Genomic DNA, 55,641 nt, shown 5'->3' on the forward strand with positions numbered 1-55,641 from the left:
CGGGCGGCCCGCCGCTTCCGGTGGTTCTGGCGGGAGCTGTCGGGTGAGTCTGCGTACGAGCGCTACCTCGCCCATGCCCGCTCCCACGATCCCCGGGCGAAGGTCCTGACCCGGCGCGAGTTCGAACGCCGGCGCACCGACGAGCGCGAGGCGGACCCGCGCGAGGGCTTCCGCTGCTGCTGACGCGAGAACCGCCGCCGACGCGAGAACCGCCGCCGACGCGTGGCCGCTGAGGTGGCGACACCCGAAAGGGCGGTGCGAGCACCGCCGCTCCCCGGGACCGGTCCGGTCCGGCACCGGGGGGCGGCGGCCCTTCGCCTCCGCGGCCCGCGGGGCCCTTGCCTCGGAAGCCCGCGGTGGTGGCCGGGCGGCCGCTACGCGATGCGCTCGCGGCCCGGACCGCGGAATGTCCTGCGGTACGCGTTGGGCGTCGTGCCCAGCGAGCGCAGGAAGTGGTGGCGCAGCGCGGCCGCGTTGCCGAAACCCACCTCGGCCGCGACGGCGTCCACCGTCTCGTCGGTGCCCTCCAGCAGGCGCTGGGCGAGCAGCACCCGCTGCCCCAGCAGCCAGCGGTACGGGGTGGTGCCGGTCTCCTGGAGGAAGCGGCGGGCGAAGGTCCGCGGGGACATCAGCGCGCGGGCGGCCAGGTCCTCGACGGTGATCTCCTCGTCGAGGTGGCGCTCCATCCACTCCAGCACCGAGCCGACGGTGTCGCACGGGCCGTGCGGCAGCGGCCGGTCGATGTACTGCGCCTGCCCTCCGTCGCGGTGCGGGGGGACCACCATGCGGCGGGCGATCGCGTTGGCGACCTCCGAGCCCTGCTCCTTGCGCACGAGGTGCAGGCACGCGTCGATCCCGGCGGCCGTCCCCGCCGAGGTGATCACCGGGTCCTCGTCGACGTAGAGCACGTCCGGCTGCACCCAGGCCTGCGGGAAGCGGCGGGCGAGCTCGTCGCTGTGCCGCCAGTGGGTGGTGCAGCGCCGCCCGTCCAGCAGCCCCGCCGCGCCGAGGACGAACGAGCCCGAGCAGACGCTGAGCACCCGGGCGCCGCGGTCGACGGCGCGGCAGAGCTCGTCCAGGAGCGCGGCGGGAAACTCCCGACGCTCGTACACCTGGCCCGCCGGAACGGCGATCAGGTCGGCCTCCGCCAGACGCTCCAGTCCGTGCCGGGTCGTCATGGCCATCCCGCCCTGCCCGCGCAGCGGCGACGGCTCGGCGGCGCAGACCGCGAAGTCGTAGACGGGCAGCCCCTGGTCACTGCGGTCGACGCCGAACACCTCGCACAGGACGCCGAGCTCGAAGGTGTGCACGCCGTCCACGAGAGCCACGGCCACGTTCTCCAGCATGGTCCCAGTGTGGCAGTAATTCGTGGTTGTACGACAGTCCTGCCACTGCTCTTTTTTCGGCCGGGAGAGCACCGTTGAGCCATGGAGACATTCATCGGACTCATCGCCGTGATCGCCGTGTTCGCCCTGCTCAGCGCAGTCGCCTGGCTTTGGTACGCGCACGACCGCCGGATCGACCACGAGATCGCCAGGAGCCGTCTGCCCGACCCCTCGGACACCTCGCCTGTCGTACACGTGCGCGAGACTGTCCCACATGGATATAACCGTTCGCCTCGCGCGTGCTGACGAGCTGGACGCCGTCAGCGAGCTGACCGCCCAGGCCTACCTCGCCGACGGCCTCGTGCCACCGGGGTCCGACTACCAGGAAAACCTGCGCGCCGCGCGCCACCGCGCCGAGCACACCGAGCTGCTGGTCGCCACCGACGGGGCCGACAGCGAGGTCCTGGGCACGGTGGCGTTCGTGCGGGCCGGGACCGCCTACGCGGAGCTGGCCCGCGAGGGGGAGGCGGAGTTCCGGATGCTCGCCGTGGCCGCCCAGGCCCGGGGCCGGGGCGTGGGCGAGGCCCTGGTGCTGGCCTGCCTGGAGCGGGCCCGCGCCCTGGGGGCGGAACGGGTGGTCATCTGCTCGAGCGAGCACATGCACGCCGCGCACCGCCTCTACGAGCGCCTGGACTTCGTCCGGTCGCCCGATCGCGACTGGTGCCCCCTGCCGGGAGTCAACCTCATGGGCTACATCCACACGCTGCGCTCGCCGAGGACGGGCGCATGAGCGTCATCCGACCCGCCCGCCCGGGCGACCGCGACGCGCTGTACGACATCTGCCTGCGCACCGGGGACGCGGGAGGCGACGCCACCGGGCTCGTCAGGGACCCCGAGCTGCTGGGCCACATCTGGGCGGGCCCCTATCCGGAGCTGTACCCGGATCTCGCGTTCGTCCTGGAGGACGACGAGGGCGTGGCCGGGTACTGCGTCGGCGCCGCCGACACCGAGGAGTTCATCAGCGCGTTCCACCGCGACTGGCTCCCGCGCCTGGCCGGCTCCCACCCGGCGCCGAGCGGCCCGCCCGCGAACCGGGACGAGGAACTGCTCCGAGCGCTGCACCACCCCGAGGAGGTCTTCCGGGTGTTCTTCGACGGCTATCCCGCCCATCTGCACATCAATCTGCTGCCCCGGGCGCAGGGCCGGGGCGGGGGCAGGGCGCTGATCGAAACCCAGTGCGAGGCGCTGCGCGAGCGCGGCTGCGAGGGAGTCCATCTGGGTGTGCGCCGCAGCAACACACGGGCGCGCGCCTTCTACGCCCACGTCGGCTTCAAGGAGCTCCACGAGCACGCGGACGGCTTCTACTTCGGACGCACCCTCAACCCCTGACGCTCAACACACAGGGGCGAGGCGCGGATTCACAGCCGCGCGAGGAAGCGCCGCCGGTCCACGGCGACGCGGGTGATCTCCCCCGTGGCCACGAGGCGGCGCGTCTCGTGGTCCTGCGCCACCACCGCGAAACGCATCAGACGACCGTCCACGGAGGTCAGTTCGGCCGTCACGGCCACCGTACGCCCGACCGCGGTCGCCTGAAGGTGCTCGACCTGGACGCGGGTGCCGACCGTGGTCCGTGAGGCGTCCAGCGCGCCCCTGACCGCCTCCACCGTGGCGGCCTCCATCACGGCGAGCAGGCGCGGAGTCGCGAGCACCGCGACATCACCACTGCCCAGGGCCACCGCCGTGTCGTCCTCGGTGACGGTGATGTCCACGGTCGCCCTCAGGCCGGTGCGCACGCTCATGCGATCAGGGTAGCGAGAACCATCCGACACAAGATGTGGGGGTACTACTCGACCCCGGCACAACATGTATGCTCATCGAGCTGTCGCCGCAGGGGAATCCGGTGCGAGTCCGGAACTGCCCCGCAACGGTGAGAGGCGCCTTCGCGCCCCGAGTCCGAGCACCTGCCGGCAGTACGCCCCGGCGTGTTCCCCAGGGAACGGGGCGTCGATTCGTCCGGGCCTCGCGGGTGGGCCGGGGGACTCCAGCACGGGTGCCGCGACGCGGTGCGCCGCGCTGACGTGCCCTCAACTCCCCCGTGCGGCCCCCCGCTCGCGAGGAGAGAGCCGTGACCACCGCGCCACCTGCCCCGGTCGCCGAAGGCGAGACGCTGGGAGCCGCGCTGCTGCGTACGCTGACCGTGTCCGCCGCCGACCTGCCGGACACCGACCCCGGCCGGGTCGCCGCCGCCGCGCTGCGCGGTCGCCACGGGGGTGCGACCGCGTCCGACCTGCGGGCCCTGGCCATCGAGGCCGCCGCCGGACTGATCTCCGAGGACCCGCAGTACTCCGCACTGGCCGCCCGGCTGCTGTCCGAGGCCATCGCGGAGGAGGCCGCAACCGAGGGCGCGACCAGCTTCTCCGGCTCCGTCGCGGCCGGGCACCGCGCCGGGCTGATCGCCGACACCACCGCCGAGTTGGTACGCGAGCACGCCGCCGGCCTCGACGCCCTGGTCGACCGCGCGGTGGCCGAGGGCGCCGACGACCGGTTCGGCTACTTCGGGCTGCGGACCGTCCAGGACCGGTACCTGCTGCGCCACCCCACCACCCGCCGGGTCATCGAGACCCAGCAGCACTTCCTCCTGCGGGTGGCGTGCGGGCTGGCCAAGGACCGCTCCGAGGAGGCCGTCGCCCAGGTCGCCGAGCTGTACCGGCTGATGAGCGAGCTGTCCTACCTGCCCAGCTCCCCCACGCTGTTCAACTCCGGCACCCGGCACCCGCAGATGTCCTCCTGCTACCTGCTGGACTCCCCACTGGACGAGCTCGACTCCATCTACGAGCGCTACGCCCAGGTCGCCCGGCTGTCCAAGCACGCGGGCGGCATCGGCCTGCCCTACAGCCGGATCCGCTCCCGCGGTTCGCTCATCCGCGGCACCAATGGCCACTCCAACGGCATCGTGCCGTTCCTGCGCACCCTCGACGCGTCGGTCGCCGCCGTCAACCAGGGCGGCCGGCGCAAGGGAGCGGCCTGCGTCTACCTGGAGACCTGGCACGCCGACATCGAGGAGTTCCTCGAACTGCGCGACAGCACCGGCGAGGAGGCCAGGCGCACCCACAACCTCAACCTCGCGCACTGGGTCCCCGACGAGTTCATGCGCCGGGTCGAGAACGACGGCCAGTGGTCGCTGTTCTCCCCCGCCGACGTCCCCGAACTCGTCGACCTGTGGGGCGAGGAGTTCGACAGCGCCTACCGCACGGCCGAGGCCGAGGGCCGCGCGCTCAAGCGGATCCCGGCGCGAGGGCTCTACGCCCGGATGATGCGCACCCTGGCCCAGACCGGCAACGGCTGGATGACCTTCAAGGACGCCGCCAACCGCACCGCCAACCAGACCGCGCTGCCCGGCAGTGTCGTGCACTCCTCCAACCTGTGCACCGAGATCCTCGAGGTCACCGACGACGGTGAGACGGCCGTGTGCAACCTGGGCTCGGTGAACCTGGCGGCGCACCTGACGGCGGACGCGGCCGACGGCGGGGAGGTGATGGACTGGGACCGCCTCGACGCCACCGTCCGCACCGCCGTGACCTTCCTCGACCGCGTCGTCGACATCAACTTCTACCCGACCCCGCAGGCTGCCGCGTCCAACCGGCGCTGGCGCCCGGTCGGTCTGGGTGTGATGGGCCTTCAGGACGTCTTCTTCCGGCTGCGCCTGCCGTTCGACTCCCCGGAGGCGACGGCGCTGTCCACCCGCATCGCCGAGCGGATCATGCTCGCCGCCTACGACGCCTCCTGCGACCTCGCCGAGCACCACGGCGCGCACCCGGCCTGGGAGCAGACGCGCGCCTTCCGCGGAGTGCTCCACCCCGACCACTACGGCGTGCGGACCACATGGACCGAGCGGTGGACGGCGCTGCGCGCCCGCGTCGCCGCAACCGGCCTGCGCAACTCGCTCCTGCTCGCCATAGCGCCCACGGCCACCATCGCCTCCATCGCGGGCGTCTACGAGTGCATCGAGCCGCAGGTGTCCAATCTGTTCAAGCGCGAGACGCTCTCAGGTGAGTTCCTCCAGGTCAACTCCTACCTGGTCCAGGAGCTCAAGGCGCTGGGCGTGTGGGACGCGACGACCCGGGAGGCGCTGCGCGAGTCCAATGGCTCGGTCCAGGAACTGCGCTGGATCCCCGAGCAGGTGCGGGCGCTGTACCGCACCGCGTGGGAGCTTCCGCAGCGCGCGCTCATCGACATGGCCGCCGCCCGCACCCCGTTCCTCGACCAGAGCCAGTCCCTCAACCTCTTCATGTCCACCCCCACCATCGGCAAGCTCAGTTCGATGTACGCCTACGCGTGGCGCAGGGGCCTGAAGACCACCTACTACCTGCGCTCGCGGCCCGCGACCCGGATCGCCCGGTCCGCGGGTGCCGGCACCGCCGCCCGCGCCGCCACCGTCCCCGTCCCCGCCCGGGCGGCCTCCGCGACCGAGGAAGCCGTCGCCTGCTCCCTGGAAAACCCCGAGTCCTGCGAGGCCTGCCAGTAATGACCGCCACGACCGAGACCCGCGGCGACGACGACCGCGACGCGACGAAGAACCTGCTCGACCCGGGCTTCGAGCTCACCCTGCGCCCCATGCGCTACCCGGACTTCTACGAGCGCTACCGGGACGCGATCAAGAACACCTGGACCGTGGAGGAGGTGGACCTGCACTCCGACGTCGCCGACCTCGCCAAGCTCTCCCCGGGCGAGCAGCACATGATCGGGCGGCTGGTCGCCTTCTTCGCGACCGGTGACTCCATCGTCGCCAACAACCTCGTGCTCACGCTCTACAAGCACATCAACTCCCCCGAGGCGCGGCTGTACCTGTCCCGCCAGCTCTTCGAGGAGGCCGTGCACGTCCAGTTCTATCTGACGCTGCTCGACACCTATCTGCCCGACCCGGACGAGCGGGCGGCGGCGTTCGACGCGGTGGAGAGCATCCCGTCGATCAGGGAGAAGGCGCGGTTCTGCTTCCGCTGGATGGCCGTCCTCGAAGGGGAGGAGGGGGTGGAACGGATCGACCGGCTGGAGAGCAGGGCCGACCGGCGCCGCTTCCTGCTGAACCTCATCTGCTTCGCCGCGTGCATCGAGGGGCTGTTCTTCTACGGGGCGTTCGCCTACGTCTACTGGTTCCGCTCGCGTGGGCTCCTGCACGGGCTGGCCACCGGCACCAACTGGGTGTTCCGCGACGAGTCGATGCACATGGAATTCGCGTTCTCCGTCGTGGACACCGTCCGGCAGGAGGAGCCGGACCTGTTCGACGAGGAGATGGGCCGGCAGGTGACGGCCATGCTGGAGGAGGCCGTGGAGGCGGAGCTGCAGTTCGCGCGCGACCTGTGCGGCGAGGGCCTGCCGGGTATGAACACCGAGTCGATGCGCGAGTACCTGCGGGCCGTCGCCGATCAGCGGCTGGCCCGGCTGGGGCTGCCGGTGCGGTACGGATCGGCCAACCCGTTCTCGTTCATGGAGCTCCAGAACGTCCAGGAGCTCACGAACTTCTTCGAGCGCCGGGTGTCGGCGTACCAGGTCGCCGTCGAGGGCACGGTGGCATTCGACGACGACTTCTAGCGGACAGCCGCGGTACGGCCGCTCCCGTCGCCCCTGCCGGGCTCAGGCGTTGGGCACCGTCTCGTACTTCGGGGTTCCCTCTTCCATCTGGCGGAGCGCGTCCTTGCGGTCGCGCTTCGACAGGCGGTCGATGTACAGGTAGCCGTACAGGTGGTCCGTCTCGTGCTGGAGGCAGCGGGCGAAGTAGCCGCTGCCCCGGACCACGATCGCGTTGCCCTCGGCGTCCTGGCCGCGCACCACCGCGTAGTCGGGACGCGCGAGGGAGGCGTAGGCCGTCGGCACGGACAGGCAGCCCTCGTTGGAGTCGTCCAGGACGCGCTGGTCCGGGGCGAGGTCCTCCAGTACGGGGTTGACCACGACGCCCGAGTGCCGCACCCCGTCGTCGTCCGGGCAGTCGTAGACGAACACCTTGGCGTCCACGCCGATCTGATTGGCCGCCAGGCCCACGCCCTCGGCCGCCTCCATGCTCGAGAACATGTCGTCGACCAGCTTGGCCAGGCCGTCGTCGAACGACGTGACGTCCTGGCACTCGTGGTGCAGCACGGGGTTGCCGACAACCGTGATGGGCCGAGCGGTGCCGCGGGCGCGATGGGCCTCCACCCGATCCCGCGCACCCGTCGTGTCGTCGATGAACCGCGATTCGGCGGTCTCGTCATGCTCGTGCTGCGCCATGGTCTCCCGTACGCCTTCCTGCGTCCTCACAAACGTTCAACGGCACAAGGGTACGGCCCGGTCACCGTGCGTCGCCCGGCGCGGTGGGAAGCCGCCGTGGGCAACCGCGCACCGGGAGGGGCGCGCGGTGGTTCAGCAGACCTCTTCCAGATCCCGGTACGCCCGGGTGTCCGGGCTGTCCGCGACCCAGCCGTCGAGCAGCCCCCGCACCAGGCCCGCGGGCGCGGCGATACCGCACTCGCGCTCCGGCACCCACAGCCCGCCGCCCGCGCTGCGGTGGCTCAGCCGTCCCGGGTGGCCGGGCTCCCCCTGGTCGTGCGGGTCGTGGTGGACCGAGTGCCCGTCGTCGGTGGGCATCCGGCTCTCCGAGCAGGTCCGGCACAGCAGCCGCACCGAGGAGGACCAGTCCTCCGCCGCGTAGCCCGCGTCCGCCGCCAGCCGCTCCATGGCGTCCCGGTCCTCCTCGGTCGCCGCCTCCAGCAGCACCAGCCAGGTCGGGACCGGGGAGGGCGCCCACAGCTCGATCTCGTCGAAGACCGGGTACGCGGCGCCGCGGCCGGCCACCCTCTCGCCGTGCGGAACCCCGTCGTGCAGGACGACCTCGCCCCAGCGGCGCCCGGACGAGGGCAGGGGAATGCTCAGCACTTCGACGCGCGCCGGATCCAGGCGCCGGCCCCACACCACCTCGGACTCGCCCTCGGGCGAGAGCCGCACCGCCGCGCTGCCGAGCGGCACCTGGAGCGGCTCGTCCGTGGACCTGGCCTCTCCCGTCTCGAGCTCCGGCAGCCGCAGGCCGTACGCCTGCCAGGCACGGCGGGCCAGCGGCCAGTCCTGGAGGGCGGTGGCGGCGATGCCGACGTTCCACCAGTCGGGGGCGCCGGTGGCGCGGTCCAGCAGCGCCACCGCGCGCAGTCCGGCCGCCCTGGCCTGCTCCCAGTCGTGCCGGAACTTGTGCAGCAGGGCCAGGTTGTACCAGGACTCGGCCAGCCACGGCTCCAGGTCGGCGGCACGCGTCAGCAGCGCGCCGGCGTCCTCGTAACGCCCGTCGCCGATCAGCGTGAAAGCACGGTCGGTGGTCTGCCGCCAGGTGGCGGACGGACGGTGCCGTGCTCTGCCGAAGATCCTCACGATTCCGCCTGGTGTGGATGCGGTTGCCGGTTCACTGGTGCCTGTACAGGGATGCTGCCCTAGCCGATGACGGCCAGAACATCCCCTTCCTGGACGACGTCTCCCTCACTCACCTTGAGCTCGGTCACGGTTCCCGGCACCTCGGAGAGGACCGGGATCTCCATCTTCATCGACTCGAGGATCACCACCGTGTCGCCGACCTGTACGGGGTCGCCCCGCCTGACGACAACCTTCCACACATTGGCAACCATCTCTGCCTGGATTTCCGCGCCCACTCCAGCTCCTCGCCCGAGTCTCCCCAGCCACGCTCACGCGTTGGCCGCCTTGCCTGCGCATCAAACCACGCCCAGCGTGGCAGCCGCTCCTTACCTGCGGGTCAACCCGGGCTCGGGACCCGGCCCCCCGCGCAGGCACACATCGGCCAGTGCCTCCACCACCCTCGGCTCGTACTCGCGGGCCGTGGACAGACGCAGCCGCTCCACCGCCTCCAGCCTGCCCGCCAGCCCCCCGTCCGCGCCCGCGAAGTCGTCGAACGCGTTGGCCGCGCGAACGATACTGCTGGCGAGCGGATGGCTCGGGTCCAGGGCGCCCTCCCGGTCGCGGAAGGGCTCTGCCTGGCGCTCGACGATGACCGCCACCTCCACCGGGACGCCTGTCTGCCGGACGACCTCGCCGCCGAGCCCGGCGATCCGGCGCTGCTCCTCCTGGTCCAGGACCGCGGTGGCCCCGCCGGGCACCGGGTCGACAAGGGCCAACTGCCCGATGTCGTGCATCAGCGCCGCGTACTCGAGCAGGAGCAGGTCGCGCTCGGCCATCCCCAGGGCCCGCCCGACCTCGCAGGAGAGCCGGCTCACCCGGCGGGCATGGCCCTCCGGGGTGTATCCGGCGACCTCGGTGGCCCGCGAGAGGGAGACGATGGTCTGCCGGTACGTCGCCCGAACGGCCGCATGGCGGCGGAACGAGACCTGCGTCAGCAGCAGGGGCACGCTGAAGACCGGCAGCGCCCACAGTCCCATCACCCCGGCGGCCACCGCCATGATCACCCCGGTCGCGCACACCGCCGAGCCGATCCCCATCAGGGCCCTGACCTCGTCGCGCAGCAGCGCGGGAAAGTGCCGCCCGCTGCGGGCGTGGGTGAGGGCCGCGGCCAGGACCGTGTCGAAGAGCGCCGCCAGGGCGAGCAGAAGGGCCATGAACGCGATGTAGAGCGGCCCTTGGCCGGCCGTGCGGCCGAGGGCGCCGCTGTTGTCCAGCGGCTGGTAGAGCGTGGCGGTGAACGCCACCGTGAGCACCTTGCGGGACTGGTCGGGGTCCAGGTCGCCGAGCGGGCGGCGGTAGGTGCGCCGTAGACGGGGCAGGGAGCCCAGGAGCATCGCCGTCCCGCAGACGGCGACGACCTGAGGCACCCCATGGCTGGTGGACGTTCCTCCCGCCTGGCCGAGCACGGCGTAGGCGAGCGCTCCGGCGGTGCCCAGCGGCGTCGCCGTGCGCTCGCCCGGAAGAGTGATGCGCAGCCCCTCGCCCGCGGCGACGAAGACGGCGAAGGCGAGCGCCACGGACGGCTGTGCGAGTCCGTGCCACAGCGTCCAGCCCACGGACACGGCGAACAGCACGGCCGCGACGAGGCACAGCGCGGGCGCCGCACACCGCCGCATCCGGCTCCTGGGCGCGGACTGGGCGCTCGCGGACGCGGGGCTCGTGCGCGCGGGCCGGGGGCTCGCGGACGGTTCGGGCGGTCCGGTGGGGCTCACGGCCGTCTGCGGGGGGCCGCGGGAAGGGGCTCGGCCCGGCAGCACTTGTCCCGGCAGACCGGGTCCGGGCAGCACTTGTCCCGGCAGACCGGATCAAGGCAGCCCTTGTCCCGGAAGACCGCATCAGGCGCGGGCACAGGCGGCGTGCCGTCGCCGTCGGCCGGGGACGGCACCGCCCAGCCCTGCCGGGTAACGGCGCGTATCAGGGCGTTGACCATGTCCGGGTCGAACTGGCTGCCCGCGCAGGCCCGCAGTTCCTCCATGGCGACGGAGACGGGCCGGGCGGCACGGTAGACGCGGTTGGACGTCATGGCGTCGAAGGCGTCCGCCACGGCCACCACGCGGGCGAACTGCGGGATCCCCGCTCCGGACAGGCCGTACGGGTAGCCGCTGCCGTCGAGTCGCTCGTGGTGGTGCAGGATCGCCGAGAGCGCCTCCTCGAGGAACTCGATGCCGCGCACCATCTCGTGGCCGTACTCCGGATGGCGCTGGACGATGCCGCGCTCCTCGGGGGTGAGCCGTCCGGACTTGCGCAGCAGCCGCGTCGGCACCCCGAGCTTGCCCACGTCGTGCAGGGTCCCGGCGAAGCGCAGCGCCTCGATGCGCTCCTCGGGGATCCCGATCTCGCGCCCGATCATCACCGATGCCCTGCCGACCCGTTCGCTGTGGCCGCGCGTGTACTCGTCCTTCAGGTCCACCGCCTGGACGAGCGCCCGGACGGTGGCGTGGTGGGCGGCCTGCTCGCGGTGGTACTGCGCGAAGACCCAGCAGGAGACATACATGGGCAGCAGGGCGAGCACGGCCGCCAGCGGCCCGTAGGGGCCCGTCCAGAGCACCGCCATGGTGAGGCCGACGACGCCGTGGGCCACGGACGGGGCCAGGGAGGGCACGAGCACCCGGCGCAGCGCGTCCATCGGCGCCCGGCGGGACGCGGTGACGAGCACTCCCGACATCAGCGCCCCGGCGACCAGCCAGAACGTCAGGGTGGCCAGCCCCGCGGTGCCGAGCGCCCGGGGGAACTCGGCGTCGCGCAGGATCCGGGGGCCGCCCGCCCACTGGTGGACCGCGGAGGCGGCAGCGGCGGCCACGGCGAGCTGCGCCGCGTTCCACACCCGCCTCGGCGCTCCGGCGTGCCCGGCGGCCGGCAGGAGTGCGGGCCGCCGCGCCGGCCGCCCGATCAGCGCACCCGGCACGGCGACGAGCGCGGCCGCCGGGGGCGGCAGCATGAGCACCCCGGTGAGGAGAACGGGGAAGAACGCGCCCGTGCCGGTGGGCACGTGTCGCCCCATCAGGCGGCAGAGGGTGGCCTGCTCGCACACGACGCAGAGGGCGGCGAGCACGAGCACGGCCGTCCAGTCGGTGCGGGCTCCGGCCGTGCCCAGCAGGGGGACCACACAGCCGAGCGCGGCCGCCGCACCGAGCAGGACATACAGGCGCGCCGCCGGTGGCAGGGCTCGCATCACTCCTCCTCGGTCAGGCGTGGAAACAGGCCCTGGGATCGAGTTCGGAGAATAGGCCGCCGGGGTCGGCGCGGCAGGAATATGGGCGGATTGGTCTACTTGACCGGTCCCGATTCGCACATTCGGGTGAACTGTATGGAACATGTGCACCCTCGAACGCGTAAGCGGCCCCGACGGTCCGAAGACCGTCGGGGCCGCTCGGACACCGTCGGCGCGAGATGCGCGGGCCGTCGGAGCCCGCTCCGTGAGGGGCCGCCCAGTCAGGGGCCGCTCCGTCAGGGGCCGCTCCGTCAGGGGCCGCTCTCCGTCAGGGGCCTGGGGCCCTTGGCGGCGGCTGACTCGGTCGGCGACTCGGCCGCGGGCGACACCGGGGTCACCGGCGGCGGCACGGGGGTCACCTCGCCGGCCCGGATCGCCTCGATCCGGCCCATGACCTTGCCCCGCAGGTCGGTCGGCACGGCGTCGGAGCCGCAGCAGCGCTTGACGAGCTTCTTCACCGCCTGCTCCAGGCCGTACTTCTCGAAGCACGGGTGGCACTCGTCGAAGTGCTCCTGGAACTTGGCGCAGTCCCCAGCGGGCATCTCGTTGTCGAGGTACTCGTAGAGGTGGTCGAGTACCTCGCTGCAGTCTGTCTCGTGCGGGTTGCCGCAGCTCATGTGCCCGAGCCTTTCCGGTCTTGCGGCGAGGAGCCACCCGCGGCCGCTCCCACGGGTGCGTCAGCCTGATCCTGCTTGCCGTTGTCCTCGGGGACCAGTCCGCGCTCGCGCGCGTAGTCCTCGAGCATGCCGCGCAACTGACGCCGGCCGCGGTGCAGCCTGGACATCACCGTTCCGATGGGGGTCCCCATGATGTCGGCGATCTCCTTGTACGCGAAGCCTTCGACATCCGCGAGGTAGACCGCTATGCGGAACTCCTCGGGGATCGCCTGCAGCGCCTCCTTGACGTCGGAGTCGGGCAGGTGGTCGAGGGCCTGCGACTCCGCGGAGCGCAGCCCTGTGGACATGTGGGACTCCGCACGGGCGAGCTGCCAGTCCTCGATCTCCTCCGCCGCGCTGCGCTGCGGTTCGCGCTGCTTCTTGCGGTAGGAGTTGATGAAGGTGTTGGTGAGGATGCGGTACATCCAGGCCTTGAGGTTCGTCCCCTCGCGGAACTGGTGGAACGATCCGTACGCCTTGGCGTACGTCTCCTGGACCAGGTCCTCCGCGTCGGCCGGATTGCGCGTCATCCGCAGCGCGGCCGAGTACATCTGGTCGAGGAATCCGAGCGCGTCGCGTTCGAAACGGGCGTTCCGCTCGGCGGGAGTCTCCTCGGGCGCCGTACCGTCGTCGGTCCCTGTGACCGGACCCACCTCCTTCACAGCCGAAACGGTTCCCCGCGCGGGGCCGCTCGAATCGGAGGATATAGGCCCGGCGGACCCACCGCCCAATGCCGCTCCGCCCGTGGGACGCAGTGGCTCCCACGAGAGGTAGGGGGCCTGGGCGCGAGCCGGGCAAGCTGCTGAAACCATGCGGCTGCCTTCCAGAGTTCTACGAACCGACAGCCTCCACAACGCGAAGGCCGCACGGGACATTCCCGGCCCCTTCAGGGCCGCCTCGAGCCGCCCTCCGGAGCCTCGGGCGGACAGGAGACCCGCCTCGAGGTGTCCGTCACACCACGCGTTCGAGCCAATCGGCGACCGCGTCCGTGATCACCCGCATCGCCGCCTGCTCGTCGAGGTCCGCCTTCTTCGGCACGGCGAAGCCGTGGTCACCGAAGGGGACGGGGACGAGTTCCCCCTCGTAGCCCGCCGCGGCGAACTCCTCCGGGCGGCCGAAGGGGTCGCGCTCCCCCTGCACCACGAGCGTCGGCAGCCCGGCGTCGAGCAGTTCCTGAGCCCGGCTCCTGTCCGGCTTCCCCGGCGGATGCAGCGGGAACGACAGGGCAAGCACGGCCGCCGCTGCGAGGGACCGGCCGGTGCGGCAGGCCACCCGGGCCCCGGCGCTGCGTCCGCCCGCGACCACGGGCGCGCCTTCGGCCTCCAGCGCCTTCCACACGGCGGTCCATGCCGTGTCGAGGGTCTTCGGCGCGGGCGCGAGCTTCCTGCCCGCCACCCGCCACGGCTGCTCGACCAGGGCGACGGTCACCCCGAGCGGGGGCAGCGCGGCGGACAGCGCCCGCAGGTCGCGGGCCTCGATGCCGCCGCCCGCGCCGTGTCCGAGCGCCAGGACCGCGCCGGGCTCGGCGCCTCGGGCACGGGCGTAGGTGATACGGGCGTCGCCGACCGGGGTGGGGACCGGAACCACGTTCATGGTGATCAGAACAGCGTCTGCGGGGGCTGCTCCGCAAGCGGCTCGGTGAGCTCGGGCGCGTTGTTGCGGACGTTGCTGACGTCGGGCGAGACCGGGTACGCCCGCATCAGGCCGGGGCGGGGCGGGGCCAGCAGCGGCAGCAGGCGGTCCGGATCGTCGTTGCGCGGATCCAGCCATGCGGCCCAGCGGTCCTGCTCCAGCATCAGGGGCATCCGCGGGTGGATGTCGGCGAGCGAGCGCGGCCCGCCGGCTGCGGGCTCTCCCTCTCCCGGCTCCCCCGGCTCCCCCGACCCGTCCGACCCGGCCGACCCGGCCAACGCGGCCGACGGGGCGCTCCGGCCGACCCGGCCGACCTCCGCGGCCCCGGCGAACGGCTCGGTCTCCGCCTCGGTCGTCAGCACCGTGCAGGTGCGCCACCAGGCCAGCGGGTGGTCGTCGGGCAGGGTCCGGTCCCGCCAGAACTCGAAGAGGCCGGCCATGGCCATCACCGAGCCGTCCGCGGGCGTGATGAAGTACGGCTGCTTGCGGGGCCGCTTCCTGGCCCCCTTCTGCTCCTGCGCGAACTCCCCCTTCGGAGTCAGCCACTCGTAGTAGCCGTCGGCGGGCAGCAGGCATCGGCGGGTGGCGAAGGCGCGCTTGTACGAGGGCTTCTCGTGGACGGTCTCCGCCCGAGCGTTGATCATCTTCGCCGCGGACTCGGGGGTCTTCGCCCACGAGGGCACCAGACCCCAGCGCAGCACCCTCAGCTGCCGCACGGGCTCGTCGCTGCCGGACCCCTTGAGGGGCCGCTGGAGGACGGCCCATACATTCTTCGTCGGTGCCACGTTCCAGTCGGGCTCGATGGTCTCGGTCGGCTCCCAGTGCTCGACCTCGAAGACGTCCGCCAGGTCCTCGGGTTTACGACTTGCCGCATAACGACCGCACATACGTGCCACCCTGCCAGGCACTAAGGCCTCACGTCGATCGTTGAGCGGAGACCATGGACACGACGAAGATCACCGACGTCTGGGACCACGTGGTGGGCACCCAGCCCGACCCACCGACCTGGCTGGTCGCCGTCACCGGTCTGGTGGCGCTCACCGCGATACTCCCCGACGTCGCCTGGCGGATCAGCCGCAACGTCGTCACGATCGCCCACGAGGGCGGCCACGGTCTGATAGCCCTGCTGACGGGCCGCAGCCTCGACGGCATCAGGCTGCACTCCGACACCTCGGGGCTGACCGTCTCACGCGGCAGGCCGACCGGCCTCGGCATGATCCTGACCGCCGCCGCGGGCTACACCGCCCCTCCCCTGCTGGGCCTGGGCGGTGCCTGGCTGCTCGCCGCCGGCCACATCACGGCGCTGCTGTGGACGGCCACGGCGCTGCTGGCCGCCATGCTGGTGATGATCCGCAATGCCTTCGGGGCGCTGTCCGTGGTGGTGACCGGGGGCGCCTTCCTCCTCGTCTCCTGGCTGACCGGGCCCGATGTGCAGGCGGCCTTCGCGTACGCCGCGGTGTGGTTCCTCCTGCTGGCCGGGGCGCGGCCGGTCTTCGAACTCCAGCGCAAGCGCGGGCAGGGAGGAGCCCCGGACTCCGACGCGGACCAGTTGGGACGGCTGACCAATGTGCCCGGCGGGCTGTGGGTGACCCTCTTCGCGGCCGTGGCCCTGTTCTCCCTCTTCGGCGGCGGGCGCTGGCTGCTCGGGCTCTGAAGACGCGGACGCCGACTGCTCGGGCTCAGAAGCGCCGCGGACCCGCCGGCTCCGAACCCGGTGCCGTATTGGCGTAGCCCAGGGGGTGTTCTGGGCCCCCGTGATTTCGTAGACCCCCACGAGCGGTGGTTGAGGGGGCTATGAACGGGTTGCGGCAAATTCCTCCCCGCCCTTGTGGCACTAAGGTGGTGGCACATGACCGGCAACTCCGCGCCCAGTGCGCTCTGGCCCGCTCCGACCGCGTCCGGCTCCGTGGACGCGACCGTCACCGTGCCCGGATCCAAGTCGGTGACCAACCGTGCCCTCGTCCTCGCCGCCCTCGCCTCCGAGCCCGGCTGGGTGCGCCGCCCGCTGCACAGCCGCGACACCCTGCTGATGGCCGAGGGCCTGCGCAGGCTGGGCGTCGGCATCGAGACCGTGCCGAACAGCGCCTCCGGTCCCGGCACCGGCCGCGGCGACGCCTGGCGCGTGATCCCGGCCGGACTGCACGGCCCCGCCTCCATCGACGTCGGCAACGCCGGCACGGTCATGCGCTTCCTGCCGCCGGTCGCCGCGCTCGCCGACGGCCCCGTGCACTTCGACGGCGACCCCCGCTCCTACGAGCGGCCCCAGCACGGCGTGATCGACGCCCTGCGCGCCCTCGGCGCCCGCATCGACGACGAGGGGCGCGGCTCGTTCCCGCTCACCGTCCACGGCGGGGGCGCCCTCGACGGCGGCGAGGTCGACGTCGACGCCTCGTCGTCCTCCCAGTTCGTCAGCGCCCTCCTGCTGTCCGCCCCCCGCTTCAACCAGGGCGTCGAGGTCCGGCACACCGGCAGCTCCGTCCCCTCCCTGCCGCACATCCGGATGACCGTGGAGATGCTGCGCGCGGCCGGAGCCCAGGTGGACACACCCGACTGCGGGGGTGAGGCCGATGTGTGGCGGGTCGCCCCCTGCGCCCTGCTCGGCCGCGACATGGTGGTGGAGCCGGACCTGTCCAACGCCGCCCCGTTCCTCGCCGCCGCGCTGGTCACCGGCGGCCGGGTCACCGTCCGCGACTGGCCCGAGCGCACCACCCAGCCGGGCGATGCCCTGCGCGAGCTCTTCACGCGAATGGGCGGCTCCTGCGAGCTCACCGAGCAGGGCCTGACCTTCACCGGCAGCGGCCGGATCCACGGCATCACGGCCGACCTGCACGAGGTGGGCGAGCTCACCCCGGTCGTCGCCGCCGTCGCCGCGCTCGCCGACTCACCGTCCGAGCTCAGCGGCATCGCCCATCTGCGGCTGCACGAGACCGACCGCCTCGCCGCTCTGGCCAAGGAGCTGAACGAGCTCGGCGGCGATGTCTCCGAGACCGCCGACGGCCTGGTCATCCGACCCCGCCCGCTGCACGGCGGCGTCTTCCACACCTACGAGGACCACCGCCTGGCCACCGCCGCCGCGGTGCTCGGCCTCGTCGTCGAGGGCGTCGAGGTGGAGAACGTGGCGACCACCGCCAAGACCCTCCCGGAGTTCCCGCGGATGTGGGCCGAGATGCTGGAGAAGGACGCGGGGACGACCGCGGGCACCGCGCCTTCCTTCGAGCCGAGAGCCTGACCCTCCGCCATGCGGCGCTACGGCAAGGACAGCGACGAGGACGACATCCGGGTCCGCCCGGGTCGCAGGGGCAGCCGCCCGCGCACCCGGATCCGCCCCAAGCACGAGGACGCGTCCGAGGGCTTCGTCACGACCGTGGACCGGGGTCGCTGCACCTGCCTGGTGGACGGCCGCGTCATCACCGCGATGAAGGCGCGTGAGCTGGGCCGCAAGAGCGTGGTCGTGGGCGACCAGGTGGCCCTCGTCGGCGATCTGTCCGGCGACGAGGGCAGCCTGGCGCGGATCGTGCGCGTCGAGGACCGCGATTCGGTGCTGCGCCGCACGGCCGACGACGACGACCCCTACGAGCGGGTGGTGGTGGCCAACGCCGACCAGATGGCCATCGTCACCGCGCTGGCCGACCCCGAGCCGCGTCCCCGCATGATCGACCGCTGCCTGGTGGCCGCCTACGACTCCGGGCTGGAGCCGCTGCTCGTGCTGACCAAGTCCGACCTCGCCCCGGCCGACCCCCTGCTGGACGTCTACGCCCCGCTCGGTGTGCCGTACGTCGTCACCACCCGGGACACCCTGGGCTCCGGCGGCGCGGACGCGGTGCGCGAGCGGCTGAAGGACCGGATGACCGTGTTCGTCGGCCACTCCGGCGTCGGCAAGACCACGCTCGTCAACGCCCTGGTGCCCGAACGGCAGCGGGCCACGGGCCATGTCAACGCGGTGACCGGGCGCGGCCGCCACACCACCACCTCGGTGCTCGCCCTGCCGCTGTCCGACGGGGCGGGGTGGGTCATCGACACACCGGGCGTGCGCTCGTTCGGCCTGCACCACGTGGACCCCGGACGCGTCATCAAGGCGTTCCCCGATCTGGAGCCGGGCACCGAGGGCTGCCCGCGCGCGTGCAGCCACGACGAGCCGGACTGCGCGCTCGACGAGTGGGTGGCGCAGGGCCAGGCCGAGCCGGCGCGACTGGAGTCCCTGCGTCGTCTGCTCGCCTCGCGCGAGCGCCGCGAGGGCGACTGACGCTCCGTTCGGCGGGGGCCACGCGTGGCCGGAATTCCGTATCGACACGCTTCCGGTGTAGGCGCGCCGAATCTGGGGAGAACATGTGATCATCGAGACCGGTCAGGCGCGCAGAGGGCGGAGGCTCACCAGATGACATGGCTCCTCGTCGTCGTCGCCGGACTGCTCGAGACCGGGTTCGCCGTCTGCCTGAAGCTCTCCCACGGCTTCACCCGCCTCTGGCCGACCTTCGCCTTCTGCGCCTTCGCGCTCGGCAGCTTCGGTCTGCTGACCCTGTCGCTGAAGAAGCTCGACGTGGGCCCCGCGTACGCGGTGTGGACGGGCATCGGCGCGGCCGGCACCGCCATCTACGGCATGGTCTTCCTCGACGACGTGGTGTCCACGCTCAAGCTGGTGTCGATCAGCCTCGTCATCCTGGGCATCATCGGCCTCCAACTGAGCGGCTCCGCGCACTGAGACCCTGCCCGCCGACCCGCCGACCCGCCCGCTCGTCCCTGATACGGCCCACTGGTCCCTGGCACGGCTCTGGCCCCTGTTACCGCCCTCGTACGCCCCCTGGCGCGTCAGTCCTTGAGCTCGGGGGTGTTGGCGTCCCTCAGGCGGCGCATCAGGGCCGATAGGCGCTCGGCGTCCGCCACCCCCAGGGGCTCCAGGAAGTACCGCCGAAGCGCCTCGGCGTGCCGTGCGCGCGCCCGTTCGGCGATGGACAGGCCACTGGGGGTCAGTGCCACGTAGGTGACCCTGCGGTCGGTGGCGCACGCCTGCCGCTCGATGAGTCCCGCTTTGACCATGCGGTCCGCGAACTTGGTGAAACCGCCCGACGTCAGCGACACCTCGTGGGCGAGCCGGGTCATGGTCAGCCGGTGGCCGGGTGTGCGCAGCAGCCGCAGCAGGACCTCGAACCACGGGCCGGGGACCGTCACATCGACGCCGAGGTCCGTCGCGGTCAGCCGGTTGGTGCGGGTGTACCCCTCGACCGCAAGACCCCACCAGGTGATGACCTCGTCGTCGGCGATGTCGGCCGGCCGTACTTGCTCCTGCTCGTTGCCCATGGCAACAACAGTACGGCCAGCGGGCCCTTTCACCATCCCGGGGCGAGAAGGTGACGCACCAGGGCGGCCACCTGGGCACAGGCGTCCTCCACGGTCCGGCCCGGCGCCACGGCGTAGGAGAGGGTCAGCCGGACGGCGGCCTCGCAGGCCGCGCCGATCTGCACCAGGCCCAGCTTGGGGTAGCCGTGCTCGATGGCGCCGATCGCCCGCTCGCGCAGGAGCTCGACGAGTTCGCTGGGAGTGGGGCGGGCGCAGCGGGGCATGAGCGCGGTGCGCTGTTCGTGGCCGCCGATGAGGACCGAGCGCACCAGGGGGTTGGCCTCGGCGGTCAGCAGGGTCCACGAGGCGGCGGCCGCGAAGGCGCCCCCGGCGTCCGCGCCGGAGCGCTCCGCCCCGGCCAGCGCCCGCTCCACCCCGCCGATGAAGGCCTCCACCTCGCGGCGGGTCAGCGCGCGGGCGAGCCCGTCCTTGCTGCCGAACTCGTTGTAGAGGGTCTGCCGGGAGACCCTCGCCGCCTCGGCGACCTCGACCATCCGTATGTCGGACCACGGCTGCCGCCCCAGGGCGGCGAGGGCGGAGTCGAGGAGGGTCTCGCGGGCAGTCGGCATCGCCGCCTCCGGGGCTCGCGGGCTGGCAGGGCCGCGGCCGAAAATGGCCTCACCGACCAGATTTGACGTACCACCAGATGCTGTCAAGGGTGCGGTCGCCCTGCCGCCGAACCGGTGTCGGGCGCGCCCACCGCTGCGCCCCGGTGGCCCTGACCAGAACCGGTCGATACTGTTCGCCTCATGCCGGACTACCACGACGATCTGCGCCTCGCCCATGTGCTGGCGGACGTTGCCGACGCCGCGACGATGGAGCGGTTCAAGGCGATCGACCTCAAGGTCGAGACCAAGCCTGACATGACCCCGGTGACGGAGGCCGACCGGGCGGCCGAGGAGCTGGTGCGCGGCGCCCTCCAGCGCGCCAGGCCGCGCGACGCCGTGCTGGGCGAGGAGTTCGGCAACCAGGGCCAGGGCCCGCGCCGGTGGATCATCGACCCGATCGACGGGACGAAGAACTACGTGCGGGGCGTGCCGGTGTGGGCCACGTTGATCTCCCTGTTCGTCCAGGGCCCCGGGGGCGACAAGGGGGTGGTGGGGCTGGTGTCGGCCCCCGCGCTCGGCCGGCGCTGGTGGGCCTCGCTGGGCTCGGGCGCGTACACGGGCCGCAGCCTGTCGTCGGCGACCCGGCTGCATGTCTCCGGGGTGGCCAAGCTCGGGGACGCCTCGTTCGCCTACTCGTCGCTGTCGGGCTGGGAGGAGCAGGGGCGCCTCGACGGGTTCCTGGACCTGACCAGGGCCTGCTGGCGCACCCGCGGCTACGGCGACTTCTGGCCGTACATGATGGTCGCGGAGGGCTCGGTGGACATGTGCGCCGAGCCGGAGCTGTCGCTGTGGGACATGGCGGCCCCGTCGGTCGTGGTGACCGAGGCCGGGGGCCGTTTCACCAGCCTGGAGGGTGAGCCGGGGCCGGGCGGCGGCAATGCCGCGGCCTCGAACGGGCTGCTCCACGAGGAGCTGCTGGGCTACCTCGGCCGGGGCCGCTGAGACTCCTGTGAACGGCTGGGGGGGTGGTGAACACCGCCCGCCCGTCGCTCATCACTCGATCTGGGGACACCGGGCCTCTTGTTGCCGCCGCCTCCGCATGTGAACATGAGAATTCGAGCCCTTGTGAATTTGTGAAAGGGTTCTCAATTCCCAACCGAGAGGTGGCTCCAGCCCATGCTCGTCCGTGACGCCATGAGCACTGTGGTTCTCACCATCGGACCCGCCCATACACTGCGACAAGCCGCCCGCCTCATGTCCGCCCGCCGTATCGGCGCCGCTGTCGTCCTCGACCCGGACACCTGCGGCCTCGGAATACTGACCGAACGTGACGTGCTCATCTCCGTCGGGCACGGCGAGGACCCCGACCGGGAGACCGCCGGATCCCACACCACCACCGATGTCGTCTTCGCCGCTCCCGAGTGGACGTTGGAGGAGGCCGCGACCGCCATGGTCCGCGGCGGCTTCCGGCACCTCGTCGTCCTCGAGGGTGACGCCCCCGTCGGGATCGTCTCGGTCCGCGACATCATCCGCTGCTGGTCCGGGCAGAGCGCCCGGCCGCGCGAAGCGGCGGCAGTGGCGGGCTGATCCCCGCCCACGCCGCACAGCCACGGCAAGAGGCCGGGCTCCCGACGAATCTCGGGAGCCCGGCCTCTCAGCCGTTGCAGGTTCAGCCGTTGCGGGCCCAGCCGTTGCCGGTTCGGCCGTTGCCGGTTCAGCCGTTGCCGGTTCGGCCGTTGCCGGTTCGGCCGGTGCCGGCGCTTGCCCGGCCGCCGCCCGGGGCGGACCGGACCGGGCGAGGAACCACGTCGCACCGGCGCTACCTGCGCGAGGCGATCGAGCGCGGCGACTCCTCCCCGCGGACCGTGCAGGTGCGGATCATGCCGGCGAACGAGGCGGCCGCGGTCCCCCGCCGCCTGCCCAACCGAGTCGCATTTAGACATCATCCAAGTCAAGAAGAGTTCCAGCTCCATACTGGATCGGAACTTGTCCACGAACACTGTTAGGCTGGAACACATGAGTGACCTGCTGGAACGACTTCGCGAGCGCGGTTGGCGACTCACCGCGCAGCGGCGAGTCGTGGCCGAGGTCCTCGACGGGGACCACGTCCACTACACGGCCGACGAAGTACACGCCCGGGCGGTGGAACGTCTGCCGGAGATCAGCCGCGCGACCGTCTACAACACCCTCGGCGAGCTGGTGAGCATCGGTGAGGTCGTGGAAGTGAGCACCGACGGCCGCGCCAAGCGCTACGACCCCAATGCCCACCACGCCCACCAGCACCTGATCTGCTCGCGCTGCGGGACCATCCGTGATGTGCACCCCCTGGGCGATCCGCTCTCCGACCTGCCCGACGCCGAGCGCTTCGGCTTCGTCGTCTCGCAGGTGGAGGTCACATACCGCGGGCTGTGTCCCGGGTGCCACTCCTGACGCGGCCCGCCGCCCGATGAGGTGCGACCGACCGCTCAGCGGAGCACGAAGGCGAGGTGCCTGCGCACCGGCTCCGGCAGGCCCGCGGCGCCGATCAGGCCGTTGATCCGGTCCAGGTGCTCCGGATCCGGCCGCGAGTAGATCTGCCTGCGCAGCCACGCCCTCAGATCGGAACGGGCCTCGGCGGCCACGTGCGGGCGGGGATCGGCCGCCAGCTCCAGATCCACCTCCACGCGCTGCCAGGGCCCTGACGCCCTCAGCAGGCGCAGCGCGGCCCGGTGCACGGGGACCTCCGGGCGGGCCAGCGCCTCGCGGGCGACATCCACGGGCACCGCGGACGCCACGGGGACCAGCGCGTCCAGCACCTCACGCGCCACACTGGGTGTCACGTCGCCCAGCAGGGGCACCAGCAACTGCGGCAACTGCTCCTGGGGGGCCACCTTCCCCAGCGCCCTGACCGCCGCACGGCGCACCGCCGACGGCCACGCGGGGCCGCTCTCGCCGCTCTCCCAGGGGTGCGGCTCGACCGCCGCCAGCCGGGCGAGCAGGGGGACGTCGGTGGCGTCGCCGCACTCGCCGAGTCCCGCCGCCAGCCCGGCCACCAAGTTGGGCGCGGTCGCGCCGCCGCAGCGGCGCAATTGCTTGCGATAGACATCGACGGGTGGCTCGCCGCGCTTGTAGAGCTTCCAGCGGGCCTGAGCCCGCACCATCCTCGAACGGTCGGCGAGCGGTGCGGTGAGCCGCGCGGCGGGAACGTCGTCGGGGAGCGCGGCCACGGCGAGCTCCCGGACGGCGGCCGAGCGCGCCCACATCAGCCGGCCGGCCTGGTCCGGGTCGATCTCCAGCAGGCGCTCGGCGCACAGATGGCGGCACACCTGGTCGGCGTCGCGCAGCGCGGTGCGGACGAGGTCGCCGCGGACGTACTCGCCGAGCTCCAATGCGAGCTCCACGCCGAAGCGGCGGGTACGGGGATCGGCGTCGGCGGCGAGGCGCCGCACCGTTCTGCGCTGGGCGGGGTCGGTGAGCGCGTCGCGGAACGTCTCCAGGGCCCCGCCTGCCCGCACCCGGCGGCTCAGCCGCAGCAGCAGCCGGACGGCGGCGACGGCCTCGTCGGGTTCGAGTCGGCCGAGGAGGGCTGCGACGGCCTGCTCGCGCACGGGAGGCACCCAGTCGACGGTGCGCAGGGCCAGCGCGTAGGCGGTGTGGGGCCCGCGCTCGGCAGAGAGTGCGCGGACGGCGGACTCGCGGCGTCTGCCGTCCGACTCCATCGACTCCAGGACGAGGCGCAGGGGGTCGAGGATCTGGGGCAGGCGGCTGTCCCATGTGCGGCGCACGGCCCGGTCGAGCACGACCCAGACGCCGGGCGGGGCCTCGCAGAGCGCGCGCAGACCGGCGGAGGCTTCCTGTCCCTCGGCGGCGCGCAGCGCCTCGACGAGCGCCTCACCGTCCGCCCCGCGCCCGGAGAGCGCGGCGTCGCACAACTGGCGCCATGCCCGGCCCGGCGCAAGCCCGGGCGGCGCCGCCTTCTTGCGCAACGCCTTCCCCAGCCGTCCCCGCAGCACGCGGCCCTCCTCTGCCGAGCCCCCACTGGTGATCAGGATTACCCGCGGTGCGCGGGAAATCGGCGAGAGTTTGCACCCCCTTGCCCGAACCTGTACCAGGCCGAAATGCGGAAAGCCCGCAGCCATGGGCTGCGGGCCTTCCGTCGTGGTAGCGGGGACAGGATTTGAACCTGCGACCTCTGGGTTATGAGCCCAGCGAGCTACCGAGCTGCTCCACCCCGCGTCGATGAACCAAACCCTACGTGAGCCCCACCCACCAGCGCAAATCCGTTCCCCTGGGGGCGGGGAGGGCCGCTGAGTCCCGGCGGCGCGAGCAACGCGACGGGAACGCGAGTGACGCGATGCCGGTGGGGCGCCCGGGTCGCGGGCGCCCCTTCTCGAGCGGGTGGTGCCGCTAGGCCGTTAACTCCTGGTGGAGGGCGGCCTTCAGACGGGCGGCGCGCTCGGCCACCTCCGCCGGGCCGCATTCCGCGGCCCTGGCGCACCAGGACTCCGCCTCGGACAGCGCGCCGCGGCGGGCGGCCAGGAGGGCAAGGCGCAGGGCCGCGCGGCCGTGGCCGTCGTCCGCCGCCCGCGTCCACCACACGGCCGCCTCGGGCTCGCTGCCCTCGCGGGCCAGCAGCAGGCCGAGGTTGAACGCGCCGTTCCGGCTGCCCGCCTCAGCCGCCGTGCGGTACCACTTCGCCGCCTCGACCACGTCGCCGTGCTGCGCCAGGCACATGCCGAAGCGCACCTGGGCCCGCCGATGGCCCTTGCGGGCCGCCCGCTCGTACCACTCCTCGGCCTCGTCCACGCCCTGCCGCTCCAGGAGCGAGCCCAGACGGAAGGCGGCATCCGCGCAGCCGTTGCCGGCGGCGCTGCGGAAGTGCCGCTCCGCCGCGGGCAGGTCCCCGTCCCGCTGGAGCGCGATACCCACCTGGAGCGCCGCCTCGGCGTGCCCCGCGGCGGCCGCGCGCTCGTACCACTGCCGGGCCGTGCGCTCGTCGCCTCGGCCCACGTGGAGGATGCCGAGGTTGAACGCCGCGTCGACGCTGCCCGCCTCGGCGGCCTTGGAGAACCACGGCTCCGCGCCCGCGGTGTCACCGCGCTGGAGCAGCAGCACGGCCAGCGCGTTGCTCGCCTCCCGGTGGCCCGTGTAGGCGGCCCGGCGGTACCACTGCTCGGCCTGCGCCGTACGGCCCGAGGCCGAGCACAGCAGCCCGAGGTTGAAGGCGCCGTTGTGGTCGCCCGCCTCCAGCGCGATGCGGTACCACCGCTCGGCCTGCTCGGTCTCCCCGGCCTGCGCGTGCGTGGCACCGAGCGCGTTCGCCGCGTGGCCGTCCCCGTTCAGCGCGGAGCGCCGCCACCACTCGGCGGCCTCCTCCACCTTGCCCTCGTCGCGCAGGAGGAAGCCCAGGGCGCACGCCGCGCGCGCCTCGCCCTCGCGGGCTGCCTGGAGGTACCACCTCGCGGCCTCCCTGCGCTCTCCCCGCTCCTCCAGGAGGGTGCCCAGGCGCAGCGCGGCCCTGCGGTGCCCGCGGGCCGCCGCCTGCCGGTACCAGGTCTCGGCCTGCGCGTTCTCGTTGCGCTCGGCGTGGATACGGGCGATGCGGTAGGCCGCCTCGCGGTGGCCGTGCTCGGCCGCCGCACGGAACCAGCGCTCGGCACCGACGTCACGACGGTGCTCCAGCAGGTCCGCGAGGGCGTAGGCGCCGAGGGTGTGGCCCTGCTCGGCGGACTGCCGCAGCCAGTACTCGGCGCCCGGCTCGTCCCCGCGCTCACGCAGGTGCCGGCCGAGGGAGTGCGCGGCGGCGGCGCTGCCCGCGACCGCGGCGATGCGCCACCACGCGGCCGCCTCGTCGGCGTAGCCGCGCTGGTGGAGCAGGACTCCGAGGTTGTTCGCGGCGGCTCGCTCACCGGCCGCCGTCGCGCTGCGCAGGCACGGCTCCGCCGCCTCCAGGTCGCCGCGGCGCAGCAGCATCGCGCCGAGGACGCTCTCGGCCGCGCTGTCCCCGGCGTCCGCGGCACGCCGGTAGCGCGCCTCCAACTCCGCCTCCTCGCGGACGGCGAGGACGTCCTCCAGCGGTGCGGGGTCGAGGATCTGCTCGGTCGAGGGCAGCAGGCTGTCGCCCGAGTGCCGGGGGGCCGGGAAGAGTTCCGCGGCCTCGGGCAGCTCGCGCAGGGCATCGCCGCCCATCGGCAGCGTGGGCGTCGTCTCCGCTTGTGAAATCCGACGTTTGTTCAAAACCTTCGCACTGTCCCCCATAGAGTCCATCGTCGCACCACCCGCAACCCGCGTACACCTGGTATACCGCAGCCCTCAAGGTCACTTCAGCGTTTTGTCGACTTCCCGATACGACGACAGATCAAACCATTCCCAGGTGGACTCCCGCCGCACGGCGGACAGTTGGCGGGCCGCCGGACCGCCCCGACGCCCTCGCGGGATCACCCGATCGGGAACAGCACCACGCGGCGACACCCTCACCCCCGATCCCCCGGACATGCGGAATGGCCCGCAGCCAAAGGGCTGCGGGCCATTCCGTCGTGGTAGCGGGGACAGGATTTGAACCTGCGACCTCTGGGTTATGAGCCCAGCGAGCTACCGAGCTGCTCCACCCCGCGTCGTTGTGTCCCAACCTTACCACGACGCGAGGTGGGCCCCATTCACCCCTGGTTCACGGCTTCTTCCCCGGCTTCTGAGAGGGACTCCCCGAAGGCTTCGTTGACGGCTTGGTCGACTGTGCCTTCTCCTCGGCGTCCTTCGCCTTCCTCAGCGCCTCCTGGAGCTTCTTCTGCTCCTCTCCGTACCGCGTCCAGTCCTGGCGCTTGAGCGCCTCCTGGCTAGCGTCGAACGCCTTCTGGGCGTCGTCCAGCGCCTTCCGCACCGTGGGGCTCGTCTGCTTGCCCTGGTCCCCGGGCCTGCCCTGGTCGCCCGTTGGCGGCCGCGTGGCGCTCTTCTTGCCGAACACCACGTCCAGCGCCTGGCCCAAGGTGTTCTCGAACGCGGTCCTGTCCCCGTACCGCACCAGCACCTTGGACAGCAGCGGGAAGCTGGCGCCCGCGCCCTTCAGATACACCGGCTCGACGTACAGCAGCCCGCCGTCGAGGGGCACCGTCAGCAGGTTGCCGTACTCCACGTCGGAGTCGCCGCGTCTCCAGATGTTGATCTGCTCGGCGACGGCCTTGTTGGAGTTGAACTTGCTCTGCACCAGCTTCGGGCCGTCCACCGTCGAGTTGGACGGCAGCTTGAGCAGTCTGATCGTTCCGTAGTCCTTGCTCGCCGCGTTCGCGTCGACCGCCATGAACGCCGACAGGTTGTCCCGCCGGTTCGGCACGAACGTCGAGGTGAGCGAGAACGACTGCCCGGGCTGATCGGGCATCTTCATCGACAGGTAGTACGGCGGGACGTCGTCACCGCTGGTCGTCGTCGGGTCCGCCGGGATCCGCCACACCTCGCTGCCGCTGAAGAACGTGGACGCGTCCTTGACGTGGTAGCGGGTCAGCAGGTCCCGCTGCACCTTGAACAGGTCCTGCGGGTACCGCAGATGCTCCATCAGCGCCGGGCTGATCCTCCCCTTCGGCTGGACCGTGCCCGGGAACGCCTTCATCCACGTCTTGAGCACCGGGTCCTCGGTGTCCCACTGGTACAGCTTCACCGTGCCGTCGTAGGCGTCCACCGTCGCCTTGACCGAGTTGCGGATGTAGTTGACCCGGTTGTCCGGCGTCAGCAGCTTGCGCTGCTCGTCGGTGAGCGAGTCCGTGGTCGTGTCCCCGAGCGTGGTCCGCGACGCGTACGGGTAGCCGTTGGTCGTCGTGTAGGCGTCCACGATCCACTTGATCCGGCCGTCGACCACCGCCGGGTACGGGTCGCGGTCGATGGTCAGCCACGGGGCGACCGCCTCGACCCGCTCCTTGGGCGTGCGGTCGTAGAGGATCTTCGATCCCTTGCCGATCGCGCCGGAGTACATGATCTGCGGCTCGCTGAACGTGACCGCGTACGCCGCCCGCGTCAGCGGGCTGTCGAGCCCGACACCGCCCTTGCCGCGGTAGGTGTAGCTCTTCTCACCGCTGTTGTCGGAGTAGTCGATCTCCTGGGTCGGCCCGCCGACGATCGAGTACTGCTTGGTCTCCTCACCGAAGTACACCCGCGGCTCGTAAGGGCGTAGCTTGCCCTCCGGCGGCAGGTTCTTCTCGGTGAACAGCGGCTCGCCGTTCGAGCGGGTCGTGGTGCCCTCGGCGGCCACCATGCCGTAGCCGTGCGTGTACTTGAAGTGGTCGTTGACCCAGTTGCTCTCGGGGATGCCCACGAGGTTCAGCTCGCGCAGGCCGACGACGGTGTCCTGCTCCTTGCCGTCGATCTTGTAGCGGTCCACGTCCAGGGTGTTGGGGAAGGTGTAGTAGCCGCGCACCTGCTGGAGCGTCTGGAACGTCGGCGAGACCACCGTCGGATCGAGCAGGCGGACCGAGGCCGTGGTGTCGGCGCCGGCCCTCAGCTGCGTGTCGTCCTTGTCGCTCCTGCCCGGGTACTCCTTGACGTCGGTGTCCTTGATCCCGTACGCCTTGCGGGTCGCGTCGATGTTCTTCTTGATGAACGGCGCTTCCTTGGCCTGCTCGTTCGGCTGGACCTGGAACTTCTGCACTATCGCCGGGTAGAGGCCGCCGATGAGGATCGCGGAGAGCACCATCAGTCCGAAACCGATCACGGGCAGCGACCACGTGCGCCGCCACAGCGTGCTGAAGAACAGCAGCGCGCAGACGATCGCGATGCAGAACAGGATCGTCTTCGCGGGCAGGTAGGCATTGGCGTCCACGTACCGCAGGCCCGTCCAGCCGTCGGTGGCCTTGAAGTCGCTGGACTTGACCGCCAGCGCGTACCGGTCCAGCCAGTAGGCGACCGCCTTCAGTGAGACGAACACCCCCAGCAGCACCGACAGGTGGCCGGTCGCGGCGCCGGTGGCCCGCGCCCCCGGGCTGGTGATCCGCAGCCCCCCGTAGAGGTAGTGCACCGCGGCGGCGGCCAGCAGGCACAGCACGGCGGCGGCGAAGCCGAAACTCAGCAGGAAGCGGTACCAGGGCAGGTCGAAGGCATAGAAGGAGACATCCTTGTGGAACTGCGGGTCCTTTATGTGGAAAGAGGTCCCGTTCACCCACTGCAGCCAGGTGCGCCACTGGCCGGCCGCCGACGCCCCGGCGATCAGCCCGACCAGCGAGGAGACGCCGAGCAGAAGCCACTTCTTGTAAGGGGCCACCGCCATGCGGTAGCGGTCGAGGCTCTGCTGCTCCACCGACATGGCGCTCAGCGGGGGCCGCAAGCGGTGCGCGAGGTAGATGTTCACCCCCACCACCAGCGTCATCAGCAGGCCGAAGACGAAGAACAGCCCGATTTTCGTCCACAGCATCGTGGCGAACACCGAGGAGTAGTCAACGGATCGATACCAGAGCCAGTCCGTCCAGAATCCCGCGAAGATGACGAAGGCGATGGCGAGAACGGCCAGCACTCCGAGAGTCATCAGCAAGGTGCGGGTACGCCGGGACGGTCGGCCGACTCTGAACCGTGGCCCCGGCGAGCCGCCGCGGTCCGGCATCTGGAAAACCAAGGTGCGCACCTCGAAACATCAGCGATAGAGCACTAACAAAGGGGTGCCGGGCCCGGCACCCATCTCATGCAACTTACCCAGCCTTTACTCAAGTTCCCGACTGCCGCAACGAATGTGCATCGGGAGGCCCGTGGGAGGCAGGATACGGAGCATGTCCAACATTCCGACCGGAGACGGCCCTCCCGCGGGCGGCACCTCCGGCACCCCCATGGCGGCCTCACCTCTGACCCGAGCCGTGCTCGAGATCGACGAGTACGCCTCCGGCCTCGGCTGGGACCGGCCGGCCCGGCTGTTCGCGCTCGTCGACACCAACGCCCTGCGCGGCCAGGAGCCCGGTCTCGCCCAGCAGCTCGGCCTCGACACCGACGCCGAGCCGGGTTCGCTGACCCCGATCGAGCAGGACGAGCTGCCCTCCGGCACGCCCCTGGACGAGTTCCTCGCCACGATCGCCTGGCCGGACTCGGTCGCCGGGTGCGCGCTGGTCGTGGAGCGGCTGATGCTCCCGGCGGGGGCCGAGACCGATGTGCCCCAGGGCATCGGCGACGAGGAGCTCGCCCAGTGGGTGGCCGCGCATCCGTCCCGGCAGGAGGTGCGGATGACCGTGGGGGTGCTGCGCGACGGGTCACGCGAGTCGGCGCTGCGCCTGCGGGAGAAGGACTCCCCCACCGAGGTGCTGACCGGGTCGAGCCTGGTGCCGGGGCTGGCGGAGGCGCTGGCGGCGACGTTCGAGGAGTGAGCCCGGCGAGGGCACGACCCAGGACCGGGCGTCGAGCGGGGCGCGTGCGCGCACGCGCCCCGCTCGTACTGACGGTCGCTACGACGGTCAGCCGCCGCAGCTCGGCAGCGCGTCGGTCTTGTTCTCACGGATGTCCTTGAGCGCCCCGAGGGCGTCGTCCAACGTCCTGACCTTCACCAGCCTCAGCCCGTGAGGGGTGTCCTTGGCGGCGGTGGCGCAGTTGTCCGCCGGGGTCAGGAAGTATTCGGCGCCCTTGTCACGGGCGGCGATGATCTTCATCGAGATGCCGCCGATGGGGCCGACCTTGCCGTCGTCGTCGATGGTGCCGGTGCCCGCGACGAACTTCCCGCCCGTCAGGTTCCCCGGCTCCATCTTGTCGATGAGGCCGAGCGAGAACATCAGCCCGGCGCTGGGGCCGCCGACGTCGGCGAGCTTGATGTCGATCTTGAACGGAAAGGTGTGCTCGACGCCCCCCTGGATGCCCACGACCGCGCGGCCGTCGTCCGGGGCCCTGGCCGTCGTGATCGCGACCTCGGTGGTGGGCAGGGACTTGGTGGCGGCCGCGTCCTTCCCCTTGGCCTTGGCTGCCGGGACGATGGTGAAGACCGCCCGCTCACCGGGCTTGTGCTTGGTGACCGCCTTGGCGATGTCTGCCGCCTTCCCCACCTTGGTGCCGTCCACGGCCCTGACGACGTCGCCCGCGTGCAGCTTGTTCTCGGCCGGCGCGCCCTTGACGACGGAGCCGACGATCACCCGGGAGCCGACCGGGATCGCGAGGTGGTGCAGCGCCGCCACCTTCGCGCTCTCCTGCGAGGCCGTGAACTCCTCGGCGTTCTCCTGGTCGACCTGCTCGGCGGACTTGTCGTCCGGGTAGAGGGTCCCTCGGGGGACGACCGCCTCGTCGTGGGAGAGCCAGCCGACGACCGACTCGACGAGGTTCATGCGGTAGTCCGACCCGGTGACGCGGACCGTGGTCATGTTCAGGTGACCGCTCGTCGGGTAGGTGCGGTGGCCGTCGACCTGGAGCACCGGCTCTCCGCCGTGCTTGCCCAGCGTGTTCACCGTGGGGCCGGGGCCCAGCTCCGCGTAGGGCACGGGCATGAGCACCCCGACGCAGAGCAGTCCTATGAACAGCAGGGTCGAGGCGAGCATCGTCGCGGTGCGGCGTGGCATGGGACGACAGTACGGGACATCAGCCGGAAGCGGCTTCCGGGGCCGCAGTCCAGGCCCCTTGCCCACCCCGGCCGCTGGGCTCGAACGCGGGCTACACGGGGTCGGAGCTGGACTCGCTCATGACTTCGCGGAAACGGTCGAAACCGGCGAGCGACCTGGCGTCACCCGTGCTGCGGTTGCGTGCCGCCCAGGCGCCCCAGGCGGCGGCGAGCAAAGTGGCCACAACGGGAATGATCAACCATGCGAGCGCCGCCATGCCGGCCTCCTGAATCTGCCGTCGCGAACTGCCATATATGAGCAGATTAACCACTCAATGGGCCAACGGCAGGACTGGCACCCAGGTTACGCCCGACTGGCTCACAGATCGGAGCGAGGGGGTCGCGGAAGCCCGGCGCGCGGGGAGGCGGCACGAGCCGTCGGGATGCGGCGCGACCGGTCGGGGATTCGGTGCGACCGCTCGAGGTGACTCGAGGTGAGGGGACCGGGACGGCCGGATCGGGGCGGCCGGATCGGGGCGGCCGGATCGGGGCGGCCGGATCAGTGCGCGGGGGCCGGTGAGGGGTCAGTGCGCGCAGGCCCCGACCCACTCCTCGGTGCCGTCCGCGAAGATCTGGTGCTTCCAGATGGGCACCTCGGCCTTGAGGTCGTCGATCAGCCCGCGGCAGGCCGCGAAGGCCTCGCCGCGGTGCGGGCAGGACACCGCCACGACGACGGCGAGGTCGCCGACCGCGAGGGCCCCCACGCGGTGGACCGCGGCCAGTGCCCGGACGGGGAACTCGGCGGCCGCCTTCTCCGCCACCCGTCGCATCTCCGGCTCCGCCGTCGGGTGCGCGGAGTACTCCAGGCGGGTGACCTCCTGGCCCCCGTCGTGGTCTCGGACGGTGCCCACGAAGAGCGCCGTGCCTCCGGCGCTGTCGTCGCCGACCGCGGAGAACACCTCGTCCACGGAGAGCGGGGTGTCGCGGATCTCGAGAAGGCGGATGGGGTCCTGGGACATGCCGCCATCATCGCGCACTCGTGCGGCGCGGCCCAACCGAGGCCCAACCGGGACCCGGCCGCGAGGCGGAGGATCGTCCGCCCACGGCCGCCGGCAGGGCACCGCCGACAGCGCTTCCTCGGCAGCGCTCCCTCGGCAGCGCACCGCCGGCGGCGCACCGCCATGGCCGCCGGCAGCGCCCCGTCAGCCCCGGCGCCGCTTCCTGGCGCGGCGCACCAGGGCCGCGGTGCCGACGAGGGCCACCGTGGCACCGGCGGCGCCCAGGGTCGTGGCGTCCTTGCGGCCGAGACGGCGCCCGGCGACCGCGGTGTGCTCGGAGACCTCCTCCAGCAGCTCGGCCAGTGCCTCCTCGTTCGTCCACGTCGGCCGCCAGCCGGCCTCGTGCAGCTTGCTGCCGGAGACCACCCAGGGGTGCATCGTGTAGGCGAGGTCGCCCGCGGGCGAGGGGGTCAGGCCCAGCCGGTGCAGCCGCGAGGCGGCGCCGAGCGCGATCGAGGCGGGAAGCTCCATGCGGCGGATGCCGGACAGCTCCTCGACCTCCTCCTGCTCCAGCCAGCCGTCGCAGCCGACCGCGAGCTCGCCCTCGACCTTGCCCAGCGCCGCGTACTCCAGCGCGCAGACCAGGTCGTCGACGTGGCAGAACTGCCAGCAGGGCCGGCTTCCGGCCACGACCAGCAGCCGAGGCGCCTCGAAGTGGCGGGTGAGGACGGTGTCGACGCCGCCGACCAGCACCGAGGGGCGCACCACGGTGACGTTCAGGCCGGGGTGGGCGCGGGGGGCGCGGCGCCCGAGGCGTTCGATCTCCAGGAGGTCGCCGACCGCCGTCGCCTCCTCGGTGGCGCGCAGCGGGGCGTCCTCGGCGAGCGGCACGTCGTTGTCCGGCAGGGCTCCGTAGACCATCGCCGAGGTGCACAGGACGACGCGGTGGACCCCGGCGGCGGCCGCGGCGGTCAGCACGGTCTGGGTGCCGCGCACGTTGTAGGCGGTGCGGGCGGCCGGGTCGGACTCCAGGCCCAGGTCGAGGGCGAGGTGGACGACCACGTCGGCGCCGCGCAGGCGTTCGGCGATGGCGGGGTCGCGCACGTCGAGGACGCGCCAGTGGGCGCCGGGCACGTCGCCGCGCCGCTCGTCGATGGCGACGACCTTGCGGACCTCCTCGGACTCGGCCAGGCGCAGCGCGAGCCGGTGGCCGATCCCGGACGCGGCTCCGGTGACCGCGACCACGGGTCGGTTGTTGGAGGCGCCTTCGGCGGTCTGCCGAGAGCGAACTTGTCGGGGCTGGGAACTCACCGGGTGTCTCCCACGGTTAATTCTTGTGTGTGATGCGCGACGTCCATCCTGCACGAGGCGCCTTGGCGGCGGAGCGACCAGGTCCATGACGCCGGAGATGTCTAGGCTGGGACATGTAGTCAAGCACGACCATTTCAGAGCAGCCCGATGCAGTGCCCCGTTGCAGTGCACAGTCCGACAGAGCCGAGGAAGCCCGTGAGTGACACCCCATTCGGATTCGGCGTCCCCGAGGAGCCCGAGGACGGGGACGAGGGCAAGAAGAAGGAGGGCTCCGGCCAGGGCGGCGGGAGCGGTCAGAATCCCTTCGGTTTCGGTGGAAATCCGTTCGGCGGCGGCGACAATCCGCTGGCGGCCATGTTCGGCTCCCTGAATCCGAACGACCTGGGGGCCGCGTTCCAGCAGATCGGGCAGATGCTCTCCTACGAGGGCGGCCCGGTGAACTGGGACATGGCCAAGGACATCGCCCGGCAGACCGTGGCGGCCGGCACGGCGGACGGGGTGAAGGACGCCTCCGTCAGCCCGTCGGACAAGGCGGTGGTCGAGGAGGCCGTCCGCCTCGCCGACCTGTGGCTCGACGGTGCCACGTCGCTGCCCTCCGGCGCCGCCTCCGCCGTGGCGTGGAGCCGCGCGGAGTGGGTCGAGGCCACCCTGCCGGTGTGGAAGGAGCTCGTGGACCCGGTCGCCGAGCGCGTGGGCGTGGCGATGGGCGATGTGCTGCCCGAGGAGATGCAGGCCATGGCGGGCCCGCTGCTCGGGATGATGCGCAGCATGGGCGGGGCGATGTTCGGCTCGCAGATCGGGCAGGCGCTGGGCACGCTGGCCGGTGAGGTCGTGGGGTCCACCGATGTCGGACTGCCGCTGGGCCCGACGGGCAGGGCGGCCCTCCTGCCGTTGAACGTCGCGGCGTTCGGCAAGGGGCTCGGCGTGCCCGAGGAGGAGGTGCGGCTCTACCTCGCCCTGCGCGAGGCGGCCCACCACCGCCTGTTCTCCCATGTGCCGTGGCTGCGGGCGCATCTGTTCGGCACGGTCGAGGGCTACGCGCGCGGGATCAAGGTGGACACCGCCCGTCTCGAGGACGTCGTGGGACAGCTCGATCCTCAGCACCCCGAGGCCCTGCAGGACGCGCTCCAGCAGGGCATGTTCCAGCCGGAGGACACGGCGGAGCAGAAGGCCGCGCTGGCACGGCTGGAGACGGCGCTCGCGCTGGTCGAGGGCTGGGTGGACGCCGTGGTGCACGCGGCCGCGGCCCCGCATCTGCCGTCGGCCGGGGCACTGCGCGAGACGCTGCGCCGTCGGCGCGCCTCGGGTGGCCCGGCGGAGCAGACCTTCGCCACCCTGATCGGGCTGGAGCTGAGGCCGCGGCGGCTGCGGGACGCCTCCCGGCTGTGGGCCTCGTTGACCGACGCCCGCGGTGTGGACGGCCGGGACGGTCTGTGGGAGCACCCGGACATGCTCCCGACGGCGCAGGATCTCGACGACCCGGACGGTTTTGTGCACCGCGAGTCGGTGGACTTCTCGGAGCTGGACAAGATGCTGGGCGAGGCCGCCCGCGGCAGCGCCGAGGGCGCGGCGGACAAGCGGGGCGAGGCGCCGAGGCCGGCGAAGGACGAGCCGGGCGGGGAGGAGCCCGGAAGCGAGGGTCGGGACAAGGGCGAGAGCGGCACGTGAGTCTGCACGCGGACGCCGTGCGCGTTCTGAAGGAGTGGGCGGCGCCCGACGGGGCACAGGACCGGCTCAGGGCCGTCTACCTCGAGCACCTGGACGAGCAGCCCGAGGGGATGTGGAAGGCCTGCGGGGTCGGCCACATCACGGCCAGCGCGCTCGTCGTGGACCCGGGACGCGAGCGGGTGCTGCTGACGCTGCACCGCAAGCTCGAGATATGGCTCCAGATGGGCGGGCACTGCGAGCCCGAGGATCGCACCCTCGCCGATGCCGCGCTGCGCGAGGCCACGGAGGAGTCGGGCATCGAGGGCCTGGTCCTGCTGCCGGTGGGCCCGGTCAATCTCGACCGGCATCTGACGCCGTGCACATGGCATCTCGACGTCCAGTACGCGGCCGTGGCCCCGCCGGGAGCGGTCGAGGCGATCAGCGAGGAGTCGCTGGACCTGCGCTGGTACGGGTACGACGAGGTGGCCTCGGTGGCGGACGGCTCGGTGCGGCAGCTGCTCGCGCGGACCCGTACGGCTCTGGCGAGCCCGTAGCCGCACCCCTTCGGCAGACGCCGGTCCTGCCCCGCCCCCGGAGCCGTTTCGGCCCGTCCCCGTCAACGCCGATGGCCCCGAGTCCGGCTCGGGGCCATCGGCGTATGAGCGAGGTCAGTTCCAGGCGTTGTTCTGGTTCTGCGCCCGCGAGCCGTGCTGCCCGGCGCCGAACTGGGCGGCGAGGCCCTGCCCGATCTGGGCGTTCTGCGGGGGCATCTGCTCGCTCGGCTGCACCAGGACATAGCCCTGGCCGACGAACGCCAGCTCCCAGCCCTCGCCGGTGTTGCCGCGGCGGCGGAAGACCGAGGAATTGGTGGTCTGCGCCTGCATCTGGACCCGCAGGTCGGTGGACCAGGCGACGACGGCGTCGGCGTCCGCGTAGCAGTACTTGTCCGGGGTGACCTCCATCAGCAGCGGTTTTCCGGAGGTCATCAGGGCGAGCTTGCCCTGGCCCTGGATCTGCAGGTTGTAGGCGCCCGTGCCGGACAGGCCGAACTGGCTGTCCACGGCGATGACGTCGTAGTGCAGACCGGAGTCGAGGGCGAGCACGTACTGGCTGTCGACGGTGATCCCGTTGTGCTGCACATCCATGATGTGGATGTACTGCGCCAGGTTGGCGAGGTAGACCGTGCCCTGTCCGGAGCACCGCATCAGGTCCAGGCCCTCACCGGTACGGCGGCGGGCGTTGCGCTGGCTGTGCGACTGGTACTCGCCGTCGAAGTCGATCATCCCCTGGTACGCCACCATGGCGCCCTTGCGGGCCAGCACCTCGGGGCCGGTGTTGCCGTCGAGCTTCACCCGCAGGAGGTGGGAGTTCTGGAGGGCGTACCGGTCCTGGGACTGGTTCTCGGTGTTCGCGAAAAGCGGACTCTGCATGACTGGTGGTCCCCCTCAGCCCCGGATCCGGAGGCGGTCTGTGCTGTCCTCGCTGGGCTGGACGACGACGAAGCCCTGACCGGAGAACCCGATCTGGAAGGCCTCGCCGCTCCCCCTGCCGATGAGGGAGGACGCTTTGAAGCTGCGCTTGGCCTTCATCTTCAGGCCGGTCGTCCAGGCCACGAGGGCGTCCGGGTCGACATAGGTCTCGTCCTCTCCGGAGCCGGAGTCGACGACGACGGGTGTGCCGCGCGAGGTGAGCGCGACCCAGCCGGTGCCCGAGATGGAGACGTTGAACAGGCCCTGCCCGGCGAACTTGGCCAGGCCCTTGACCCGCTCCACTCCCCACTGGAGGTGGGCGTCGAAGGCGAGGATGTTGGTGCCGTTGACCGACAGGTAGTCGTTGTTGAGGTGGACGATCACCACGTCGGCGCCGTAGTCGGCGAGATAGAGGACGCCGTCACCGGTGCACTTCATCACCGGGGTGCCCTCACCGGTGAGCCACTGGGCGGCCGCCTGGCGGACGGCCGGCGGGTTGGGCTCGTACTGGATGAAGCCCTCGTAGGCGACCATCGAGCCGGAGCGGGCGTACAGGTCCTGGCCGCCGGCCATGGCGACCTTGAGCATCTGCCCCCCGTGGTTCTCCATCCGGGCGGAGACCGGGCTCGCCGCGTAGCCCGCGATCATCTGCTGGTCCATAGTGACGGTCACACCTCGTAGGGCTGGACGACGATGAAGTTGCCGGGGGCGCCGCGGAACTGGAGGTTCACGGTCTCGCCGCTGTGGCCCGGGTAGGCGTTCCTGCGCAGCCGGACCTGGCTGGAGAGGATCACCTGAGAGGCGGCCGACCAGGCGACGATCGCGTTGGAGTCGGCGTAGGTGGTCGGGGTGACCGGCAGGACGACGGGAACGCCATGGGTCTTGACGATCACCGTTCCCGTGCCGCTGAACTGCATCGTGAACAGCGCGCCGCCGGGGATGCCGTGGCCCTCGATCCGGCGGACCTCGTGCTGAAGCGACTCGTCGAACGCGAGGACGCTCTCGGCGCTGACGCAGATCGCGTCGCCCTGGAGCTCGATCTGGTGCAGATGGGCGGCGTCGTCGGCGAGGAAGACCTGGCCCTTGCCGGTGCAGCGCATCAGCTGCATCTCCTGGCCGGTCATGCTGCCGGTGACCCGGCCCATGATCCCGGAGCCCTTGTGGGAGAACTCCACCTTGCCCTGGTAGAGCACCATGCTGCCCTGGCGGGCGAGGACGGCGGGACCGCCGGCCTGGAGCTGGGCACGGACCAGTTTGTGGTTCTGCTGGCCCCAGCGGCCGGTGACGGGGATCTCGCGGTACTGCTGGAACGCGGCCTGGACGCCCGGCTGGGTCGGGGCCTGGGCGACGCCCTGGCCCGGGAACTGACCCGGCTGACCCGGGGCGCCCTGCTGGCCGGGCACCTGGCCGAACGGGGGCGCGCCGGGGGGCGGCACCGCGCCGGGAGGGGCGCCGGGAGGCGGCACCGCGCCGGGAGGGGCGCCGGGAGGCGGCACCGCGCCGGGAGGGGCGCCGGGAGGCGGCACCGCGCCGGGAGGGGCGCCGGGAGGCGGCACCGCGCCGGGAGGGGCGCCGGGGGGCGGCACCGCGCCGGGAGGGGCGCCGGGAGGCGGAACGGCTCCGGGGGCCTGGCCGAACGGCGGGGCCATCGGGGCGGCCATGGTCGGCGCGTAGGGCGAGGGTGCGCCGGGGGCGGGCGGTGGAGTGCCCGGGGCCTGGGCGAACTGCGGCGACGGGGCCGCGGGCTGGGGAACGTGAGGCTGGGGAACGTGAGGCTGGGGAACGTGAGGCTGCGGGGCGGGCGCCTGCGGGGCGGGCGCGGCCGGGGCACCGAACGAGGGCGCCGGAGCCGAGGGCGCGGCCGGAGGCGCGAACGACGGCGCGGCGCCACCGGGAGGCGGGGCGAAGCCCGGGGTCGCCCCCGGCTGGGCGGCGTCCTTCTCCTCGGCGACCTCGCCGCCGAAGTTCTTCAAAAGGGCGTCGAGCCCCCCGTCGAATCCCTGCCCGACGGCGGCGAATCGCCAGACGTCCTTGAGGTAGATGTCGGCGAGCATCACGGCACGCTCGGTGGTGAACTCCGCACCCGCGAACGGATAGCGCGCCACTTCCTCGCCGCCCGCGACGATCCGGACGTATCCGGGACCGACCTGGGACATCTGCCCATTGCCGTCGATGGTGGCGGTGAAGGAGAGTTTCTGGATCTGCTGGGGGATCCTGTCGAGCGTCACGCGGAACGACTGGGTGTCACCCGCCTGCTCTCCGAGCTGCTGAATCGCTTCTTCGGGGGACTTCGGCTGATTGAAGAAGATGAAGTAGCGGTCGTCCGAAAGCCGCTCGGACGCGTCCAGGCCGAAGCAGCTGATGTCGAACGCCAGGCCGGGCCCGGCGATCTGCACGCCCACATACAGATCCGTGCCCGCCGTCAGATCGCTGATCTTGGCCTTGTGGCCCCGCTGGAATTCTCTAGCCATGCGTACGACCGTCCCCCATTCCATGCTCGAGTGTGCGTGTGCCAATGCCGGAGTGCTACGGCCGACGGTCAGAGGCTAGCGGCACTTCCCGCGATCTGGAGACGGTGGGGGCGAGGCAATCAGTTCCCGTCCCGGGCAGGCGGAAGCGGCGGATGGGGCAGGCGGCCGGCCGCCACGACACCCTCCAGGTAACCGCGCGCCCGCTCCGTGCGCGGGTACGCCTCCAGCAGCCCCCAGAACTTCGGCCCGTGCCCCGGGACCAGAAGGTGCGCCAGCTCGTGCAGGAGCACGTAGTCGACGACGTACTCGGGCATCCCCTGGAGCCGGTGGGACAGGCGGATACTGCCTTCGGCGGGGGTGCACGAACCCCAGCGGGTGTTCTGGTTGGTCACCCAGCGGACGGTGTCGGGCACCGCCCGGCCTCCCAGGTACTGGCCGGAGAGCTGTGCGGCGCGCGCGGCCAGCGCCTCGTCGCCGAGGACCCGCTTGCTCTCCTGCGCGGCGAGCTTGTCCAGCATGAGCGCGACCCAGCGCTTCTCCTCGGCCGCGGACATCCGGGCGGGGATGAGCACAATGGTGCGATTGCCCTCGCGGTAGGCCGACACGGTCCTGCGGCGCCGGGTACTGCGCCGCACTTCGACCGCGCCCGCTCTGCCACCCAGGGCTTGCGTCGCGGTCGGCGAGGCGGTTGCCGTAGGTGAAGTGGTGTGGTCGGCAGGCACGCGACGACGTTACCGGCTGTTGGACGGGTAAGTCCCGTGCCATCGCCTGTCCGGGGTCCCCGGTCGCGCAGATTTCACTTGACTCGCGCAATCAAATGCGGGACAAGCCACTACAAATCATGAGCAAGTGATCGGTTGAACCGGTCCTATTGAACGACCATAACCCCCAGCCTGTGGATAACTTTTTCGACTGCTCTCCGTTACGAGGCATGCTGCTTGCGGTGAGTAACCGGAAATGGCCACGTCGCCCCGTGGGACGAGGCCGCCAAGAACCGGACCGGAGCGATGAATCCGAGCAAACCGGTGGATACGGGGGTAGGACGATGCATCCGATGCTGAAGCCGGCTGTGCGCAGGAGCTGGAGGGACCGCTCCACCGTGCAGTTCGGGGTCGCGCCCGGCAGGGCGGTGGTGCTCGAGGATGTGGACGCGGGAGCGGCGGCGGTGCTGGAGCTGCTCGACGGCACCCGAGGGCTGGACCGGGTCAGGCGTGAGGCGGTCGGGCTCGGGGTCGGCACCCGGCGGGTGGACCGGCTGCTCGAAGTGCTGCGCGAGGGCGGCGTGCTCGACGACGCGGAGGCCGCGGCCGGTGCGGCGACGCTGCCGTACGACGAGCGGGAGCGGCTGCGGCCCGACCTCTCGTCCTTGTCGGTCGTCCACCCGGCGCCGGGAGCCGGGCCTGCCAGGCTCGCCGCACGGCGGCGCACCGGTGTGGTGGTGCGCGGCGCCGGACGGGTGGGCTCCTCGATCGCGTCGGTGCTCGCCGCGGCCGGAGTGGGGCGGGTCGACGTGGTGGACACCGGCCGGGTGGAGGCGTGGGACGCGGCGCCGTGCGGCACCGCGGCGTCGGAGCGGGGGCGCCAGCGCTCACTGGCGGCGCGGGCGGCGGTGCGCAGGGCGGCGCCCGGCTCGGCGGCGCGCGGCCTGGCTCTGCGCGGCAGCGAAGTGCGCCTGGTGGTACTCGCGCCGAGGGACGGGCTGTCCGCGTTCGCTCCCGACCCCGCGGAGAGCCGGGCGCTGGTGGAGGCCCGTGTGCCGCACCTCTATACGGGGGTGGTGGAGGACATGGGGTTCGTCGGGCCTCTGGTGCTGCCCTGGGGTCATGGGCCCTCCGCCTGCGGGGAGTGCCTGGTCCTCGGGCAGACGCGGGACGATCCGGCCTGGCCGAGGGTGCTGGCCCAGCTGCGGTCCGGGCGGCCGGGTCCGGTGCCCGCCTGCGACACGGCTCTGGCGACCGTCGTGGCCGGACTCGCCGGACTGCACGCCCTGATACTGCTCGACGGCGGAGTGCCCCCGAGCGTCGGCGGGCGTATGGGGGTGCATCTCAAGGATCTTTCGGTGGCGGTGAACGCGGTTTCACCCCATCCGGACTGCGGTTGTGGGGCGGCGCGGACAAGTGTGGGCGGATCCATCGGCCATGCGCCTGCCGCTACGGGGGAGGTGCAGGTGACAATGGAGGCGGGCTGATGGCCGCTCGCCGAGCGCGGCGGCCGACCGGAGAGAGGGGCGCATGTCTGATCTTCCGCGCAAGGCAGTGACCCGCACCGCCAAGCTCGCCGCCCTGCCGCTCGGGATCGCGGGCCGCGCCACACTCGGGCTCGGCAAGCGGATCGGGGGGCGGTCCGCAGAGATCGTCGCGAGTGAGCTCCAGCAGCGCACGGCCGACCAGCTGTTCAAGGTGCTGGGCGAGCTCAAGGGCGGAGCCATGAAGTTCGGGCAGGCGCTGTCCGTCTTCGAGGCGGCGCTGCCCGAGGAGGTGGCGGGCCCCTACCGCGCGGCGCTGACCAAGCTCCAGGACGCCGCCCCACCGATGCCCGCCCGGACCGTCCACAACGTTCTCGCGCAGCGCATGGGCGAGGACTGGCGGGAGCTGTTCCGGGAGTTCGACGACAAGCCCGCGGCCGCCGCGTCCATCGGGCAGGTGCACAAGGCGCTCTGGCACGACGGCCGCGAGGTCGCGGTCAAGGTGCAGTACCCGGGCGCCGGGCAGGCCCTGCTCTCCGATCTGGCCCAGCTCGGACGGGTGGCGAGGCTGTTCGGCCCGCTGATTCCGGGGATGGACATCAAGCCGCTGATCGCCGAGCTGCGCGACAGGGTCTCGGAGGAGCTGGACTACGCGCTGGAGGCGCAGGCGCAAAGCGTCCACGCCGAGGAGTTCTCCGACGATCCGGATGTGCACGTCCCCGCGGTGGTGCACCAGGTCGATCAGGTCCTGGTCACCGAGTGGATGGACGGGGTGCCGCTGGCGGAGGTGATAGCGGACGGCACACAGGAGCAACGCGACCGGGCGGGGCAGCTGCTGTCGCGCTTCCTCTTCGCGGGGCCGGCCCGCACCGGGCTGCTCCATGCCGATCCCCACCCCGGCAACTTCCGGCTGCTGGTGGACGACGGTCCGCCGGAGGGCTGGCGGCTGGGCGTGATGGACTTCGGCACGGTCGACCGGCTGCCCGAGGGGCTGCCGCTGCCGATAGGGACGGCGCTGCGGCTGGCCATAGACCGCGAGGCCCAGGCGGTGCTGGACCTGCTGCGCGAGGAGGGGTTCGTCAAGCCGACGATCGAGCTGAACCCCGACGCGGTGCTGGACTACCTCGAGCCGATCATCGAGCCCGCGCAACTGGACGAGTTCACCTTCACCCGCTCCTGGATGCGCAACCAGGCGGCGAGGGTCGCGGACATCCGCTCCCCCGCCTACGCCCTGGGCAAGCAGCTCAACCTCCCGCCGTCCTACCTGCTGATCCACCGGGTGACGCTGAGCACGATAGGCGTCCTGTGCCAGCTGGGCGCCAGGGTCCGCCTGCGTGAGGAGTTGCTGGAGTGGCTCCCGTGCTTCGCGGAGGACGGCACCTGGGACCACTGGGAAGAAGAACAGCCCCCGGTCGCATAGGGGCGGGGGCAGGGGCGTGAGCACGGGCGTGGGCGGCCGACCCCGGACGCCCGGCCGAGGCGGTGGAAGGTGCGGGGCGGTGGCAGGTGCGGGGGCAGTGCGGGGCGGTGCCCGCCTACCACCAGGTGGGATCGAGCCTGCCCTCGATGCTGCGGAGGTGGGTGCGGGCGCACGCTTCGCAGAGGTAGTGCTGGGTTCCGTTCTCGACCGAGCAGGTCCAGGTGAGCGGGAGGCGGTCGCGGGCGGTGCCGCACAGGGCGCAGACGATGCCGCCGCACGCGGTGTCCGCGGTGCCCGGATCGTTGTCCGGGGGCGTTTCGTGGTCCACCTCGTGACGATACCTCCGGCCTCCTGAGGCGTGCCGAGCCAATGCCGTGCACAACGCCCGGATGGCCCAGCGCACTTGGTGAAACTCCCGAAGCCCTCTCGAAGCCCCCTCCCGGGGATACGCGCACACGGCGACGGGGCCGGTCCGGCGCTCGCGCGTCGGACCGGCCCCGTCGGATGCGGCGGATCACCGCCTACTGCATGAGCGCCACGGCGAGGGCCCTACGGGCACGCAGTGAGGCTCGTTCGGCCCTGCGCTGCAGCCTGCGGGCGCGCAGGAGGCGAAGGGCCTTGCGTTCTGATTCGGCCTCGCGGAGGCGTTGCTCCATTTGGGCTCTGGCCAAGGCTTCTGGCATGAGTTGCATTTCAAGGCTCCGGTTCTGGTGCGGTGCGTGGTCGAGCGCGGCGGATCGGCCGTCGAGGGTTGTAGTCATCGGGACCTGCTTGCTGTGTGTGGGGGTGGGGACGTGCGTGTTCATGCGATCGCCGCGTCCTTGCGCGGACGCCCACGCGGCCGCTTCCGGGGAACGACGACGCCCTGGACGAAGAGCTCTCCGCCCCAGACTCCCCACGGCTCACGCCGGTCCTTCGCGCCCTGCAGGCAGAGCTCACGGACGGGGCAGGTCTGGCAGAGCGACTTGGCGTACTCGACGTCCGCCGGGGTCTCCGCGAAGAAGACCTCGGGGTCGTACGAGCGGCACGGGACGGCCACGCCGAGGCGCTCGATCTCGTCGAACGCCGGGGAGAGGTCGGTCAGCTGCATAAGGGATACCTCCGAGGGCCCTGGAGGGGGGATCGCTACGGACTGAGTCGGGGACGGGGAGTGCGGCGGGGTCACCGGTTGCACGGCTTGTTGTTCCTCGTCTGGTCGGTCCGACCGGTCGGCCGGATCTGGGTCAGTACCGGGGTTGCTCAGCTCTTCCGGCAAAACAGAAGGGCCGCGGATCCCGGTTGGGGTTCCGCGGCCCTGGAAGGTGCCGACCTGATGCGATATCAGGCTGGATCTCTCCAGGGTTCGAGCCCGCGGAAGGCCCTCGTGGTCTGCTGCGTCTTCGTGGCGACATTGGCGCTGCCTGCGAAAGGCACACCGCTCTCGATCCACTTCGCCTGGGCGCCGGCACCATTGACCGCCGCGGCATAGGCATGCGCCACTGCCGCTGCTACCGCCGGTGCCTGCATCGGTCGCTCTCCGCCCTCGCGCATGTCCGGGGCGAACAGACCGGTGCCACGCAGGCGGGAGGCTTCGAGCACGGAAGTGCCGAGGCTGCGAGCCGACAGTCCGGTGCCCCGCGAATCGCCAAGGGAGACCTTGGTGAAGTGCGGAGCGATGGACAGCTCGCGCTCGGAGCAGGGGGCGGCAACGGCCAGGCTGCTGAATTTCACGATGCTGGTCACGGGGTCCGCCTCCTCTCGGCGCTTCGGGAACCCAGGTATCGGGCTCGGGGTTTGCATCCACTGATGAAGTGGACGCCGTGCAAGTACATCACGGTTGCGTTGACTCCCGGAAGAGTCGCTGCGACGTTGCTCGGAAGGCTATGGGGATTGTCGTAGCGGGCGCAAACTATTTTTTCGACGAATCTTCGCCAGTCCGCGCAAGATTACCCGGGCGTGGCACCGAAGGGCTCCTGACCTGCGCAGAGTTCGAGAACGTCGGCTCCGAAGCGGTCGAGTTTGGCTCGGCCGACACCCGGGATCGCTGTCAGTTCGGCGACAGACGCCGGAGAGCTCTCCGCAATCGCCAGCAGCGTCGCGTCCGTGAAGACGCAGTAGGCCGGCACACCCTGCTCCTTGGCGCGCTCGCCGCGCCAGTCCCGCAGCCGCTCGTAGAGCCCCTCGTCGAGATCCGAGGGGCAGTCCTCGCAGCGTCGCAGCTTGCGCTCGACCGCCTCGGACAGCACCCGGCCGCAGACGCGGCACTTGACCGGGCCCCGCCTGCGGCTCGCGCCGCCCGTGCTCTCGGCGGCGCGCCCGCTCCCGGCGGCCCGGCCCGCCCCTCGCGCCGCCGAGCCGGGCCGCAGACCCTCGAGGAACCGGGTCGGCCTGCGGCCGGCCCTGCCGCCGGGCGAGCGGGCCAGCGCCCAGGACAGGGACAGATGCAGCCGCGCTCTGGTGACGCCGACGTAGAGCAGCCGACGCTCCTCCTCGACCTGCTCGGGCGTCCTGGCGTAGGTGATGGGCACCATGCCCTCGGTGAGCCCGACGAGGAACACCGCGTCCCACTCCAGGCCCTTCGCCGCGTGCAGCGAGGCCAGGGTGACGCCCTCGACGGTCGGCGCGTGCTGGGCGCTCGCCCGCTCGTCCAGCTCGGCCACGAAGTCCGCCAGCGTGGCCTCCTGCCGACCCGCCGAGAACTCCTCGGCGAGCCGCACCAGCGCGGCCAGGGACTCCCAGCGGTCGCGCACCGCGCCCGAGCCCGAGGGGGCCCGAGCGGTCCAACCTCTCGTGCCGAGCACGGCACGGACCTGCTCGGGGACACCGACGGCGTCGTCGAGCGCCCGGTCGGCGCCTCCCGCGCGGGCCGCCCCTCGCAGCAGCAGCCCCGCCTCGCGCACCTCGGGCCGCTCGAAGAACCGCTCCGCCCCGCGCAGCTGATAGGCGATGCCGAGGTCGGCGAGCGCCTGCTCGTAGACCTCGGACTGGCCGTTGGTACGGAACAGCACCGCGATCTCGCTGGCCCGCACTCCGGCGTCGAGGAGGGCCTTGACGCGGCCGGCGGTGCCCTCGGCCTCCGTCGGTTCGTCGGAGTACTCGGTGTACACGGGGTCGGGGCCCGCTTCGCGCTGCGAGATCAGCTCCAGCCGGTGCTGGGCGGCCCGGCCGCCGCTGCCCGGGGCGGCCGACTGGGCCAGCAGCCCATTGGCCAGGTGCACCACCTGCGGCGTCGAGCGGTAGTCGCGCACGAGCTTGACCACCGTGGCGTCCGGGTGCCGCGTCCTGAAGTTCAGCAGGAAGTCGGGGGTGGCACCGGTGAAGGAGTAGATGGTCTGTCCCGCGTCGCCCACGACGCAGACGCTCTCCCGGCCACCGAGCCACAGGTCGAGCAGGCGCTGCTGGAGCGGGCTGACGTCCTGGTACTCGTCGACCACGAAGTGCTGATACTGCGAGCGGACCTGCTCGGCGACGTCCGCGCGCTCCTCGAGCACCCCCACGGTCAGCAGGAGCACATCCTCGAAGTCGATCACCGCCCGATCGCGCTTGAGCTCCTCGTAGGCGGCGTAGATCTTGGCGATCTCGGCGGGGTCGCGCGGGGCCTCGCGGCCGGCCTTGGCGACGGCCGCCGGGTAGTCCTCGGGGACGGTCTGGGTGACCTTGGACCACTCGATCTCACCGGTGGCGTCCCGCAACTCGTTCCGATCCAGGCGGACACGGCAGCGTGCCGCCGCCTCGGCCACGAGCTGGACCTTCCGCTCGACCAGGCGCGGCAGCTCCCCGCCGACGGCCCTCGGCCAGAAGTACTGGAGCTGGCGCAGGGCCGCGCTGTGGAAGGTCCGCGCCTGCACTCCGCCCGCGCCCAGCTGTCTGAGCCTGCCCCGCATCTCGCCCGCGGCGCGGGCGGTGAAGGTGACGGCGAGGACACTGCCGGGCTGGAGGATCCCCGCACGCACGCCGTAGGCGATGCGGTGCGTGATGGCCCTCGTCTTGCCCGTGCCGGCTCCCGCCAGGACGCAGACGGGCCCGTGCAGGGCCGTGGCGACCTCGCGCTGCTCGGGGTCGAGCCCTTCGAGCACCGCGTCGGCGGTGGGTGGGGGGAACAGCGGTGGTGCGGTCACCGGGCCATGCTCTCAGTTCCAGCGTGATGTGCGGGAAAGTTGTCCACAGGTGGGGTTCGATTGTCGTACTGGAACCTGTGAACGAACCTGGGGCCTCGTCCCTGGAATGTCCCGGGGTGCACACACGTTCTGTGAATGGATCCGCGAGGACCGCCCCACTACCGACAGCTCAGGAGCACGAGGACCGACATGGGCACTGTGACGATGTACAGCACCACGTGGTGCGGCTACTGCCGCAGGCTGAAGGGCCAGATGGACCGCGAGGGGATCGGCTACAGCGAGGTCAACATCGAGCAGGACCCGCAGTCGGCCCAGTTCGTGGAGAGCGTCAACAACGGCAACCAGACCGTGCCGACCGTTGTCGTGACCCCCGCGGGCGGTGGCGAGCGGGTCGTGATGACCAACCCGAGCCTGCGTCAGGTCCAGGAAGCCCTCGCCACCTGACGACGCCGGCCCGTAAGGCCGCGCCGCGGACAAGGCGGACCGCACGGAAGGCCCCTTCGCCGACGCGAGGGGGCCTTCGCCCTGCTTGCTCGGCCTGCTTGCTCGGCCTGCTTGCTCGGCCTGCTTGCTCGGCCTGCTTGCTACGCCGTGCCGCTTCGCCGTGCCGCTTCGCGCTGCTTGCTTCGCGCTGCTTGCTCGGCCCTGCTCGCTTCGCCGGGCTCGCTGCCCGCGCGCCGACGGCTCACGGTCGCGGCAGCGGCTCCCCGTACCAGAGTTCGACCAGCCGCCGCGCGATCGACATCTCCGTCGGCGGGACGACCTCGCCCGACATCACCGCTTCCCGCAGCTCCTCCCGGCTGAACCACCGTGCCTCGGACATCTCCTCACCGTCCACCTGGATCCCCGTGGTCAGCGCCCTCGCCATGAAGCCGAGCATCAGGCTCGACGGGAACGGGTGCGGCTGGCTGCCCGCGTAGGCCACCTCGCCGACGACGACCCCCGACTCCTCGACGACCTCCCGGCGCACGGCCTGCTCCAGTGACTCCCCCGGCTCCACGAACCCGGCGAGGGTGGAGAACCGCCCCTGCGGCCACAGCGCGTGGTTCCCGAGCAGGCAGCGGTCCTGGTCGTCCACCACCAGCATGATCACCGCCGGGTCGGTGCGCGGGTAGTGCTCCGCCCCGCATGCCGCGCAGCGCCGCACGTGGCCGGCCACCGCGACTTCCGTGGCCAGTCCGCAGCGGGCGCAGAAGCGGTGCATCCGGTGCCAGTTCTCCAGCGCCACCGCGTGCACCATCAGCCCGGAGTCCAGGTCGTTCAGCAGCAGCGCCACCTCGCGCAGGCCCGCGGGGCGCGCGGGGTCGTCCATCCGCCCGGGCAGCTTCTCCACGGACAGGGCGAAGTAGGCCACCCCCTCGGCGTCGACGCCGAGGAAGTACCGCTCGCCACCGTCGGGCGCCTCGAAGGACGGGACGAGCACGAGCTCCGCCCGCTTGTCCCCGCCGTCCCCCGTGTCCATCACCAGGGCCTTGCCCTCGCTGACGACGAGCACGCGGCTGTCCGGGTGGCTCCAGGCGGCCGCCAGCCAGGCCTCGTCGGTACGGTGCTCGGCGGCGCGGTCCACCGCGGTGCGGGCGAGCGGCAGCACCGGCTGGCTCACGCCCTCGATGTTCTCGTAGTCACGGAATCCGGTGAAGCCGGTCCGTTCGGCACAGGTCACAGTCGTCCCATCACCACAGTCGTCGTCCCCCATCAACCGGCGCGAACTCCCCTTCGGTGTCAAGCGCCGGCGGGCCGCCAGTGCTCCGCCAGGTCGCCCCACAGATAGGCGGCCGTCTCAACACCCTTGAGCAGCAGGTCCAGCTCCACCTTCTCATTCACCGAGTGCCAGCCGTCCGACGGGACCGAGATCCCCAGGAACAGCACCGGCGCTCCGAGTACGTCCCGCAGGTCGGCGGCGGGGCCCGAGCCTCCCTCGCGGGTGAACAGGATCTCCTTGCCGAACGCACGGCCCATGGCCCGCGTCAGGGACTCGAGCGCCGGGTGGTCCAGCGGGGTCAGGCACGGCCGGGTCGCGCCCCAGAAGGTGATCTCGTGCCGGATCCCGGCGGGCAGCCGCTCGGCGACCCAGTCGGCGATGGACCGCTGGATCTTCGCCTCGTCCTGCCCGGCCACGAGCCGGAACGACAGCTTCAGCTGCGCCTCGGCCGGGATGATCGTCTTGCCGCCGGGGCCCTGGTAGCCGCCGTGGATGCCGTTGACCTCGGCGGTGGGCCGCGCCCAGATCCGCTCCAGGGTGGTGAAGCCCTCCTCGCCGAGCAGCGCGCCCGACTTGGAGGTTTCGAGGAACCACTCGTCCTCGAAGGGCAGCCGGGCGAAGAGTTCGCGCTCGCGGTCGGTGAGCTCGACGACGCCCTCGTAGAAGCCGGGGACGGTGACCCGGCGGGCGTCGTCGTGCAGCGCGGCGGCCAGACGGGCGGCCTCGGTCGCCGGATTGGGCACGGCGCCGCCGAAAGAGCCGGAGTGGATGTCCTGGCTGGGCCCGTGCAGGTCGATCTGGCAGTCGGTGAGGCCGCGCATGCCGGTGCACACGGTGGGGGTGCCCGGGCCCCACATCCCGGTGTCGGAGACGATCACCGTGTCGCAGGCGAGCCGGTCGGCGCGCTCGCGCACCAGCTCGAGGAAGTTGGGGGAGCCGGACTCCTCCTCGCCCTCGACGAGGAGTTTGAGATTGACCGCGGGAGCGGTGCGGCCGGTCGCGGCGAGGTGCGCGCGCACGCCCAGGGTGTGGAAGAACACCTGCCCCTTGTCGTCGGCCGCGCCCCGCCCGTACATCCGGCCGTCCCGGACCGCCGGGTCGAACGGGTCCGTGTCCCAGCCGTCCTCCCGGGCGGCGGGCTGGACGTCGTGGTGGCCGTAGACCAGCACCGTGGGCGCGTCCGGCTCGCCGGAGGGCCACTCGGCGAAAACGGCCGGCAGACCGCTGGTCTCCCACACCTGCGCCGTCGGGAAGCCGGTCTCGGACAGCTTGGCCGCCAGCCACTCGGCGCTGCGCCGGACATCGCCCGCGCGGCCGGGGTCGGCGGAGACCGAGGGGATGCGGAGCCACTCGGCGAGTTCGTCGAGGAAGCCGCCGCCGTTCTGGTCGATGAAGGCGCGGACGCCGTTGTCCGGTGCGTTGCTCATGGGTACCGAGCCTAACCAACGAGGATGCGCTCGAGTCCCTCGCGGTCGGGCAGGCCTCGCGGCCTGACGACCTCGCCGGTGCGCACATAGAGGAAGGCCGCGTCCACCCGCTCCGGGGCGATACCGAGCTGTTCGGCCCAGGCCAGGCGGTAGACCGCGAGCTGGAGCGGATCGGCGGTACGGCCGCGGCTGGTCTTCCAGTCCACGACCTCGTAGCCGCCGTCGTCGTCCCGGTAGACGGCGTCGATGCGGCCGCGGACCAGCCGTCCGCCGAGCGAGAGCTGGAACGGGGCCTCGACGCGGAAGGGGGTCCGGTCGGCGTAGGAGGTGCGCAGGAACGCCTCCTTGAGCGCGCCGAGATCCTGCTCGTCGTCGATCTCCGCGTCCTCCATGCCCGGCAGGTCGTCCGGCTCGATCAGCGGCAGCGGCTCGAACAGCGACTCCACCCACGCGTGGAAGCGGGTGCCCCGGCGGGCGGCCGGCTGGGGCGGGCGGGGCAGCGGCCGGGCCAGCTCCCGGGCGAAGCCGTCGGGGTCGGCGGCCAGGCGCATCAGCTGCGAGGTGGACAGCGACGGGGGCAGGGGGACATCCCGGACGGTGGCGCGGGCGCGCCGCAGCTCCCCGGCGAGGGCATCGAGGTCGCGGTCCCAGGACTCGGCGAGCCTGGCCTCCTCGGGATCGAGCACCTCCTCGGGAGCGAGCGCTCCTTCAGGATCGAGCACCTCCTCGGGAGCGAATCCCTCCTCCAGGACGAACCTCTCCTCAAGGACGTACCCCTCCTCGGGAACGGGCGCCTCCTCGGGAACGTACCCCTCCTCGGGAACGGGCGCCTCCTCGTGGACGACCGCCTGCTTGGGGATCAGCGCCTCGCGCGTGGACGCCTGCTCGCAGACCCTCCCCTCGCCTGCGCCTTCCAGCAGCGCTCGCACCGTCGCCGCCGCCTGCTTGCGCCGCCGCGTGGCCACCGGGTCGAGCGGGAGCGGCCACTGGTGGTCCACCGTCCTGGCCAGGGCCGGGTTCTTCTCGTCCGCCTCCGGTTCGTCCGCCCACGCCTCGATCTCGCCGAAGCCCGCCTCGCAGTGCTCCCGCAGGGCGGTGAGGAACGAGGACGGGCCGCGCGGACGGGTCTGGCTCGGCCCCCACCAGTGACCGGACCCGAGCAGGAGGGACCGCGGCCGGGTGAACGTCACATAGCCCAGCCGAAGCTCCTCCACCACCTGGTGCTCGCGCATCCCGGTCTCGAACGCCTTGAGCCCCTTGGCGTTCCACTCGGCGACGTCCGGCAGGGTCTCCCGGTCGCCGCGCAGGGCGTGCGGGAGCACATGGGCGTTGCGTGTCCACAGCGAGCGGGACTGGGTGCTGGGGAACGACTTCTCCACCAGCCCGGGGACAGCGACCACGTCCCACTCCAGGCCCTTGGACTTGTGGGCGGTGAGCACCTTCACCGTGTTGGCACCCCCGGGCAGGGTGTTGTCCAGGCCCTTGTCGTAGCGGGCGGCGGTGCGCAGGAAACCGAGGAACGCGGTGAGCGAGGGGTCCCCGTCGAGGTCCGCGAAGGACGCCGCCGTGTCCAGGAAGGCGCCCAGGCTCTCCCGGCGCCGGGCCGCCAGCGCGTGCGGTGAGGCGGACAGCTCCACCTCCAGGCCGGTCACCGCGAGGACCCGGTGGAGGACGTCCATCAGCGGGTCGGCCAGCGAGCGCCGCAGTTCCCGCAGTTCGGTGGCCAGTCGGGCGAAGCGGGTCCTGGCCTCGGGCGAGAACGGCAGATCGTCGCGCGGATCGGCGTCGAGGAAGGTGTCGAGGGCATCGGCGAGGGAGACCACCTCGGTGGGATCCACGCCCGCGACGGCCTCGGCCAGCCTGCCGTCCGGGTCGTCCCCGTCCGCCTCGGCCGCGTGGCCCACGAGGGCTCGGGCGCGGCGGCCGAGCAGCGCCAGATCGCGGGGCCCGATCCTCCAGCGCGGCCCGACGAGCAGACGCACCAGCGCCGCGTTCGCCGTCGGGTCCTGGAGCACCTCGCAGACGGCGACCAGGTCGGCCACCTCGGGCAGGTGCAGCAGCCCCGAGAGCCCCACGACCTCGACGGGGACGTCCCGTTCGACGAGGGCGGCGTGGATGTCGGGGAAGTCCCGCCCGCCGCGGCACAGCACGGCGATCTCGCCGGGTGCGGTGCCGGTGCGCACCAGGTGGGCGATGGAGTCGGCGAGCCAGCCGATCTCCTCGTCATGGGTGGACAGCAGGGCGCAGCGCACCAAGCCGTCCCGCTCCGCCCCCGGCGCGGGGCGCAGCGCCTCCACGCCCTCGTGCCGCTCGCGCAGGTCCTCGGCGAGCCGGTTGGCGAGATCGAGCAGGCGGCCGCCGCTGCGGCGGTTCTCGCTGAGGGAGAAGCGGCGGGCCGGGGTGCCGTCGCGGTGCGGGAAGTGCTCGGGGAAGTCGTCGAGGTTGGCGACGGAGGCACCGCGCCAGCCGTAGATCGCCTGGCAGGGGTCGCCGACGGCGGTGACGGGATGGCCGGTCGGCCCTGTCCGCGGGGTGGCGCCGAAGAGCCCGGCCAGCAGGAGCCGCTGGGCGACGGAGGTGTCCTGGTACTCGTCGAGGAGGACGACCGCGAACTGCTCGCGCAGGATCCGCCCGACCTCCGGCCGCGTCTGGGCGAGGGTGGCCGTGTGGGCGATCTGGTCGCCGAAGTCCAGCAGGTCGGCGCCGCGCTTCTCGGCGCGGTAGCGCTCGACGAGGTCGGTCAGCTGCAGCCGGGCGGTGGCGGCCTCGGGGACCTTGCGCAGCCCCTCGTTGCTCAGCCGCGCGCCCTGGAGTCCGGCGAGCAGGTCGCTGTCGTACCGGCGCAGCCGCGCGAGGTCCACCAGGTGCTCGGCCAACTCGCCGTCGAGGGCGAGCAGGTCGGTGACGAGTTCGGCGAGGGACTTGGTCAGCGCCGGGTAGGGGCCGGGCGCGCGGCGCATCGCCCGGGCGGCGAGCTGGTAGCGGGTGGCGTCGGCGAGCAGCCGGGCGGTGGGCTCGATGCCGATGCGCAGGCCGTGCTCCTTGAGCAGCTGCCCGGCGAAGGCGTGGTAGGTGGAGATGGCCGGCTCTCCGGAGGCCTCGTCCTCGTCCACGGGGTCGAGTTCGACGACGCCGGCCTTGACCAGGGCCTTGCGGACGCGCTCCGCGAGCTCGCCGGCCGCCTTGTTGGTGAAGGTCAGGCCGAGCACCTGCTCGGGCCTGACCTGTCCGGTGCCGACGAGCCAGACCACCCGTGCGGCCATGACGGTGGTCTTGCCCGATCCGGCCCCGGCCACGATCACGTTCGGTGCCAGGGGTGCGGTGATGGCCGCCGTCTGCTCCCGGGTGAACGGGATCCCGAGGAGGTCCTTGAGTTCCTCGGGACGGGTGATGCGCGGTGCCATCCGAGTGAGGGTAGTCGCAGCCTCGGACAGCCCGGACGGCACCGCTCTCGCTCCGGGACGCGTCAGCACGCCCCGGGAGGCGTCATGAGGTGCCCAGCTCCTTGAGCTTGGCGGCGTCCAGGACCTCACCGGCGCCCGGGGTCCTGCTCGGCACGGGCTTGTCGTAGTCCTTGAAGCCCATGGACGCGGGCCGCCCGTCGTCCGTGCCGACGATCTTGATCACGTACGGCTTGCCGACGGTGGCCACGTAGAGGGTGCTCTTGTCGCTGCCCTTGGTGCCCTTGAGCGCCACGACCGGGACGCCGTCCACCGTGGAGGTGCCCCCCTTGGCCATCTTGTCGTCGTTGTCGCCGTCCATGTCCTTGGTGAAGGCGTCCAGGTCGCACATGCCGGCCGCCTGGCCGAACTGCGGGTCGTTGACCGAGGTCTTGATGTACCGGTCGCCCACGACCTCCTTGGCCGCCGCGCCCTTGCTGCCGCCCTGCGTCGCCCAGAACTGCGAGTCCGGCTTGACGTAGACGTCCTCGCCCCGCTTGATGATCTCCATCTGGCCCTTGGCGGAACCGGCGGTGCCGGAGCAGTTGCCGTCGCGGTCGATGGCCAGGTCGGTCTTGGCCGCGGCCGTGTCCATCACCAGGCGGAGGGAGGAGGCGTTCTTCAGCTCGGCCCTGGCCTTCTCCGAGATCTGCTGGGCGGAGAGCTTCTCCACGCCGTTCGGCTTGCCCTGCGCCCTGCCCTGGTCGCCGGACGGGCTGCCCGCCTTCTTGCCGTCGTCCTTGCCGCTGTCGCCGCTGCTGTTGCCGCATCCGGCCACGCCGCCGAACGCCAGACAGACCACCGCGGTCGCGGCGAGCGTGTGCTTGATGCTCATGTGGATGTCCCCTCGTTGCTGATCCGCGCGCCGCTGAAGGCCGGTCGCCACGGCTCCGTGCTCGTTACCTGTCAAACGCGGAATTACGACGTCCGGTGGCGGTACGCGGTTGCGCGGGCCGGATAACGATCTCGCATCCCGCTCTCCGGGGAGCGGCCGGCTGTCACTCGATCAGCTGACGCCCCTCGGGCCTGGCGGTGCAACTGCGGTGGAAGGCACAGTGGTTGCAGTGCTGACCGGTGGTCGGCACGAACCGCTCCGACAGCACCCGCCCGGCCGCCTTGGCCAGCAGGTCCTCGACCCACACGCTGTCGGGCGGGCGCTGGATCTGCACCAGCGGCAGCTCGCGGTCGGCGCCCTTCCCGGCCGGGCTCTGGCGCAGTTGGACCAGTTCGGCGCCACCGGTCCGCGGGCGGCCGTCGGCGAAGGCGTCGACGGTGTCGACCGCGCCCTGCCGGACGGCCATCTGGTAGACGGCCAGTTGGGGATGCGTCTGAAGCTCGCGCCCCGACGGCTTGCTCGTGCCCGTCTTGAAGTCGACGACGTAGGCGAGTCCTTCGGCGTCCCGCTCGACCCGGTCCATACTGCCGCGGATCTGGATCTCCACCTCGCCGGAGCGGAAGGTGATGTCGAAGGGGTGCTCGGTGGCGACGGGCACCCGGTTGCGCTCCATCACATGCCAGCGCAGGAACCGTTCCAACGCGTCGCGGGCGGCGCCCTTCTCCTGCACCGACTTCCAGGGGGCGTCGAAGGCCAGCGCGTCCCACACCGAGTCCAGCCGCTCCATCAGCACCCCGAGATCGGCGGCGGTGCGCCCGGAGCCCACCTCGTCGGCGAGGACATGGACCACGTTCCCGATGCCCTGCGCACTGGTGGAGGCGGTGTCCGCCCTCACCTCGCGCCCGAGGAACCACTGCAGCGAGCACTTGTTCTCCAACTGGTCCAGCGAGCTGCCGGACAGCGCCACCGCCCGGGCGGGGTCGCGGAGCGGAACGGAAGCTTGCGTGGCCTCCTCCAGCCCCCACCAGCGGTCGGGGTGGGCGGAGGGAA

53 protein-coding genes, 2 tRNA genes and 1 riboswitch (2 of these 56 cut by a window edge) are annotated in these 55,641 nt (G+C 72.0%); of the genes, 19 read left to right on the plus strand and 36 right to left on the minus strand.

Annotation, left to right across the window (positions count from 1 at the left end):
- Positions 1–183 carry the 3' portion of a CstA-like transporter-associated (seleno)protein gene (locus tag IEY86_RS09895; RefSeq protein ID WP_189131189.1) on the plus strand. 21 nt of this gene lie to the left of the window's left edge, so the window shows 183 of its 204 coding nt (coding positions 22–204); the start codon falls outside the window, past its left edge; its stop codon occupies positions 181–183.
- A 191-nt stretch (positions 184–374) separates the two neighbouring features.
- Here the strand turns inward: IEY86_RS09895 and IEY86_RS09900 are convergent, their stop codons facing one another.
- Positions 375–1,346 carry a helix-turn-helix domain-containing protein gene (locus tag IEY86_RS09900; protein WP_189131190.1) on the minus strand — a complete coding sequence of 324 codons (972 nt, stop codon included), beginning with the start codon at positions 1,344–1,346 and terminating at the stop codon, positions 375–377.
- Between the two features lie 81 nt (positions 1,347–1,427).
- Between IEY86_RS09900 and IEY86_RS09905 the strand changes: the two genes are divergently transcribed.
- The 3 genes from IEY86_RS09905 to IEY86_RS09915 are packed head-to-tail and all read left to right on the plus strand — an operon-like array spanning position 1,428 to position 2,714.
- A complete protein-coding gene (locus IEY86_RS09905; RefSeq protein ID WP_189131191.1) occupies positions 1,428–1,631 on the plus strand; it encodes a hypothetical protein in 204 nt (67 codons plus the stop codon).
- A complete protein-coding gene (locus tag IEY86_RS09910) occupies positions 1,600–2,115 on the plus strand; it encodes a GNAT family N-acetyltransferase (RefSeq protein ID WP_189131192.1) in 516 nt (171 codons plus the stop codon). The genes IEY86_RS09905 and IEY86_RS09910 overlap by 32 nt, the downstream gene beginning before the upstream one ends.
- Positions 2,112–2,714, plus strand: coding sequence for a GNAT family N-acetyltransferase (locus tag IEY86_RS09915; protein WP_189131193.1), 603 nt, complete (start codon positions 2,112–2,114; stop codon positions 2,712–2,714). Before IEY86_RS09910 ends, IEY86_RS09915 begins: the two co-directional genes overlap by 4 nt.
- Before the next feature lie 29 nt (positions 2,715–2,743).
- On the opposite strand, the gene IEY86_RS09920 is transcribed toward IEY86_RS09915, so the two are convergent.
- Positions 2,744–3,124, minus strand: coding sequence for a thioesterase family protein (locus tag IEY86_RS09920; RefSeq protein ID WP_189131194.1), 381 nt, complete (start codon positions 3,122–3,124; stop codon positions 2,744–2,746).
- 67 nt (positions 3,125–3,191) lie between these two features.
- Positions 3,192–3,308, plus strand: a riboswitch (cobalamin riboswitch).
- A 142-nt stretch (positions 3,309–3,450) separates the two neighbouring features.
- On the opposite strand from IEY86_RS09920, the gene IEY86_RS09925 reads away from it, so the two are divergent.
- Together IEY86_RS09925 and IEY86_RS09930 are read left to right on the plus strand one after the other, a co-directional pair.
- Positions 3,451–5,850 (plus strand): ribonucleoside-diphosphate reductase subunit alpha, encoded by a 2,400-nt coding sequence (locus IEY86_RS09925; RefSeq protein WP_189131195.1) that lies wholly within the window; start codon positions 3,451–3,453, stop codon positions 5,848–5,850.
- The gene (locus IEY86_RS09930; RefSeq protein ID WP_189131196.1) at positions 5,850–6,914 is read left to right on the plus strand and encodes a ribonucleotide-diphosphate reductase subunit beta; all 1,065 of its coding nucleotides are present in this window, start codon (positions 5,850–5,852) and stop codon (positions 6,912–6,914) included. Before IEY86_RS09925 ends, IEY86_RS09930 begins: the two co-directional genes overlap by 1 nt.
- A 42-nt stretch (positions 6,915–6,956) precedes the next feature.
- Here IEY86_RS09930 and def read toward each other — a convergent pair whose 3' ends face one another.
- The 9 genes from def to IEY86_RS09975 form a co-directional block, all read right to left on the minus strand.
- Positions 6,957–7,586, minus strand: a complete 630-nt coding sequence (def, locus tag IEY86_RS09935) for a peptide deformylase (RefSeq protein WP_189131197.1) — start codon at positions 7,584–7,586, stop codon at positions 6,957–6,959.
- A gap of 132 nt (positions 7,587–7,718) precedes the next feature.
- Positions 7,719–8,714 (minus strand): tetratricopeptide repeat protein, encoded by a 996-nt coding sequence (locus IEY86_RS09940; protein WP_189131198.1) that lies wholly within the window; start codon positions 8,712–8,714, stop codon positions 7,719–7,721.
- A gap of 59 nt (positions 8,715–8,773) precedes the next feature.
- Positions 8,774–8,989, minus strand: a complete 216-nt coding sequence (locus IEY86_RS09945; protein WP_189131199.1) for a biotin/lipoyl-binding carrier protein — start codon at positions 8,987–8,989, stop codon at positions 8,774–8,776.
- A 90-nt stretch (positions 8,990–9,079) separates the two neighbouring features.
- On the minus strand, positions 9,080–10,369 hold the full coding sequence (locus IEY86_RS09950) for an HD-GYP domain-containing protein (RefSeq protein WP_189131200.1): 1,290 nt from the start codon (positions 10,367–10,369) through the stop codon (positions 9,080–9,082).
- A gap of 92 nt (positions 10,370–10,461) precedes the next feature.
- Positions 10,462–11,925: an HD-GYP domain-containing protein gene (locus IEY86_RS09955; protein WP_229698290.1), complete on the minus strand. Its 1,464-nt coding sequence runs from the start codon at positions 11,923–11,925 to the stop codon at positions 10,462–10,464.
- Between the two features lie 290 nt (positions 11,926–12,215).
- Positions 12,216–12,581: a mycothiol system anti-sigma-R factor gene (gene rsrA / locus IEY86_RS09960; RefSeq protein WP_189131201.1), complete on the minus strand. Its 366-nt coding sequence runs from the start codon at positions 12,579–12,581 to the stop codon at positions 12,216–12,218.
- The gene (locus IEY86_RS09965) at positions 12,578–13,273 is read right to left on the minus strand and encodes a sigma-70 family RNA polymerase sigma factor (RefSeq protein ID WP_189131312.1); all 696 of its coding nucleotides are present in this window, start codon (positions 13,271–13,273) and stop codon (positions 12,578–12,580) included. The genes rsrA and IEY86_RS09965 overlap by 4 nt, the downstream gene beginning before the upstream one ends.
- A 298-nt stretch (positions 13,274–13,571) precedes the next feature.
- Positions 13,572–14,213, minus strand: a complete 642-nt coding sequence (locus IEY86_RS09970) for an alpha/beta hydrolase family protein (RefSeq protein ID WP_189131202.1) — start codon at positions 14,211–14,213, stop codon at positions 13,572–13,574.
- Between the two features lie 5 nt (positions 14,214–14,218).
- Positions 14,219–15,139, minus strand: a complete 921-nt coding sequence (locus IEY86_RS09975) for an SOS response-associated peptidase (protein ID WP_189131203.1) — start codon at positions 15,137–15,139, stop codon at positions 14,219–14,221.
- 53 nt (positions 15,140–15,192) lie between these two features.
- On the opposite strand from IEY86_RS09975, the gene IEY86_RS09980 reads away from it, so the two are divergent.
- The 4 genes from IEY86_RS09980 to IEY86_RS09995 all read left to right on the plus strand — a co-directional run bounded on the left by IEY86_RS09980 (position 15,193) and on the right by IEY86_RS09995 (position 18,951).
- The gene (locus tag IEY86_RS09980) at positions 15,193–15,906 is read left to right on the plus strand and encodes a M50 family metallopeptidase (RefSeq protein ID WP_189131204.1); all 714 of its coding nucleotides are present in this window, start codon (positions 15,193–15,195) and stop codon (positions 15,904–15,906) included.
- Positions 15,907–16,101: 195 nt separating this feature from the next.
- Positions 16,102–17,481, plus strand: a complete 1,380-nt coding sequence (gene aroA / locus IEY86_RS09985; protein WP_189131205.1) for a 3-phosphoshikimate 1-carboxyvinyltransferase — start codon at positions 16,102–16,104, stop codon at positions 17,479–17,481.
- 9 nt (positions 17,482–17,490) lie between these two features.
- A complete protein-coding gene (gene rsgA / locus IEY86_RS09990; protein WP_189131206.1) occupies positions 17,491–18,495 on the plus strand; it encodes a ribosome small subunit-dependent GTPase A in 1,005 nt (334 codons plus the stop codon).
- A 132-nt stretch (positions 18,496–18,627) separates the two neighbouring features.
- Positions 18,628–18,951 (plus strand): DMT family transporter, encoded by a 324-nt coding sequence (locus IEY86_RS09995; protein WP_189131207.1) that lies wholly within the window; start codon positions 18,628–18,630, stop codon positions 18,949–18,951.
- Positions 18,952–19,058: 107 nt separating this feature from the next.
- Here IEY86_RS09995 and IEY86_RS10000 read toward each other — a convergent pair whose 3' ends face one another.
- Together IEY86_RS10000 and IEY86_RS10005 are read right to left on the minus strand one after the other, a co-directional pair.
- On the minus strand, positions 19,059–19,547 hold the full coding sequence (locus tag IEY86_RS10000) for a MarR family winged helix-turn-helix transcriptional regulator (RefSeq protein ID WP_189131208.1): 489 nt from the start codon (positions 19,545–19,547) through the stop codon (positions 19,059–19,061).
- A 29-nt stretch (positions 19,548–19,576) separates the two neighbouring features.
- Complete coding sequence (locus tag IEY86_RS10005) at positions 19,577–20,155, minus strand: TetR/AcrR family transcriptional regulator (RefSeq protein WP_189131209.1); 579 nt, start codon at positions 20,153–20,155, stop codon at positions 19,577–19,579.
- Positions 20,156–20,335: 180 nt separating this feature from the next.
- Here IEY86_RS10005 and hisN point away from each other — a divergent pair, with 180 nt between their 5' ends.
- From hisN to IEY86_RS10020, 3 genes are all read left to right on the plus strand, one after another.
- On the plus strand, positions 20,336–21,136 hold the full coding sequence (gene hisN / locus IEY86_RS10010; RefSeq protein WP_189131210.1) for a histidinol-phosphatase: 801 nt from the start codon (positions 20,336–20,338) through the stop codon (positions 21,134–21,136).
- 174 nt (positions 21,137–21,310) lie between these two features.
- Complete coding sequence (locus tag IEY86_RS10015) at positions 21,311–21,721, plus strand: CBS domain-containing protein (RefSeq protein ID WP_189131211.1); 411 nt, start codon at positions 21,311–21,313, stop codon at positions 21,719–21,721.
- 429 nt (positions 21,722–22,150) lie between these two features.
- The gene (locus tag IEY86_RS10020; protein WP_189131212.1) at positions 22,151–22,564 is read left to right on the plus strand and encodes a Fur family transcriptional regulator; all 414 of its coding nucleotides are present in this window, start codon (positions 22,151–22,153) and stop codon (positions 22,562–22,564) included.
- 35 nt (positions 22,565–22,599) lie between these two features.
- Here the strand turns inward: IEY86_RS10020 and IEY86_RS10025 are convergent, their stop codons facing one another.
- The 5 genes from IEY86_RS10025 to IEY86_RS10045 all read right to left on the minus strand — a co-directional run bounded on the left by IEY86_RS10025 (position 22,600) and on the right by IEY86_RS10045 (position 29,690).
- A complete protein-coding gene (locus IEY86_RS10025) occupies positions 22,600–24,126 on the minus strand; it encodes a hypothetical protein (protein WP_189131213.1) in 1,527 nt (508 codons plus the stop codon).
- A 146-nt stretch (positions 24,127–24,272) separates the two neighbouring features.
- Positions 24,273–24,349 (minus strand) — tRNA-Met (locus IEY86_RS10030).
- A gap of 171 nt (positions 24,350–24,520) precedes the next feature.
- Positions 24,521–26,380, minus strand: a complete 1,860-nt coding sequence (locus tag IEY86_RS10035; RefSeq protein ID WP_229698291.1) for a tetratricopeptide repeat protein — start codon at positions 26,378–26,380, stop codon at positions 24,521–24,523.
- Between the two features lie 270 nt (positions 26,381–26,650).
- Positions 26,651–26,727, minus strand: a tRNA-Met gene (locus IEY86_RS10040).
- 53 nt (positions 26,728–26,780) lie between these two features.
- A complete protein-coding gene (locus tag IEY86_RS10045; protein ID WP_189131314.1) occupies positions 26,781–29,690 on the minus strand; it encodes a UPF0182 family membrane protein in 2,910 nt (969 codons plus the stop codon).
- Positions 29,691–29,853: 163 nt separating this feature from the next.
- Between IEY86_RS10045 and IEY86_RS10050 the strand changes: the two genes are divergently transcribed.
- Positions 29,854–30,438 (plus strand): PPA1309 family protein, encoded by a 585-nt coding sequence (locus tag IEY86_RS10050; RefSeq protein WP_189131214.1) that lies wholly within the window; start codon positions 29,854–29,856, stop codon positions 30,436–30,438.
- A gap of 87 nt (positions 30,439–30,525) precedes the next feature.
- On the opposite strand, the gene IEY86_RS10055 is transcribed toward IEY86_RS10050, so the two are convergent.
- From IEY86_RS10055 to IEY86_RS10070, 4 genes are all read right to left on the minus strand, one after another.
- Entirely contained in the window at positions 30,526–31,611 is a 1,086-nt protein-coding gene (locus IEY86_RS10055; protein WP_189131215.1) for a YlbL family protein, read from the minus strand.
- A 91-nt stretch (positions 31,612–31,702) separates the two neighbouring features.
- On the minus strand, positions 31,703–31,867 hold the full coding sequence (locus IEY86_RS10060) for a hypothetical protein (protein ID WP_189131216.1): 165 nt from the start codon (positions 31,865–31,867) through the stop codon (positions 31,703–31,705).
- A 306-nt stretch (positions 31,868–32,173) separates the two neighbouring features.
- Positions 32,174–32,608, minus strand: a complete 435-nt coding sequence (locus IEY86_RS10065) for a molybdenum cofactor biosynthesis protein MoaE (protein WP_189131217.1) — start codon at positions 32,606–32,608, stop codon at positions 32,174–32,176.
- A 183-nt stretch (positions 32,609–32,791) separates the two neighbouring features.
- Positions 32,792–33,898 (minus strand): NAD-dependent epimerase/dehydratase family protein, encoded by a 1,107-nt coding sequence (locus IEY86_RS10070; protein WP_189131218.1) that lies wholly within the window; start codon positions 33,896–33,898, stop codon positions 32,792–32,794.
- 195 nt (positions 33,899–34,093) lie between these two features.
- Here IEY86_RS10070 and IEY86_RS10075 point away from each other — a divergent pair, with 195 nt between their 5' ends.
- Both IEY86_RS10075 and IEY86_RS10080 read left to right on the plus strand, forming a co-directional pair.
- Entirely contained in the window at positions 34,094–35,566 is a 1,473-nt protein-coding gene (locus IEY86_RS10075) for a zinc-dependent metalloprotease (RefSeq protein ID WP_189131219.1), read from the plus strand.
- A complete protein-coding gene (locus IEY86_RS10080; RefSeq protein ID WP_189131220.1) occupies positions 35,563–36,099 on the plus strand; it encodes an NUDIX hydrolase in 537 nt (178 codons plus the stop codon). Before IEY86_RS10075 ends, IEY86_RS10080 begins: the two co-directional genes overlap by 4 nt.
- A 114-nt stretch (positions 36,100–36,213) precedes the next feature.
- Here IEY86_RS10080 and IEY86_RS10085 read toward each other — a convergent pair whose 3' ends face one another.
- The 4 genes from IEY86_RS10085 to IEY86_RS10100 all read right to left on the minus strand — a co-directional run bounded on the left by IEY86_RS10085 (position 36,214) and on the right by IEY86_RS10100 (position 40,207).
- Complete coding sequence (locus IEY86_RS10085) at positions 36,214–36,975, minus strand: AIM24 family protein (protein WP_189131221.1); 762 nt, start codon at positions 36,973–36,975, stop codon at positions 36,214–36,216.
- Positions 36,976–36,990: 15 nt separating this feature from the next.
- Complete coding sequence (locus IEY86_RS10090) at positions 36,991–37,674, minus strand: AIM24 family protein (protein WP_189131222.1); 684 nt, start codon at positions 37,672–37,674, stop codon at positions 36,991–36,993.
- Positions 37,675–37,682: 8 nt separating this feature from the next.
- Entirely contained in the window at positions 37,683–39,485 is a 1,803-nt protein-coding gene (locus tag IEY86_RS10095) for a TerD family protein (RefSeq protein ID WP_189131223.1), read from the minus strand.
- A 119-nt stretch (positions 39,486–39,604) separates the two neighbouring features.
- Positions 39,605–40,207: a M48 metallopeptidase family protein gene (locus IEY86_RS10100; RefSeq protein WP_189131224.1), complete on the minus strand. Its 603-nt coding sequence runs from the start codon at positions 40,205–40,207 to the stop codon at positions 39,605–39,607.
- Positions 40,208–40,539: 332 nt separating this feature from the next.
- Between IEY86_RS10100 and IEY86_RS10105 the strand changes: the two genes are divergently transcribed.
- Complete coding sequence (locus IEY86_RS10105; protein ID WP_308425124.1) at positions 40,540–41,673, plus strand: ThiF family adenylyltransferase; 1,134 nt, start codon at positions 40,540–40,542, stop codon at positions 41,671–41,673.
- A 43-nt stretch (positions 41,674–41,716) separates the two neighbouring features.
- Positions 41,717–43,090: an ABC1 kinase family protein gene (locus IEY86_RS10110; protein WP_189131226.1), complete on the plus strand. Its 1,374-nt coding sequence runs from the start codon at positions 41,717–41,719 to the stop codon at positions 43,088–43,090.
- Positions 43,091–43,205: 115 nt separating this feature from the next.
- Here IEY86_RS10110 and IEY86_RS10115 read toward each other — a convergent pair whose 3' ends face one another.
- From IEY86_RS10115 to IEY86_RS10130, 5 genes are all read right to left on the minus strand, one after another.
- On the minus strand, positions 43,206–43,418 hold the full coding sequence (locus tag IEY86_RS10115; RefSeq protein ID WP_189131327.1) for a hypothetical protein: 213 nt from the start codon (positions 43,416–43,418) through the stop codon (positions 43,206–43,208).
- 193 nt (positions 43,419–43,611) lie between these two features.
- Entirely contained in the window at positions 43,612–43,896 is a 285-nt protein-coding gene (locus IEY86_RS36330; protein ID WP_229698292.1) for a putative WhiB-interacting protein, read from the minus strand.
- Positions 43,893–44,255, minus strand: coding sequence for a WhiB family transcriptional regulator (locus IEY86_RS10120; RefSeq protein ID WP_308425125.1), 363 nt, complete (start codon positions 44,253–44,255; stop codon positions 43,893–43,895). The genes IEY86_RS36330 and IEY86_RS10120 overlap by 4 nt, the downstream gene beginning before the upstream one ends.
- 155 nt (positions 44,256–44,410) lie before the next feature.
- On the minus strand, positions 44,411–44,812 hold the full coding sequence (locus IEY86_RS10125) for a hypothetical protein (protein ID WP_189131228.1): 402 nt from the start codon (positions 44,810–44,812) through the stop codon (positions 44,411–44,413).
- A gap of 203 nt (positions 44,813–45,015) precedes the next feature.
- Positions 45,016–47,187, minus strand: coding sequence for an ATP-dependent DNA helicase UvrD2 (locus IEY86_RS10130; protein WP_189131229.1), 2,172 nt, complete (start codon positions 47,185–47,187; stop codon positions 45,016–45,018).
- A gap of 189 nt (positions 47,188–47,376) precedes the next feature.
- Here IEY86_RS10130 and IEY86_RS10135 point away from each other — a divergent pair, with 189 nt between their 5' ends.
- A complete protein-coding gene (locus IEY86_RS10135; protein ID WP_229698293.1) occupies positions 47,377–47,631 on the plus strand; it encodes a mycoredoxin in 255 nt (84 codons plus the stop codon).
- 241 nt (positions 47,632–47,872) lie between these two features.
- Here the strand turns inward: IEY86_RS10135 and nudC are convergent, their stop codons facing one another.
- The 5 genes from nudC to IEY86_RS10160 all read right to left on the minus strand — a co-directional run.
- Positions 47,873–48,799, minus strand: coding sequence for an NAD(+) diphosphatase (gene nudC / locus IEY86_RS10140; protein ID WP_229698305.1), 927 nt, complete (start codon positions 48,797–48,799; stop codon positions 47,873–47,875).
- A 110-nt stretch (positions 48,800–48,909) separates the two neighbouring features.
- Positions 48,910–50,316 (minus strand): dipeptidase, encoded by a 1,407-nt coding sequence (locus IEY86_RS10145; RefSeq protein ID WP_189131231.1) that lies wholly within the window; start codon positions 50,314–50,316, stop codon positions 48,910–48,912.
- 11 nt (positions 50,317–50,327) lie between these two features.
- Positions 50,328–53,720 carry an ATP-dependent helicase gene (locus IEY86_RS10150; RefSeq protein ID WP_189131232.1) on the minus strand — a complete coding sequence of 1,131 codons (3,393 nt, stop codon included), beginning with the start codon at positions 53,718–53,720 and terminating at the stop codon, positions 50,328–50,330.
- Positions 53,721–53,802: 82 nt separating this feature from the next.
- Complete coding sequence (locus IEY86_RS10155) at positions 53,803–54,591, minus strand: hypothetical protein (RefSeq protein WP_189131233.1); 789 nt, start codon at positions 54,589–54,591, stop codon at positions 53,803–53,805.
- Between the two features lie 163 nt (positions 54,592–54,754).
- A protein-coding gene (locus tag IEY86_RS10160; protein WP_189131234.1) for an ATP-dependent helicase crosses the window boundary here: on the minus strand, positions 54,755–55,641 show its 3' portion. Its footprint extends 2,365 nt past the window's final position; only the last 887 of its 3,252 coding nucleotides appear in the window; the start codon falls outside the window, past its right edge — the gene reads right to left on this strand; the stop codon is at positions 54,755–54,757.

This window comes from Wenjunlia tyrosinilytica (genome assembly GCF_014646055.1).
Lineage (GTDB): Bacteria > Actinomycetota > Actinomycetes > Streptomycetales > Streptomycetaceae > Wenjunlia > Wenjunlia tyrosinilytica.

Excerpts from the sequence above, each read along its gene's own strand:
- IEY86_RS09900 (WP_189131190.1), bottom strand. The coding sequence starts at position 1,346 with ATGCTGGAGAACGTGGCCGTGGCTCTCGTGGACGGCGTGCACACCTTC.
- IEY86_RS09905 (WP_189131191.1), top strand. The coding sequence starts at position 1,428 with ATGGAGACATTCATCGGACTCATCGCCGTGATCGCCGTGTTCGCCCTG.
- IEY86_RS09910 (WP_189131192.1), top strand. The coding sequence starts at position 1,600 with ATGGATATAACCGTTCGCCTCGCGCGTGCTGACGAGCTGGACGCCGTC.
- IEY86_RS09915 (WP_189131193.1), top strand. The coding sequence starts at position 2,112 with ATGAGCGTCATCCGACCCGCCCGCCCGGGCGACCGCGACGCGCTGTAC.
- IEY86_RS09920 (WP_189131194.1), bottom strand. The coding sequence starts at position 3,124 with ATGAGCGTGCGCACCGGCCTGAGGGCGACCGTGGACATCACCGTCACC.
- IEY86_RS09930 (WP_189131196.1), top strand. The coding sequence starts at position 5,850 with ATGACCGCCACGACCGAGACCCGCGGCGACGACGACCGCGACGCGACG.
- def (WP_189131197.1), bottom strand. The coding sequence starts at position 7,586 with ATGGCGCAGCACGAGCATGACGAGACCGCCGAATCGCGGTTCATCGAC.
- IEY86_RS09950 (WP_189131200.1), bottom strand. The coding sequence starts at position 10,369 with ATGCGGCGGTGTGCGGCGCCCGCGCTGTGCCTCGTCGCGGCCGTGCTG.
- IEY86_RS09955 (WP_229698290.1), bottom strand. The coding sequence starts at position 11,925 with ATGCGAGCCCTGCCACCGGCGGCGCGCCTGTATGTCCTGCTCGGTGCG.
- rsrA (WP_189131201.1), bottom strand. The coding sequence starts at position 12,581 with ATGAGCTGCGGCAACCCGCACGAGACAGACTGCAGCGAGGTACTCGAC.
- IEY86_RS09970 (WP_189131202.1), bottom strand. The coding sequence starts at position 14,213 with ATGAACGTGGTTCCGGTCCCCACCCCGGTCGGCGACGCCCGTATCACC.
- IEY86_RS09975 (WP_189131203.1), bottom strand. The coding sequence starts at position 15,139 with ATGTGCGGTCGTTATGCGGCAAGTCGTAAACCCGAGGACCTGGCGGAC.
- IEY86_RS09980 (WP_189131204.1), top strand. The coding sequence starts at position 15,193 with ATGGACACGACGAAGATCACCGACGTCTGGGACCACGTGGTGGGCACC.
- aroA (WP_189131205.1), top strand. The coding sequence starts at position 16,102 with ATGACCGGCAACTCCGCGCCCAGTGCGCTCTGGCCCGCTCCGACCGCG.
- rsgA (WP_189131206.1), top strand. The coding sequence starts at position 17,491 with ATGCGGCGCTACGGCAAGGACAGCGACGAGGACGACATCCGGGTCCGC.
- IEY86_RS09995 (WP_189131207.1), top strand. The coding sequence starts at position 18,628 with ATGACATGGCTCCTCGTCGTCGTCGCCGGACTGCTCGAGACCGGGTTC.
- IEY86_RS10000 (WP_189131208.1), bottom strand. The coding sequence starts at position 19,547 with ATGGGCAACGAGCAGGAGCAAGTACGGCCGGCCGACATCGCCGACGAC.
- IEY86_RS10005 (WP_189131209.1), bottom strand. The coding sequence starts at position 20,155 with ATGCCGACTGCCCGCGAGACCCTCCTCGACTCCGCCCTCGCCGCCCTG.
- hisN (WP_189131210.1), top strand. The coding sequence starts at position 20,336 with ATGCCGGACTACCACGACGATCTGCGCCTCGCCCATGTGCTGGCGGAC.
- IEY86_RS10015 (WP_189131211.1), top strand. The coding sequence starts at position 21,311 with ATGCTCGTCCGTGACGCCATGAGCACTGTGGTTCTCACCATCGGACCC.
- IEY86_RS10020 (WP_189131212.1), top strand. The coding sequence starts at position 22,151 with ATGAGTGACCTGCTGGAACGACTTCGCGAGCGCGGTTGGCGACTCACC.
- IEY86_RS10035 (WP_229698291.1), bottom strand. The coding sequence starts at position 26,380 with ATGGACTCTATGGGGGACAGTGCGAAGGTTTTGAACAAACGTCGGATT.
- IEY86_RS10045 (WP_189131314.1), bottom strand. The coding sequence starts at position 29,690 with ATGCCGGACCGCGGCGGCTCGCCGGGGCCACGGTTCAGAGTCGGCCGA.
- IEY86_RS10050 (WP_189131214.1), top strand. The coding sequence starts at position 29,854 with ATGTCCAACATTCCGACCGGAGACGGCCCTCCCGCGGGCGGCACCTCC.
- IEY86_RS10055 (WP_189131215.1), bottom strand. The coding sequence starts at position 31,611 with ATGCCACGCCGCACCGCGACGATGCTCGCCTCGACCCTGCTGTTCATA.
- IEY86_RS10060 (WP_189131216.1), bottom strand. The coding sequence starts at position 31,867 with ATGGCGGCGCTCGCATGGTTGATCATTCCCGTTGTGGCCACTTTGCTC.
- IEY86_RS10065 (WP_189131217.1), bottom strand. The coding sequence starts at position 32,608 with ATGTCCCAGGACCCCATCCGCCTTCTCGAGATCCGCGACACCCCGCTC.
- IEY86_RS10085 (WP_189131221.1), bottom strand. The coding sequence starts at position 36,975 with ATGCAGAGTCCGCTTTTCGCGAACACCGAGAACCAGTCCCAGGACCGG.
- IEY86_RS10090 (WP_189131222.1), bottom strand. The coding sequence starts at position 37,674 with ATGGACCAGCAGATGATCGCGGGCTACGCGGCGAGCCCGGTCTCCGCC.
- IEY86_RS10095 (WP_189131223.1), bottom strand. The coding sequence starts at position 39,485 with ATGGCTAGAGAATTCCAGCGGGGCCACAAGGCCAAGATCAGCGATCTG.
- IEY86_RS10105 (WP_308425124.1), top strand. The coding sequence starts at position 40,540 with ATGCTGAAGCCGGCTGTGCGCAGGAGCTGGAGGGACCGCTCCACCGTG.
- IEY86_RS10110 (WP_189131226.1), top strand. The coding sequence starts at position 41,717 with ATGTCTGATCTTCCGCGCAAGGCAGTGACCCGCACCGCCAAGCTCGCC.
- IEY86_RS36330 (WP_229698292.1), bottom strand. The coding sequence starts at position 43,896 with ATGAACACGCACGTCCCCACCCCCACACACAGCAAGCAGGTCCCGATG.
- IEY86_RS10135 (WP_229698293.1), top strand. The coding sequence starts at position 47,377 with ATGGGCACTGTGACGATGTACAGCACCACGTGGTGCGGCTACTGCCGC.
- IEY86_RS10145 (WP_189131231.1), bottom strand. The coding sequence starts at position 50,316 with ATGAGCAACGCACCGGACAACGGCGTCCGCGCCTTCATCGACCAGAAC.
- IEY86_RS10150 (WP_189131232.1), bottom strand. The coding sequence starts at position 53,720 with ATGGCACCGCGCATCACCCGTCCCGAGGAACTCAAGGACCTCCTCGGG.
- IEY86_RS10155 (WP_189131233.1), bottom strand. The coding sequence starts at position 54,591 with ATGAGCATCAAGCACACGCTCGCCGCGACCGCGGTGGTCTGTCTGGCG.